Annotated in this window: 39 protein-coding genes and 1 pseudogene (2 of these 40 running past the window's edge); 26 read left to right on the plus strand and 14 right to left on the minus strand. The window is 66.7% G+C overall.

All coding sequences use genetic code 11. The annotated features are described in order from the left end of the window. The 8 genes and pseudogenes from ABNX08_RS10090 to ABNX08_RS10125 all read left to right on the plus strand — a co-directional run. Positions 1 to 659: pseudogene (locus tag ABNX08_RS10090) on the plus strand (acetate--CoA ligase family protein); its annotated part reaches 928 nt to the left of the window's first position; the annotation flags it as partial. Positions 660 to 786: 127 nt separating this feature from the next. Beyond that, positions 787 to 1,167, plus strand: a complete 381-nt coding sequence (locus tag ABNX08_RS10095) for an acetate--CoA ligase family protein (RefSeq protein ID WP_374063674.1) — start codon at positions 787 to 789, stop codon at positions 1,165 to 1,167. A 93-nt stretch (positions 1,168 to 1,260) separates the two neighbouring features. Continuing rightward, positions 1,261 to 2,262 carry a tripartite tricarboxylate transporter substrate binding protein gene (locus ABNX08_RS10100; RefSeq protein WP_022535088.1) on the plus strand — a complete coding sequence of 334 codons (1,002 nt, stop codon included), beginning with the start codon at positions 1,261 to 1,263 and terminating at the stop codon, positions 2,260 to 2,262. Positions 2,263 to 2,320: 58 nt separating this feature from the next. After that, positions 2,321 to 3,631: a DUF1254 domain-containing protein gene (locus ABNX08_RS10105; protein WP_349607234.1), complete on the plus strand. Its 1,311-nt coding sequence runs from the start codon at positions 2,321 to 2,323 to the stop codon at positions 3,629 to 3,631. Positions 3,632 to 3,642: 11 nt separating this feature from the next. Next, the gene (locus ABNX08_RS10110; protein WP_349607233.1) at positions 3,643 to 4,980 is read left to right on the plus strand and encodes a DUF1254 domain-containing protein; all 1,338 of its coding nucleotides are present in this window, start codon (positions 3,643 to 3,645) and stop codon (positions 4,978 to 4,980) included. 17 nt (positions 4,981 to 4,997) lie between these two features. Further along, entirely contained in the window at positions 4,998 to 5,984 is a 987-nt protein-coding gene (locus tag ABNX08_RS10115) for a tripartite tricarboxylate transporter substrate binding protein (RefSeq protein WP_041681444.1), read from the plus strand. A 482-nt stretch (positions 5,985 to 6,466) separates the two neighbouring features. Beyond that, a complete protein-coding gene (locus ABNX08_RS10120; protein ID WP_022535092.1) occupies positions 6,467 to 7,714 on the plus strand; it encodes a CaiB/BaiF CoA-transferase family protein in 1,248 nt (415 codons plus the stop codon). A gap of 122 nt (positions 7,715 to 7,836) precedes the next feature. Beyond that, positions 7,837 to 8,814: a tripartite tricarboxylate transporter substrate binding protein gene (locus tag ABNX08_RS10125; RefSeq protein WP_022535093.1), complete on the plus strand. Its 978-nt coding sequence runs from the start codon at positions 7,837 to 7,839 to the stop codon at positions 8,812 to 8,814. Positions 8,815 to 8,965: 151 nt separating this feature from the next. Here the strand turns inward: ABNX08_RS10125 and fdhE are convergent, their stop codons facing one another. Genes fdhE through fdnG form a run of 4 tightly spaced genes read right to left on the minus strand, consistent with a single transcriptional unit; the run spans position 8,966 to position 14,499 of the window. Continuing rightward, on the minus strand, positions 8,966 to 9,829 hold the full coding sequence (gene fdhE / locus ABNX08_RS10130; protein WP_349607232.1) for a formate dehydrogenase accessory protein FdhE: 864 nt from the start codon (positions 9,827 to 9,829) through the stop codon (positions 8,966 to 8,968). Then, positions 9,826 to 10,500, minus strand: a complete 675-nt coding sequence (locus ABNX08_RS10135) for a formate dehydrogenase subunit gamma (RefSeq protein WP_022535095.1) — start codon at positions 10,498 to 10,500, stop codon at positions 9,826 to 9,828. Before ABNX08_RS10135 ends, fdhE begins: the two co-directional genes overlap by 4 nt. A gap of 13 nt (positions 10,501 to 10,513) precedes the next feature. After that, a complete protein-coding gene (fdxH, locus tag ABNX08_RS10140) occupies positions 10,514 to 11,413 on the minus strand; it encodes a formate dehydrogenase subunit beta (protein ID WP_022535096.1) in 900 nt (299 codons plus the stop codon). Further along, the gene (gene fdnG / locus ABNX08_RS10145) at positions 11,410 to 14,499 is read right to left on the minus strand and encodes a formate dehydrogenase-N subunit alpha (protein WP_349607231.1); all 3,090 of its coding nucleotides are present in this window, start codon (positions 14,497 to 14,499) and stop codon (positions 11,410 to 11,412) included. Before fdnG ends, fdxH begins: the two co-directional genes overlap by 4 nt. Before the next feature lie 366 nt (positions 14,500 to 14,865). On the opposite strand from fdnG, the gene ABNX08_RS10150 reads away from it, so the two are divergent. From ABNX08_RS10150 to ABNX08_RS10160, 3 genes are all read left to right on the plus strand, one after another. Continuing rightward, complete coding sequence (locus ABNX08_RS10150; RefSeq protein WP_349607230.1) at positions 14,866 to 15,138, plus strand: hypothetical protein; 273 nt, start codon at positions 14,866 to 14,868, stop codon at positions 15,136 to 15,138. Positions 15,139 to 15,358: 220 nt separating this feature from the next. Next, on the plus strand, positions 15,359 to 17,725 hold the full coding sequence (locus ABNX08_RS10155) for a DNA polymerase II (RefSeq protein ID WP_349607229.1): 2,367 nt from the start codon (positions 15,359 to 15,361) through the stop codon (positions 17,723 to 17,725). 123 nt (positions 17,726 to 17,848) lie between these two features. Next, positions 17,849 to 19,009 carry a hypothetical protein gene (locus ABNX08_RS10160; protein ID WP_022535100.1) on the plus strand — a complete coding sequence of 387 codons (1,161 nt, stop codon included), beginning with the start codon at positions 17,849 to 17,851 and terminating at the stop codon, positions 19,007 to 19,009. A 78-nt stretch (positions 19,010 to 19,087) separates the two neighbouring features. On the opposite strand, the gene ABNX08_RS10165 is transcribed toward ABNX08_RS10160, so the two are convergent. Then, the gene (locus tag ABNX08_RS10165; protein ID WP_022535101.1) at positions 19,088 to 21,103 is read right to left on the minus strand and encodes an acyl CoA:acetate/3-ketoacid CoA transferase; all 2,016 of its coding nucleotides are present in this window, start codon (positions 21,101 to 21,103) and stop codon (positions 19,088 to 19,090) included. 633 nt (positions 21,104 to 21,736) lie between these two features. Between ABNX08_RS10165 and ABNX08_RS10170 the strand changes: the two genes are divergently transcribed. Together ABNX08_RS10170 and ABNX08_RS10175 are read left to right on the plus strand one after the other, a co-directional pair. Continuing rightward, entirely contained in the window at positions 21,737 to 25,111 is a 3,375-nt protein-coding gene (locus ABNX08_RS10170; RefSeq protein ID WP_349607228.1) for an EAL domain-containing protein, read from the plus strand. Positions 25,112 to 25,178: 67 nt separating this feature from the next. Next, positions 25,179 to 25,745: a hypothetical protein gene (locus ABNX08_RS10175; RefSeq protein WP_349607227.1), complete on the plus strand. Its 567-nt coding sequence runs from the start codon at positions 25,179 to 25,181 to the stop codon at positions 25,743 to 25,745. On the opposite strand, the gene phaZ is transcribed toward ABNX08_RS10175, so the two are convergent. Continuing rightward, a complete protein-coding gene (gene phaZ, locus ABNX08_RS10180) occupies positions 25,742 to 26,977 on the minus strand; it encodes a polyhydroxyalkanoate depolymerase (RefSeq protein ID WP_349607226.1) in 1,236 nt (411 codons plus the stop codon). The two genes, ABNX08_RS10175 and phaZ, sit on opposite strands and share 4 nt — an antisense overlap. Positions 26,978 to 27,311: 334 nt before the next feature. Here phaZ and ABNX08_RS10185 point away from each other — a divergent pair, with 334 nt between their 5' ends. Together ABNX08_RS10185 and ABNX08_RS10190 are read left to right on the plus strand one after the other, a co-directional pair. Continuing rightward, a complete protein-coding gene (locus ABNX08_RS10185) occupies positions 27,312 to 27,437 on the plus strand; it encodes a hypothetical protein (RefSeq protein WP_349607225.1) in 126 nt (41 codons plus the stop codon). A 97-nt stretch (positions 27,438 to 27,534) separates the two neighbouring features. Next, positions 27,535 to 28,113, plus strand: coding sequence for an elongation factor P (locus ABNX08_RS10190; protein WP_022535106.1), 579 nt, complete (start codon positions 27,535 to 27,537; stop codon positions 28,111 to 28,113). Positions 28,114 to 28,144: 31 nt separating this feature from the next. Here the strand turns inward: ABNX08_RS10190 and ABNX08_RS10195 are convergent, their stop codons facing one another. The 4 genes from ABNX08_RS10195 to ABNX08_RS10210 form a co-directional block, all read right to left on the minus strand. After that, positions 28,145 to 29,128 carry a tripartite tricarboxylate transporter substrate binding protein gene (locus ABNX08_RS10195; RefSeq protein ID WP_022535107.1) on the minus strand — a complete coding sequence of 328 codons (984 nt, stop codon included), beginning with the start codon at positions 29,126 to 29,128 and terminating at the stop codon, positions 28,145 to 28,147. 116 nt (positions 29,129 to 29,244) lie between these two features. After that, complete coding sequence (locus ABNX08_RS10200; protein WP_022535108.1) at positions 29,245 to 30,234, minus strand: xanthine dehydrogenase family protein subunit M; 990 nt, start codon at positions 30,232 to 30,234, stop codon at positions 29,245 to 29,247. 1 nt (position 30,235) lies between these two features. Further along, positions 30,236 to 30,721, minus strand: a complete 486-nt coding sequence (locus ABNX08_RS10205; RefSeq protein WP_022535109.1) for a (2Fe-2S)-binding protein — start codon at positions 30,719 to 30,721, stop codon at positions 30,236 to 30,238. Between the two features lie 11 nt (positions 30,722 to 30,732). Continuing rightward, the gene (locus tag ABNX08_RS10210) at positions 30,733 to 32,931 is read right to left on the minus strand and encodes a xanthine dehydrogenase family protein molybdopterin-binding subunit (protein ID WP_349607224.1); all 2,199 of its coding nucleotides are present in this window, start codon (positions 32,929 to 32,931) and stop codon (positions 30,733 to 30,735) included. Positions 32,932 to 33,065: 134 nt separating this feature from the next. On the opposite strand from ABNX08_RS10210, the gene ABNX08_RS10215 reads away from it, so the two are divergent. After that, positions 33,066 to 34,253: a hypothetical protein gene (locus tag ABNX08_RS10215; protein ID WP_022535111.1), complete on the plus strand. Its 1,188-nt coding sequence runs from the start codon at positions 33,066 to 33,068 to the stop codon at positions 34,251 to 34,253. Positions 34,254 to 34,270: 17 nt separating this feature from the next. Here ABNX08_RS10215 and ABNX08_RS10220 read toward each other — a convergent pair whose 3' ends face one another. Continuing rightward, complete coding sequence (locus ABNX08_RS10220) at positions 34,271 to 36,301, minus strand: S8 family serine peptidase (protein ID WP_022535112.1); 2,031 nt, start codon at positions 36,299 to 36,301, stop codon at positions 34,271 to 34,273. Positions 36,302 to 36,606: 305 nt separating this feature from the next. Between ABNX08_RS10220 and ABNX08_RS10225 the strand changes: the two genes are divergently transcribed. Further along, positions 36,607 to 38,817, plus strand: coding sequence for a penicillin-binding protein 1A (locus ABNX08_RS10225; RefSeq protein ID WP_022535113.1), 2,211 nt, complete (start codon positions 36,607 to 36,609; stop codon positions 38,815 to 38,817). Positions 38,818 to 39,024: 207 nt separating this feature from the next. On the opposite strand, the gene ABNX08_RS10230 is transcribed toward ABNX08_RS10225, so the two are convergent. Next, positions 39,025 to 39,465, minus strand: a complete 441-nt coding sequence (locus ABNX08_RS10230) for a hypothetical protein (RefSeq protein ID WP_022535115.1) — start codon at positions 39,463 to 39,465, stop codon at positions 39,025 to 39,027. A 157-nt stretch (positions 39,466 to 39,622) separates the two neighbouring features. Here ABNX08_RS10230 and ABNX08_RS10235 point away from each other — a divergent pair, with 157 nt between their 5' ends. Both ABNX08_RS10235 and ABNX08_RS10240 read left to right on the plus strand, forming a co-directional pair. Further along, positions 39,623 to 40,840 (plus strand): M48 family metalloprotease, encoded by a 1,218-nt coding sequence (locus ABNX08_RS10235; RefSeq protein ID WP_349607223.1) that lies wholly within the window; start codon positions 39,623 to 39,625, stop codon positions 40,838 to 40,840. After that, positions 40,837 to 46,383: an AAA domain-containing protein gene (locus ABNX08_RS10240; protein WP_349607222.1), complete on the plus strand. Its 5,547-nt coding sequence runs from the start codon at positions 40,837 to 40,839 to the stop codon at positions 46,381 to 46,383. The genes ABNX08_RS10235 and ABNX08_RS10240 overlap by 4 nt, the downstream gene beginning before the upstream one ends. 125 nt (positions 46,384 to 46,508) lie before the next feature. Here ABNX08_RS10240 and yghX read toward each other — a convergent pair whose 3' ends face one another. After that, the gene (gene yghX / locus ABNX08_RS10245) at positions 46,509 to 47,396 is read right to left on the minus strand and encodes a YghX family hydrolase (RefSeq protein WP_022535118.1); all 888 of its coding nucleotides are present in this window, start codon (positions 47,394 to 47,396) and stop codon (positions 46,509 to 46,511) included. A 281-nt stretch (positions 47,397 to 47,677) separates the two neighbouring features. Between yghX and ABNX08_RS10250 the strand changes: the two genes are divergently transcribed. From ABNX08_RS10250 to ABNX08_RS10260, 3 genes are read left to right on the plus strand one after another with little or no spacing between them, the layout of a single operon-like run. Further along, positions 47,678 to 48,829 carry an efflux RND transporter periplasmic adaptor subunit gene (locus ABNX08_RS10250; RefSeq protein ID WP_022535120.1) on the plus strand — a complete coding sequence of 384 codons (1,152 nt, stop codon included), beginning with the start codon at positions 47,678 to 47,680 and terminating at the stop codon, positions 48,827 to 48,829. Between the two features lie 27 nt (positions 48,830 to 48,856). Beyond that, positions 48,857 to 52,009, plus strand: a complete 3,153-nt coding sequence (locus ABNX08_RS10255) for an efflux RND transporter permease subunit (protein WP_022535121.1) — start codon at positions 48,857 to 48,859, stop codon at positions 52,007 to 52,009. Continuing rightward, positions 52,006 to 53,469: an AdeC/AdeK/OprM family multidrug efflux complex outer membrane factor gene (locus tag ABNX08_RS10260; protein WP_349607221.1), complete on the plus strand. Its 1,464-nt coding sequence runs from the start codon at positions 52,006 to 52,008 to the stop codon at positions 53,467 to 53,469. The genes ABNX08_RS10255 and ABNX08_RS10260 overlap by 4 nt, the downstream gene beginning before the upstream one ends. 197 nt (positions 53,470 to 53,666) lie before the next feature. Here ABNX08_RS10260 and ABNX08_RS10265 read toward each other — a convergent pair whose 3' ends face one another. Beyond that, positions 53,667 to 54,302, minus strand: a complete 636-nt coding sequence (locus tag ABNX08_RS10265) for a TetR/AcrR family transcriptional regulator (protein WP_022535123.1) — start codon at positions 54,300 to 54,302, stop codon at positions 53,667 to 53,669. Positions 54,303 to 54,387: 85 nt separating this feature from the next. Here ABNX08_RS10265 and ABNX08_RS10270 point away from each other — a divergent pair, with 85 nt between their 5' ends. The 4 genes from ABNX08_RS10270 to ABNX08_RS10285 form a co-directional block, all read left to right on the plus strand. Beyond that, complete coding sequence (locus ABNX08_RS10270; RefSeq protein WP_349607220.1) at positions 54,388 to 55,959, plus strand: NAD(P)/FAD-dependent oxidoreductase; 1,572 nt, start codon at positions 54,388 to 54,390, stop codon at positions 55,957 to 55,959. Continuing rightward, on the plus strand, positions 55,956 to 56,108 hold the full coding sequence (locus ABNX08_RS10275; protein ID WP_022535125.1) for a hypothetical protein: 153 nt from the start codon (positions 55,956 to 55,958) through the stop codon (positions 56,106 to 56,108). Before ABNX08_RS10270 ends, ABNX08_RS10275 begins: the two co-directional genes overlap by 4 nt. Further along, complete coding sequence (locus ABNX08_RS10280) at positions 56,086 to 56,811, plus strand: Coq4 family protein (RefSeq protein ID WP_022535126.1); 726 nt, start codon at positions 56,086 to 56,088, stop codon at positions 56,809 to 56,811. Before ABNX08_RS10275 ends, ABNX08_RS10280 begins: the two co-directional genes overlap by 23 nt. Positions 56,812 to 57,095: 284 nt before the next feature. Next, positions 57,096 to 57,671: the 5' portion of a tripartite tricarboxylate transporter substrate binding protein gene (locus ABNX08_RS10285; RefSeq protein ID WP_349607262.1), read on the plus strand. Its footprint extends 375 nt past the window's final position; the window shows 576 of its 951 coding nt (coding positions 1-576); the start codon lies at positions 57,096 to 57,098; the stop codon falls past the right edge of the window.

The following is a 57,671-nucleotide window of genomic DNA, read 5'->3' on the forward strand; positions in this document are numbered from 1 at the left end:
AACTGGGTCTGCCGCTGCCGCCCATGCCGGAAGCGGAAGCCGAGGCATTACAAACGGCCATCCCGTTCGCCAGCACCGCCAACCCGATCGACGTGACGGGGCAGGTGGTGGCCCAGCCGCGCGTCTTCATGGACGCTATCGCGGGCGTGGCGCGAAGCGGCGCCTACGGCTGCGTTGCCGCATTCCTGGCCGGGGGCGCCAATGCCCCGCGGCTCTGGCCGGAGCTGCAGCAGACCGTGGCCACGCTGAGCGAAGATCCGAAGGCTGCGCCGCTACTGCTGGCAGGCATCGTCGATGACGATAAACGCGCATGGCTGGAGGTCCGCGGTTGCCTGGTGTTCCGGGAGCCAGCCCATGCGGTGGAAGCCACAGCCACGCTGGCGCGCGCAGCGGCCATGGAAGGCGCCAGCGGAGCCAAGACGCCACAGCTGCCGCCATCTTTCCTGAACGCAGACCTGTTGCGCGATCTCCCGCCTGGTGCCACGGCGCTTTCCGAACATGAGGCCATGCGGCTGCTCGCGGACGTCGAGGTGCCAGTGGCCCCGCACGGACTGGCCCAGGACGCGAATGAGGCGGTGCGAATCGCCGAACGCCTTGGCTATCCCGTGGCGGTCAAGCTGTGCTCGCGCGAGATCCTGCACAAGAGCGATGTGGGCGGCGTGGCCCTCAACCTGGCTGACGCGCAGGCGGTGCGAGACGCTTTTGCCCGGATGGAAGGGGCCGTGGCACGTGCGCGCGCGGAAAACGGCGCCCCCGGTGCCTTTCGAAGGCGTTCTGGTGGCCCGCATGGTGCGCGGCTGGGGCGAGGTGATGGTGGGCGTGCGCCGCGACCCGGTGTTCGGGCTGGTGGCACTGGTGGGCATCGGCGGCACGGCCGTCGAGATCTTCCGCCAGACCGCCTGCGGGCTGGCGCCGCTGACGCGTGAACGGGCCCGCGCCATGCTGGCCGAAAGCCGGGTCGCCGCGCTATGCCAAGGGCATCGTGGAAATCCGGCGTTGGACCTGGACGCCGCCGCGCAGGTGCTGGCCAGCGTGTCGCAGCTGGCCGCGAACCTGGGACCGCGGCTGGACACGCTTGAAATCAATCCCTTCATCGTCACCACGCAGGGGCTGGTGGCCGCCGACGCGGTCGTCACGCTCCGCCCGGCCGGTATCAGCGCCCCGTAGTTACGCAGTGCTGCGCGGTGGACAGGATGCCTGCACAGACGGGCACCGCCACCGCGGCAAGACGCAGTACACCAATCAAGACAGGAGACAAGCATGCAATTGCAGACGCACTTGCCGGCGCGGCGCATGGCGCTGCGTGGACTGGGCGCGCTCGCCGTGACGGCGCTGTGCGCGGTCCCGCCGGCCGCGCACGCCGGTCCGTATCCCGACAATCCGATTCGCCTGGTCGTACCGTTCCCGCCGGGCGGCGGCACCGACGTGGTCGGCAGGCTGCTGGCCGCCGGCCTGTCGAAGGAACTGGGGACGACCGTTGTGGTGGACAACGTGGCTGGTGCCACCGGCACCATTGGTTCAGCCCAGGTCGCGCGCGCCGCGCCGGACGGCTACACCCTGGTGCTGGGGATTTCCGCCACGCATGCGATTGCGCCGGCGATCTTCCCGAAGCTGCCTTATGTCCCGTTGCGCGACTTCGTGCCCGTCAGCCGCCTCTTCTATGGCGGCAATGTGCTTGTCGCCGGTCCTGCCTTCGCCGGCCGCGACCTGCCAGCGCTGATTGCTGCGGCGAAGCGTCCCGGCGCGGATCTGACCTACGGCTCCTGGGGCAACGGCTCGGGCGGGCACCTGGCCGGGGAGAGTCTCAACGTGTCCAGCGGCGTCCACCTGCGTCACATTCCGTACAAGGGCGTCAGCCCGATGCTGACCGACGTGATGGGCGGCACGCTGCCGGTGGCCATGTCCGACCTGGCCGGCACGCTGCCGCTGATCCGCGGCGGAAAGGTGAGGGCGCTGGCCGTCAGCGGCTCCGAGCGCTCACCCGCATTGCCCGACGTGCCGACGTTCAAGGAAGCCGGCGTGGCGTTCGGCGTGGACAGCTGGTTCGCCCTGTTCGCGCCCGCGCGGACGCCGCCTGACATCGTCGACAAGCTCGAGCGCGCCACGGTCGCCGCCATGCGCGACCCTGCCATCAAGGCGCAGGCCGATGCGCTCGGCATGCGCTATGCCCCCCAGCCGCGCGGCGCCTTCGCCGCGCAAATGCGCGCCGACGTGGCCGCCTGGGCCGCGCTGGTCAAGTCGAGCGGAGCGGCGCAGGAATGAACCGCTACGCCTGCCAGCTTTCCCTGACTTCGCTGCCTTCCCATTCCCGGAGCCCTGCATGAACCATCCCGCGCCAGAATTTTTCGCTGCCCCCGTCTACAGCTCCAGCCAGGAAGCGCTGGTAGCCGCCGCCGCGGTGCCGCTCGTGATCTACGGCTATCCGCTGCTCGAAACACTGCGCACCTGCCGCTTGCAGACCGCCGTCAGCGAAGCCACGGGCTATGGCCGGGCGCCGGTCAATACGCTGTCGGCGAGCGAGCGCCAATGGACGCATGAAGATCGCGACATCGTCACGCCCGCCAACGACCTGCTCTATTTCTGCGGCTGGGTGAACCTGGCGGACGGGCCGGTCACCCTGCGCGTGCCACCGCTGCCGCAGCGTGACCGGTACTACGTGGTGGAATTGCTCGACGCGCACACGAACAACTTCGAAAACCTGGGGCCGCGCAATGTGCCGGCCGAAGGCGGCACAGTGACACTGGTCGGTCCCGGCCAGACGGCCGCCGGCACCCACGTGGTGACCTGTCCGACCTCGCTGGTCTGGCTGCTGGGCCGAGTGCTGGTGCAGGGCCCGGATGACCTGGGCGCGGTCCATGCCTTCGAGCGTGGCTTTGCGCTCGACGCGCCGGGCAGGGCGCTGCCGCGCTGCGTCAGTGCCTGGCACGAGACCGGCAACGACGGCCTGGACTTCTTCCAGAACCTGTTCAACGCGCTGCGCGAATTCCCGCCCGCCGAACGGGAACTGGGCGCCTTCACGCTGCTGCGCAAGGCGGGTTTGAAACCGGAAGACGAGGTGGAGGTCGCATCCCTGCGCCCGGATATCCGCGCCGGCCTGGAAAATGCCTATCGCCAGGCCATGCAGCTGATCGAGGCGCATACGCGCAGCCAGGGCCGCAAAAGCTGGGGCTACAGCCTGAAGCTGGGCGTCTATGGCGACGACTGGCTGCAGCGCGCCTGCACCGCGATGAAGGGCCTCGGCGCGCTGCGTGCCGACGAGGCCATCTATGCGATGGCGGACTTCGATGCCGACGGCGAGCCGCTGAACGGCGCGCACGCGTACGAGCTGCGCTTCCCTCCCGGCATGCTGCCGCCCGCGCAGGCCTTCTGGTCGGTCTCCCTGTACGGCGAAGACCGCTTCTTCAGCGCCAACGAGATCGGCCGCTATGCGGTGGGCGATCGCACGCCTGGCCTGAGCATGGAGCCCGATGGTGGCCTGGTCATTCCCATTTCCCACCGGCGGCCGGCCCAGCCCGAGAACTGGCTGCCGGCACCCGCGGGCCCGTTCTACCTGATCCTGCGCCTGTACCACCCCGCGCCTACCTTCATCGAGGGGCAGTACCGCATCCCGGCCGTGCGCCGCGTTTCCTGAGGGCGAGCCCGATGACCCGATCCCAAGCCGATTCCCGCAGCCTCGCTCTGGCCCGCGATGCCGTGCTGTACACCCTGCCGCTTTACGAGATGGCGCGCATGCGCGCCGCCACCTGTCCGCGCCGCCGGCGCGAAGGAGCCTTTGCCGACGAGCGGCCCGATGGCACCCTGCGCTGGGTCAATCATTTCATCCACACGCGCCAGCTGCTCGGGCCGCAGCACCGGCAGGTGGTCACGCCCAACAACGACACGCTCTACAGCAATGCCTGGCTCGACCTGTCGCAGGGACCGCTGCTGCTTGAGGTGCCGGACAGCGCCGGCCGCTACTACGTGCTCGGCCTGCTCGATTTCTACACCAACCCCTTTGGGTATATCGGCAGCCGTACCACCGGCACGCAAGCCGGACGCTACCTGTTGCATGGCCCGGACTGGCAGGGCGAGCTGCCGCCTGGCGCCACTGCCATTGCCTGCCCGACCCATGCGGTGTGGCTGCTGGGCCGGCTGCTGGTGGATGGCCCGGACGACCTGCCCGCGGTGCACGCGTTGCAGGACCGCATCCGGCTGACGCTGCCGGACGGGGGCGATGCCGTACGCGCCTGCGACGTGGGCATGCAGCCGGGCGAGGAGCTGGGGGCGTCGCCGGAGCACGTGCAGCGCTACGCTGAAGTGGTGAACCGCGCGTTGCGCGAGAATCCGCCGCCAGCCGCCGAGGCAGCGACCGTGCAGGACTTTGCCGCGCTCGGCCTTGGCGCAGCGTGCGCGGGCACGCCGCTGGACGCATCGCAGGTGGAGCATCTAGCCGGTGCATTGGAGCAGGTCCTCGCCGAGCTGGCCAGGCCGATGCCTTCCGAACTGGGTGGGGGCTGGACGCTGCCGGTCGAGATCGGGGCTTCGTTCGGGTCGCGCTATGCCGAGCGGGCGCAGGTGGCGCGCAACTATATCGGCGCGCTGGGCATGGAAGAGGCCATGTACATCGTCGCCGACTGTGACGCGCAGGGCCGTCCACTCGACGGTCGCCAGCCGCACGAGCTGGTGTTTCCGTCCGGCCAGCTGCCCGAAGCGGGCGCGTTCTGGTCCCTGACCATGTACGACAAGGGCGACTGCATGCTGGTGGATAACCCGATCGGCCGCTATTCGCTGGGCGACCGTTCGCCGAGCCTGCGCCATGAGCCGGACGGCAGCCTGCGCCTGTATCTGGGCGCCGCGCCGCCGCGCGATCCGGGGCGCCACGGCAACTGGCTGCCCGCGCCCGCCGGCCCCTTCTACGTGGCCTTGCGGCTCTACGTGCCAGGCGAGGCGCATCTGGGCAAAACCTTCTCCTATCCGAGCATCCACGCCGCGGAGGCATGATGACTGCAGCCAACACGATGTCACGCAGGGCCATGCTCGGACGTGTGCCGGGCCTTCTGTTGCTGGCCGCGGCACCTGCCCTTGTGCCGCTGGCCGCGCGGGCTCAGGGGTACCCGGGTCGGACCGTGCGGGTGATTTCCCCTTATGGCCCCGGCGGTTCCAACGACACCTCGGCCCGTCTGCTGGCAGAAGCGCTGAGCCGCAAGTACGGCCAGCCGTTCGTGGTCGAGAACAAGCCGGGCGCCGGCACCCGCGTCGCCAACGAAACGCTGGCGCGTGCCGCCCCCGACGGCTATACCCTGCTGTGGGCCGCGGCGCCGCTTGCCATCAACACGGCGGCGGGCCTGCCGCAGCAATACGACATCCACAAGGATTTCGTTGCGGTGGGCCCGCGCGTGATCGGCCCGGTCTTCCTGATCGTCAAGGCGGATTCCCCGGTACGCTCGGTGGCGGATTTCGTGCGGATGGCGCGGGCGAAGGCGGAGGGTGTCACCTTTGCCTCGCCGGGGGCGGGCTCGGGGCCACATCTCACGGCGGAACTGTTCGCCGTACAGGCGAAGTTCAAGGCCCTGAACGTGCATTACCGCGGCGACGCGACGGCCTACACCGAGTTGCTCGCCGGCCGCGTGGACGCCACGCTTACCGCCATCACGTCGGCGCTGCCCTTTATCAAGGCGGGCCAGTTGCGGGTGCTTGCGGTGGCGTCGGAGCAGCGCACGCCGGTCTATCCGGATGCGCCCACCTTCGCCGGGCAGGGCTATCCCGGTGTGACCGGCTACGGCTGGTTCGGCCTGATGGCACCGGCCGGCACGCCCGCCGCCATCGTGCGCCAGCTCAACCACGACGCCAGCGCCGTGCTGGCCGGCGCCGACGTCCGCAACAAGCTGGCGGCGCTGGGTCTGCAGCCCGAGCCGGGAGACAGCCCCGCCTTTGCGCAGTTCATCGATGCGGAAGTGCGCAAATGGGCCGCCGTGATCAGGACCAGTGGCCTGGTCCTGGAGTAGCGGGCATCTGGAGCAGCGCGCCTGCCAGCCGCAAGGTATCAGGCCAGGAGATCCTGGAGCACTGCATCTACCCGATGATCGACGAGGCTGGCAGCCTCCGAAAAGCAGGGCAAGGTGACGCACACGTCTAATATCGACGTTAACCTGGTCAATGGCTACGGCTGGCCGGTGTGGCGTTGAATGCCTGGGCGCACCGCGCCTCGACTGGCGCCCGGGACTCGCTGTCAAATTTTATTGAACATTTTGTCAATGTGAATGGGGATTGTATAGCGTATTTATCCAAGCAAGAATGCTGGGCTGACCGCGCTGGGGACCAACCTACGCCCGAGGCAGCTTCCGGTGCCGACATTCGCGAATCCGGCACGCCGCACCCAGGGTGCTGCGCTGCGGCAACCCTACCGCCATCGCGTGGCGCCAGCCCGACATAGGCTACGATTTTCCAGAGACGGCCCGTGCCTCGAAACAGCCCAAGGAGACAGATAATGCAGACGCCCGACCAATCCCAAGGCATCGACTTCCCGCTTGAGGGCGTGCGCGTACTCGACCTGTCGCGTGTATTTGCGGGACCGCTGTGTGGCCAGGTCCTGGCCGATTTCGGGGCTGAGGTGGTCAAGGTGGAACACCCCGGCCGCGGCGACGACACGCGCGACTGGGGCATGCGCATCGGCAAGACCGAGACGACCTACTACAACAGCATGAACCGCAACAAGCGGTCCATCACGCTGGATCTGCAGAGCAAGGAAGGCGTGCAGATTGTCTACGACCTGCTGCCGCAGTTCGACGTGGTCATCCACAATTTCAAGACCGGCGGGGCCGAGAAGCTGGGCCTTGGCTACGAACAGCTCAAGGCGATCAAGCCCGACCTGATCTACTGCGCGGTGTCCGGCTACAACAGCAGCGGCCCCGAGGCCAAGCGTCCCGGCTACGACCTGGTGATCCAGGGAGAGGCCGGACTCATGGCGCTCAACGGCGAAGCCGACACGCCGCCGCTGAAGTTCGGCGTGGCGGTGGTGGACCTGATGACCGGCATGTACGCCGCACAGGCCGTGCTGGCTGCCTTGTTCCGCCGCGAGCGCAAGGGCAAGGGCCAGCTGATCGAGATGGCGCTGTACGACTGCGGGCTGATGGTCACCGGCTATTACGGCCTGGACGCCATGCTGCTCGGGCGCGACCCCGCACGCTATGGCAATGCCCATCCGTCCATCGTGCCCTATGGCATGTTCGAGGGCGCCGATGGCCCGCTGATCATCGCCGTGGGCAACAACAGCCAGTTCGACAAGTTCTGCCGCCAGGTCATCGAGCGTCCGGACATCGTCGAGGACCCCCGCTATGCCACCAATGTGGAGCGCGCCAGGAACCGCGAGACGTTGACCCCGTTGATTACGGGCCTGATCCGCGGCTTTGCGCGCGACCTGCTGCTCGAGCGCATGACGGCCTGCGGCATTCCCTGCGGCAAGGTGGCGGGACTGCACGAGGCATTGACCAGCGAGCGGACCCGCGAGGGCGGCCTGCTGCGCGAGATGCCCCATCCCGTAGCAGGCAGCACGCATGTGTTCGCGCCGCCTTACCGCCTGGATGGCCAGCGCCTGCCGATCCGCAACGCGCCGCCGACGCTGGGCGAGGGCACGCGGGCGGTACTGCAGAACCTGCTGCAGATGAGCGATGACCAGCTGCAGGAACTGCAGGCCCGCGGCGTGCTGACGCTGCCCGAGGCACCGCAGCAGGCCTGAGCATTCGCGCCGCGCGGACACATATGGACGTCCGCGCAACCCCGCCCGGCAAGGGGGGCTTGGGTTCCCTTGCACTGATTCAACCTGGAACAACAAACGTGCGCACTCGAAATTTCACCCGTATGGTCCACTCCCGGCGTCGTGCCATTCTGGCCCTGGCCGCAGTGCCGCTGCTGGTCGGCAGCGCTTTCGCGCAATCCTGGCCCAGCAAGCCGATCAAGCTTGTCGTGCCGTTCCCGCCGGGTGGGCCTACGGATACGGCGTCGCGCATCGTCGGCCAGAAGCTGGCCGAGCGCCTCAAGCAGCCGGTGGTGGTGGAGAACCGCGCCGGTGCATCGGGTTCCATCGCTGCCGCCCAGGTGGCCAAGAGCGCGCCCGACGGCTACACGCTGATGATGCTGGCCACGCCCACGCTGCTGGCGCCGTACCTGTACAAGAAGGCGGGCTACGACACGACCAAGGACTTCACGCCCGTCGCCACCGTCTATGACCTGCCGATCGTGGTGGTGGTCAACCCGACGCTGCTGCCCAACGTGACGGACTTGCCCAAGCTGATCGCACAGGCCAAGGCCCAGCCGGGCAAGCTCAACTACACCAGCTCCGGCGCGGGCAGCTTCGGCCACCTGAGCATGGAACTGCTCAAGCAGATGGGCGGCTTCGAGATGCAGCATGTGCCTTACAAGGGCGGCGTGCCCGCGATCAGCGACACCATCGGTGGCCAGGTCCCCATCATGTACGCTGACCTCGTCGCCGCGCTGCCGCACATCCAGGCAGGCAAGCTGCGTGCCATCGCCGTCGGCTCGCCGCAGCGCGTCAGCATGCTGCCCGACGTCAAGACCATTGCCGAGCAAGGATTCAAGGGCTACGACGCCGTTTCCTGGGGCGGCCTGCTGGCGCCGCCGGGCACACCCAAAGAGGTGGTGGACCGCGTCGCTGGCGAGGTCGGCAAGATCCTGGCCGACAAGGATGTCCAGGACAAGTTGCTGAAGGCCGGTGCCATTGCCAACTTCCAGGCGCCGGCGCAGATGGGCCAGCGCATCCAGCAGGACTATGCCAAGTGGGGCAAGGTGATCCGCGAGAAAGGCATCGCAGTCGAGTAAGCGCCAGCAAGCCGGGCACGCTGCAACGGCGTGCTCGCTGCACACCATCCCGGGCGGTCAGCGACGGCAAGCAGTTGTCACTGGCTACGGGCCGACATCCGTGGACTAGTGGGATGGCATTCAACAGGCACGGGTCAAAGCGGGCAGCGCCTCATCCCGGCAGAGCGAAGGGATTAAACCCGGTACGTTGATAGCCCTCCGCCGTCACGGCATCGTCCAGGGTCAGGGTGGCAAGGTCATCGGCCACGGCCTCGGCTTGCGGGTCGCGTTCCAGTGAGATGACCTTCAGATAACCGTGGCACACGCCGCAGCTTTCGGCGCGCACCGTGGCTTCGGCGGTGTCGAAGCTGAGATAGTCAAGGTCCGAGGCCGCGCCACAGTTGGTGCATTTCGCCCGCACCATGTGCCACTCGCTCTCGCACAGCGCGCAATGCAGATAGCGCATGCCCTGGCGATCCCCGATCAGGATCAGGCTTGCCACGGGGGCAGTGCCGCAGACCGGGCAAGACGCGTGCTCGGCCGGGCCGCTGCCGGGCACGGGCGCCGCCCGCGCGGCGCTGGCACATTGCAGCGAGAGCGCAGCCCAAAGGAAGGGCGCGATTGCCGCCGGAACCACGTCAAAACGGCCCTCGGCCAGCGCCTGGGCGGCGGCAAGGCGCTCATCCGCAGGGAGGTCGCGCAGCGCCGCAAGATGCGGGGCGACCGGGGCGGGAACATCGTGCGCAAGCCGCTCAATCAACCGATCAAGCAGGGAACCCCAATGCCCCTCCTGCGGGATGGCTCTGGCGTCTATCTGCCCGGACCCACTGGCCTCTGGCAGAAGGGACGCCTGCACCTCGGCCACGCGGGCGGCCAAACGCAGGTAATCGGCAAGATCGTGCCCTTCGGCCAGCGCGCGCAGGCGCGCGGCCCGGCGGCTGTAAAGCCCGGCAAGGTCTGGCTGGATCAGCGGTGCGAAATGCCGCGATGCCTCGTCCGATGGCAGCGCCCCCCGCGTCGTCGGATGCTGGCTCATGCCCCGTGCTCCTTGGCTTCCGCCGCTTTCGCCGCTTTCGCAGCTTGCGTTTTCAACTCGCCATACCAGCGGTCATGGTGCTGCCTGGCCCAAGCGCGCGAGACGTAGCCCGTAACCATGCCCGTGATCGAGCCACGGACCCAGATCGCCAGATAGATGTGACCCACGATCAGCAGGATCAACCCGATCCCCGCGACGGAATGGGCCAGGATCGCCAGACGGAGCATGGGAATGGGGAAATACTCCGCGAAATAGGCGCGCCACATGATCAACCCGGATATCAGCAGGGCCAGTATCGAAGCCATGATGAGCCAGAACAGCACCTTCTGGCCGGCGTTGTACTTGCCGATCTGCAGCGGTTCGCCGCCATGCTTGTTCAGGAGCACTTCCTTGGCGCGGCGGAACCAGATCGCGTCGGTGCGCGCGGGCAGGTTGTAGCCCACGAAGCGCACGAACATGTAGCAAAGCCCGGCGAAAACCGCGATGCCGAGGAAGGGGTGGAGCACCCGCGCCATCTGCGGCGTGCCAAGGAAGCCGCTCATCCAACTCACCGTCGGGAAGAACCACGAAATTCCCGAAACCGCCGCGAGGAAGAAGCAGAACACGATCGCCCAGTGACACAGCCGATCGGCGAATTTCGTGCGCAATATCATCTCGTTCCTGGTCGCCATTTCCGGTCTCTGCTTATGCCGCGCCGTCAGTCGGGGCGTCGTGATCGTCGTGATCGACGGTTTCGGTGGTGTTGGGGCCGACCGCCATGAAATGCGCCGCCATGCCCACGACCGCCGCCGCGCCGGCGAAAGCGGCGACGGGTTGCAAACCATCCTTCCAGCCCGAGACGAGCGTGCTGATCTCCGGGTCCTTCGGCAAGCCTGCGTAACGCTTCGGGTCGTCGGCATGTTGCAGCACATACATCACGTGGGTGCCGCCGACCCCCGCCGGGTCATACAGGCCGGCCCTGGCATAGCCGCGCTCGTTCAACTCGGCCACCCGCTCGGCGGCGAGGGATTGCATCTCAGCCTTCGAGCCGAAGGCGATGGCGCCGGTCGGGCAGGTCTTGACGCAGGCAGGCTCCTGCCCGACCGAGACGCGGTCCGAGCAGAGCGTGCACTTGTAGGCCTTGTTGTCCTTCTTGGAAATGCGCGGCACGTCGAAGGGGCAGCCCGCGACGCAATAGCCGCAGCCGATGCACAGGTCGGACTGGAAGTCGACGATGCCGTTCGCATACTGCACGATGGCGCCGGGCGCCGGGCAGGCTTTCAGGCAGCCAGGATCCTCGCAATGCATGCAGCCGTCCTTGCGGATCAGCCATTCCAGCTTGCCCGCCTGGTCCTCATGCTCGGTGAAGCGCATCAGGGTCCAGGTGTTGGGCGACAGATCGCGCGGATTGTCATAGACGCCGACATTCTCTTCCACGTCGCCGCGCAGGTCGTTCCATTCGTTGCAGGCGACCTGGCACGCCTTGCAGCCGATGCAGGTCGACACGTCGATCAGCTTGGCCACTTCCATCTGATGGTCGCGGATTCGAGGGGCGGGTGTCAGCTCGGACGAGGCCGAGCGACGGATGATGTTCTGCGAGTTCATGCTTGTGCTCCCGCCATTTTTTCAATGTTCACGAGGAATGCCTTGAATTCCGGGGTTTGCGAATTGGCGTCGCCGACGCCCGGCGCAAGCGTGTTGGCGAGATAGCCTTTGCGGGTCGCCCCCTCGAAGCCCCAATGGCAGGGGATTCCGATCTGCTCGACCGCCTGCCCGGCCACCTGAAGCGTGCGCATGCGCTTGGTCACCACGGCCTTGGCAGTGATATGGCCGCGCTTCGTCGTGATCTTCACCGTGTCGCCATGGGCGATGCCTTTGTCCGAGGCCAGCTTCTCGCCGATCTCGACGAATTGCTCGGGCTGAAGCATGGCGTTCAGATGCGAGTGCTTGGTCCAGTGGCGGAACAGTTCCGTCACCGAATAGGTCGTGGCGACATAGGGGAACTCGGTGCGGTTGCCCATCCGCTGCGCATCGTTCTGGAAGATGCGGGCGGTCGGGTTGTGGTTTACCTTTTCGTGCAGCGGGTTGTTCGCGATCGGGCTCTCGACCGGCTCGTAATGCTCGGGGAAGGGGCCGTCGTTCATGCCGCCGACCGAGAACAGGCGCCCCACGCCTTCGGGCAGCATGATGAAGGGTCCGACGGGTGTGCCGGGCGCCGCAGTGAGCGGAAAGTCGGGCACGTCCGCGCCCACCCATTTTTCGCCGTTCCAATGCAGGATCTGGCGCTTGGGGTCCCAGGGGTTCCCCATCTCGTCCATCGAGGCGCGGTTATAGAGGATGCGGCGGTTCGCAGGCCAGGACCAGGCCCAGCCCGGCGTGTTGCCGAGGCCGGTGTCGGTGTTGTCGCGCCTGGCCATCTGGTTGCCCGCCTCGGTCCAGGATCCGGTGAAGATCCAGCAGTAGCTTGAGGTCGTGCCGTCGTCGCGCAGCTGCGCGAACGAATCCAGAAGCTGGCCCTTGCGCAGGATCTTTTTCCCGGTCTCGTCGAACACGTCTGCCAACGCGTAGCCGTTGGCTTCCTTGGCCATTTCCTCGGGATGGGGGCTGCAGGGATCGTGATAGGTCTTCTCGTCCCAGGTCATGTGCAACACCTGTTCAGGGCAGGCGCCGCCTTCCTTTTCGTAAAGCCGCCGCAGCTCCATCATGATGCCGCCGAGGATGGCCGGATCATGCCGCGCCTCGCCCGGCGGCTGCTGGCCCGCGTAGTGCCATTGCAGCCAACGGCCCGAATTCACGACGGTCCCGTCTTCCTCGGCAAAGCAGCTCGACGGCAGCCGGAAGACCTCGGTCATGATCTCTTCGGTCTTGACGTCGTTGAACTTGCCCTCGTTGCGCCAGAAGTTCGAGGTCTCGGTCACCAGCGGGTCGATGACCACGAGGAACTTGAGTTTCGACAGCGCGGCCGAGGACTTGTTCTTGTCAGGCATCGCCGCCAGCGGGTTGAACCCCTGGACGACATAGCCGTTGACCTTGCCCTCGTACATCAGGTCGAAATAAGCCAGCATGTCGTAGCTGCGATCCCATTTCGGCAGCAGGTCAAAGGCCCAGTTGTTTTCCGCCGTGGCATGTTCGCCGAACAGGTTCTTCTGCAGTGAGACGAAGAACTTGGGCAGGTTCTTCCAGTAGTTCACCTGATCGGGCACCACGGCTTTCGGCGTGGCATCGGCCAGGAATTGCTTCAGCGTCTGCTGCCTGTCGGTGGGCAGGTCCATGTAGCCCGGCAGCCGCACCGACAGAAGACCAAGGTCGGTATAGCCTTGGATGTTGGAATGTCCGCGCAGCGCATTCACGCCGCCCCCGGACATGCCGATATTGCCCAGCAGCAGCTGGATCATCGCCGCGCCGCGGATGATCTGCGCGCCACCGGTGTGGTGCGTCCAGCCGAGCGCGTAAAGCCAGGTCAGCGTCTTGTCCTTCGCCGAACACGAGCCGACGATCTCGGCGATCTGCAGGAAGTCGGCCTTCCTGACGCCGGTCGTCTCCTCGACCTTCTCGGGCGTGTAGCGTGAGACGTGCTTTTTCAGCAGGCTCAGCACGCAGCGCGGGTGGCGCATCGAGGGATCGCGTTTCGCGTTCCCCACCTGGTCGAGTTCATAGGTCCAGGAGGATTTGTCGTAGGCGTGTTTCTCGGGATTGAAACCCGAGAACAGCCCTTCGTCGAATCCGAAATCCTCGCGCACGATCAGGGACGCGTTGGTGTAAGCGCGCACATAGTCGTGCTGGATCTTGTCGTTCTGCAGAAGCCAGTTGACCATGCCCATCAGGAAGGCCGCGTCCGACCCCGCCCGGATCGGCGAGAAGATATCGGCAACCGCAGCTGTGCGGTTGAAGCGCGGATCGATGACGATGACCTTGGCCTTGTTCTTGATCTTGGCCTCGATCACCCATTTGAAGCCGACCGGATGGGCCTCGGCCGGGTTGCCGCCCATGACGACGACGACATTGGCGTTCTTGATGTCCACCCAGTGGTTCGTCATCGCGCCGCGGCCGAAGGACGGCCCCAGCGCCGAAACCGTTGGCCCGTGACACAGGCGAGCCTGGCAGTCCAGACCCAGCATGCCCAGGGAGCGGGCGAACTTGAAGTCGAGAACCCCGGTTTCGTTGGAGGCCGCCGACGAGGCGAGCATGCCCGAACTCAGCCAGCGGTTCACCAACTGGCCCTTCTCGTTGCGCGCGATGAAGTTCTTGTCGCGGTCGTCCTTCAGCAGGCGGGCGATGCGCTTCGTCGCATCGTCCCAACTGATGCGCACCCACTCCCTCGACCCCGGCGCGCGGTATTCCGGGTACAGCAACCGGTTTTTCGAATGGACGATGTCCAGCAGCCCCGCGCCCTTGGGACAGAGCGAACCACGGCTGACCGGGTGATCGGGATCACCCTCGATGTGGAAGATGCGGGGTTTCGCGTTCCTGGCGCCGTCACCCAGCGAATACATCAGGAGGCCGCACCCGACCGAGCAATAGGTGCAATTGTTTCGCGTCTCTTTCGCACGCAGCAGCTTGTAGGGGCGCACGCCGGCCGGAGCCTGTGCCCAAGCGGTACCCATGCCCAAGGCCGAGGCCGAGGCGGCAACAGACCCGACGCCAAGAATCTTGAGGAACTGCCGACGTCCGATATTGGTGGGCTTAGTCATCGTGGTCTCATCGTCATTTCTTCTTCCGCCCATCCCGGCTACCAGGGTTGGGGGTCTCCGCTATCTTTTGAATGTCTGATAAGGCTTGCTGACGCGTGTGCCGAAGCCTCTGCGTGGTGTTCCGCCCAAAGATATCCGCCTGCCCACTTAAGGTAAATTCAGCGATTCTTTGCCCACCTATAAGTGATCCCTTAAGTGACGGCTTTCTGACGAAGCGTCGACCACCGCGGCATAGGCGAGTCGGCAACTAGCCAACGCCATCCGCTTCCCGGTGTTGGTCCGGACCAGACAGAAGAGGTCAATCCGCCAATGCTGGTGCCCCAGCATGCTCCTGCGACGGATGGCATGCTCCCTGCTGAACAGGGCATGAGCACCGCACTCGCGGCGCTCGCCATGAACCTTCAGGAGACCATCATGAGCAAGCTGAAAGTCGCGGACCTGTGCCGCGAAGATCCATTGGAGCGGGGCGCCGCCCACGCGATCGTTGGGGGCATTGGCCAAATCAGGGTCGGCGAACCTACCGGGTGGCCGCGTTGGCAAGCGTGGTTGCCCCCGGATTTAGGGTGGCCCGGCAAGCTTCCGATCGATCTTGGCGGCTACAAACCACCCTTAAAGGAACTGGATCCGAGATATCAGTGATCCCGCTGGCGGCAGACTTGTCTCTGCATCAGCTCAACACTCGCCTTGCCTCCGTCGCAAAAAAAGCGGCCAGGCACTGCGCGCGGCGCGCCACGTTTCCAAGGGCATCCCTGAAACAGACGTATCTCGCCGCGCCTAAACCGGACTATCGTCCGGACCAGTCCCGATCACCCCCATCTCCGCTAAAATCGACCACAAGCGGTTCTCCAAGGTTTATAGCGTGGCACTTCAGCGGGGTTTCATCCTGACCCGACACTGGCGCGATACGCCGGCTGGCACCGAGGTCGAGGTCTGGCTGGCTACCGATGACGGGCCGCGCCGGCTGCGCCTGTCCTGCCAGCCGTCCATTGCATTTATTCCCGAAGCACAGCGTGAGCGTGCCGAGGCGCTGCTGCGCCACGAGCGCGATGTCGAGCTGCGCCCGCTCAAGCTTCAGGATTTCCAGCGCAGGCCCGTACTGGGCCTGTACTGCCAGCAGCATCGGCAACTGATCCAGCTCGGCCGCTCTCTGCGCGATGCCGGCGTGGATGTCTACGAAGCCGATATCCGTCCGCCCGAGCGCTACCTGATGGAGCGCTTCATCACCGCCCCGGTCTGGTTCGACGGTGAGCCGGATGCCAGCGGCGTGCTGCGCAATGCCCAGATGAAGCCCGCGGTGGACTACCGTCCCACGCTACGTCTGGTCTCGCTCGATATTGAAACCAACGCGTTCGGCGAACTCTATTCGATTGCGCTCGAGGGCTGCGGCCAGCGCCAGGTCTACATGTTGGGCCAGGCGCCGCAGACGCCCGTCGACGTCGATTTCTCGCTCGAATACTGCGCATCACGGCCCGGGTTGCTGGAAAAGTTGAACCAGTGGCTGGCCGATCACGACCCCGACGCGATCATTGGCTGGAACCTGATCCAGTTCGACCTGCGCGTATTGCACGAGCATGCACGCCAGTTCCAGATTCCGCTGCGCCTCGGCCGGGGCGGTGCCGAAATGGAATGGCGCGAGCACAACGCCCAGCAGCACTATTTCGCCAGCGCACCAGGCCGGTTGATCATCGACGGCATCGAGGCGCTGCGTTCCGCCACGTGGAGCTTCCCGTCGTTCAGCCTCGAATCGGTGGCCCAGACGCTGCTCGGCGAAGGCAAGGCGATCGACAACCCGTACGACCGCATGGACGCCATCGACCGCCTGTTCGAGCAGGACAAGCTGGCGTTGGCCCGCTATAACCTGCGCGATTGCGAACTGGTGACGCGGATTTTCGAGAAAACCGAGCTGTTGCCATTCCTGCTGGAGCGTGCCACGGTCACGGGCCTGCCGGCCGACCGCAGCGGCGGTTCGGTGGCTGCCTTCACGCATCTCTACATGCCGCTGATGCACCGCCAGGGTTATGTCGCGCCCAACCTCGGCGAAAAGGCACCGGAGGCCAGCCCTGGCGGCTTCGTCATGGATTCGCGGCCGGGGCTGTACGAATCGGTGCTCGTGCTGGACTACAAGAGCCTCTATCCGTCGATCATCCGTACCTTTCTGATCGACCCGATCGGCCTGGTCGAGGGCCTGGCGCATCCCGACGATGCCGATTCGGTGCCTGGCTTCCGCGGTGCCCGGTTTTCCAGGACGAAGCACTGCCTGCCGGCGATCGTCGCCAAGGTCTGGCAAGGACGTGAGGCCGCCAAGCGTGACCGGAACAAGCCGCTCGCTCAAGCGCTCAAGATCATCATGAACGCGTTCTACGGCGTGCTCGGGTCCAGCGGTTGCCGGTTTTTCGATCCGCGACTGGCGTCGTCGATCACAATGCGCGGGCACGAGATCATGCGGCAGACCCGGGCGCTGATCGAGGCCCGCGGCTACGAGGTGATCTATGGCGACACGGATTCCACGTTCGTCTGGCTGCGCCGCGCCCGGACGGAAGCCGATGCGGACCAGATCGGCCGCAGCCTCGTCGCGTACGTCACGGACTGGTGGCGCGACCACCTCTGGCAGGCTTATGGCCTGGGAAGCGCGCTCGAACTCCAGTTCGAAACCCACTTTCGGCGCTTCCTGATGCCGACGATCCGCGGCACGGACCTCGGCAGCAAGAAGCGCTATGCCGGTCAGGTCGAACGGCCTGATGGGAAGGTCGAGATGGTGTTCAAGGGTCTCGAGACGGTGCGCACAGACTGGTCGCCGCTTGCCCAGCGGTTCCAGCAGACCCTCTACGAGAAAATCTTCAACCGCGAGCCGTACGAAGATTATGTGAGGGACATCGTGCGTCGCACGCTGGCCGGCGAGCTCGACGAGCAACTGGTTTTCCGCAAGCGGCTGCGCCGCAAACTCGATGAATACCAGCGCAACGTGCCGCCGCACGTCCGCGCCGCCCGCATCGCCGATGCCTATAACGAGCGCCAGGGGCGCCCGCGCCAGTATCAGCACGGCGGCTGGATCAGCTATGTGATGACGGTGGCAGGGCCGGAGCCACTCGAAACCCGATCGGCGCCGATCGACTACAGCCATTACGTCACCAGGCAGCTCCAGCCGATTGCCGATGCGATCCTGCCGTTCCTGGACGACGATTTCGAGACGCTGTTATCTGGCCAGATGGCGCTGTTTCCGCAATAGCAGCGGTAGGGCCAGCTTGCTGGAGTGCCGTGATGTGCCTTATCAGGCATTTATCCTTATTTATTTGCAAAGGGTAATTTATCAAGATAGGATAAATGCTGATAATCGCACCCGGAAGTCACTATGTCCGAGCCGTCCGCCGCCTCCGAACGTTACACCTTTCGCCGCCCCGTGTTGGCGGCAAGCTTCTGCGCAGCCTTGGCCGGGGAGGGAATCCAGGATGCCCGCTCGGGCCTGTTCCTCGCGGCGCCGCGCCGGGTAGGGAAGTCCACGTTCCTGCGCGAGGACCTCACGCCGGCCGCCGGGCAGCGCGGCTGGGTCACCGTGTACGTCGATTTGTGGTCGAACAAGGCGCACGATCCGGGCGAGCTGATCGCCGACGCCATCAAGCACAAGATTGCCGATCACGACGGTGTCGTGAGCAAAGCCGCAAAGGCTGTCGGCCTCACCAAGATCACGGTCATGGGCACCCTCGGGTTGGACCTCACCGCCACGGGATTGCCAGCGGGCGTCTCGCTCACGCAGGCCCTTGAGGCGCTGCGCAAGGGCGCCCGGAAACCGGTTCTCCTGATCGTTGATGAAGCGCAGCATGCCCTGACCACAGAGAAGGGCGTGGAGGCGATGTTCGGCCTGAAGGCGGCGCGCGACGCGATGAACGTTTCGGGCAAGGCCCCGGACCTCATGCTGGTCTTCACCGGCTCAAGCCGGGACAAACTCGCGCACCTGGTCATGAATTCGCGCATGCCGTTCTACGGCTCCCAGGTGACGCCGTTCCCGCTGCTTGATCGAAACTTTACCGACGAATTTACCAAGAGCGTGAACCGGGCGCTCGCCGCGGGCAATCAGCTTGAGCCGGAGGCCGTCTACGAAGCCTTCGTGATGGTCGGGCACCGCCCGGAGATGCTTCGCCACCTGATTGGCACGATCGCACTGGCGAACGAATCGCCAAACCTCAGTACCCGGCTCAAGGATGACGCGACGCTCGTCCAGGAGCGCTTGTGGCATGACGTCGAAAGCGACTTCACCTCGCTGTCGCCACTTCAGCAGGCGGTGGTGCGTGTCATGGCCGGCAAGGATGGCCAGTTCTCTCCCTTCGGAGAGAGCGCCATGTCCGCGTACAAGGCCCTTGTGCCGGAGCATGTGAGCGTCAGCGCCGGGACGGTGCAAAATGCGATTGACACCCTTCGTGAGCGCGAGATCGTATGGAAGGAGTCGCGAGGCTCGTACGAGATCGAAGACCAGGCGTGGCTGAGTTGGCTCCGCGCCAAAGGCCTGACGTCCTGAAGAACGCGGTAACGAGGCCGCGTCGACTGGAGCCTGCAGGCCAGCCTGCACGCAGCAAGCGCCCGTGGCGCAGCCAGCCTAGTCGCTGCGGGGCTGGTCCCGCAGGCTCGCTTTCGCTTCTGCCTCGGTCTCGTAGACATAGGGCGCGAGGCCGCGCCGGGCGAGCGTGTCGCCGAGCTTGGCGCGCATGAAGGCGCTGGTGGTAAAGCGGGTCACGCCGATGTAGTAGCGTGCCACCATGTCCGAGATCATCTCGACATAGGCATCTTCCACGCTCCGGTCGAGCACGAAGCCCTCGTAGTTGACCACGGTGTAGACCCTGTGGCCCAACGGCTCGCAGATCCGGATGACCTCCTTGCGGATCGCCTCGACGTCTTCCTGGCGCTTCACTTCGAGCTGCTCAAAATTCAGGAACAGGATGTTCTTCTCTTCGTCGTAGTTGAAGCGCGCCTCCAGCGGCAGGCGCAGCACGTCGGCACGCAGTCCCATCGGCTCGGGGCGGAAGATCCGTTCGTCCATCAGCACCGGCGAGCGCACGATCGGGACGAAGTCCATCTTGGCGAGAATGTCGCGCTCCAGGTCGACGCCGGGCGCAATCTCGATGAGTTCCATGCCCTGCGCGCCCAGTTCGAACACGCAGCGCTCCGTGATATAGAGCACGGGCTTCTGCGACGCGGCCGCGTACGGCCCGGAGAAGGTGCGATGCTCCACTTCCTGGACGAATTTCCTGGCCGTGCCGTCGCGGTGGATATGGAGCTTGCCGTCGGTCACCGAGAACTCGCCGCCGCCCGCCATGAAGGTGCCGACGAACACGGCCTTCTTCGCATTCTGGCTGATGTTGATAAAGCCGCCGGCACCCGCCAGCCGTGGCCCGAACCGGGAGACATTCAGGTTGCCCATGCGATCGGCCTGCGCCAGGCCGAGGAAGGCGATGTCGAGCCCGCCGCCGTCGTAGAAATCGAACTGGTAGGGCTGGTCGATGATCGCGTCGGGGTTGGTCGCCGCGCCGAAGTTCAGCCCGCCGGCAGGGATGCCGCCGATCACGCCCGGCTCGGTCGAGAGCGTCACGAGGTCGAGGATCCGTTCCTCGTTGGCGACGCTGGCGATGCCCTCGGGCATGCCGATGCCGAGATTCACCACGCTGTTGGGCTGGAGTTCCATCGCGGCGCGCCGGGCGATCACCTTGCGTTCGCTCATCGCCATCGGCGCCACGCTGCTCGCCGGGACGCGGACCTCGCCCGAGAACGCCGGATTGTACGGCGTGGCAAAGGTCTGCAAGTGGTTCTCCGGTTGCGCCAGCACCACGCAGTCCACCAGCACGCCGGGAATCTTGACCTGGCGGGGATTGAGCGAGCCGCGTTCGGCGATGCGCTCCACCTGCACGATCACCATCCCGCCGCAGTTGTGCGCGGCCATGGCGATGGCAAGGGCTTCCAGCGTCAGCGCCTCGCGCTCCATGGTGATGTTGCCGTCCGGATCGGCCGTGGTGCCGCGCACGATGGCGACGTTGATGGGGAAGGCCTTGTAGAACAGATAGTCCTGGCCGCCGATTTGCATCAGCTCGACCAGGTCCTCGGTAGTGCGTTCGTTCAGCTTGCCGCCGCCAAAACGCGGATCGACGAAAGTGCCCAGTCCGACCCGCGACAGGTGGCCCGGCTTGCCGGCCGCGATATCGCGGAACAGGTGGGTGATCACGCCCTGCGGCAGGTTGTAGGCTTCGATCTGGTTGCCGACCGCGAGCTGCTGGAGCTTCGGTACCAGCCCCCAGTGCCCGCCGATCACGCGCTTCACCAGGCCGGGCAACGCGAAATGGTTCAGGCCCCGCTCCTTGCCGTCTCCCTGACCGGCGGCATAGACCAGGGTCAGGTTGCCGGGCTTCGACAGGCTGACGGGCGTGTCGTCGTCGTGCGACAGGCAGATCTCCTCGACGGCCATGGCAATCTCTTCCGCGAAGCCGATGCCGACGAAGCCGCCCGTCGCCACGGTATCGCCATCCCGGATCAGGCGCACGGCTTCGCGCGCCGAGACCAGCTTGCCGTTCTCGCGCGTGTGAATCGCTGGCAATGGACGGTGTGTACTGTCTTGCGTGTTCATTTGGATATTTGGATCAATAGATGCCGGTCGGTAGTAGAAGGATTGACGAAGCCGACCATCTTGTCCATGAACACGCTGATGAGCATTGGCGGCACCAGCCCCGGGTCGGTGACTATGACGCCAACGACGCTTCGCCCGAGCAGAGTAACCGCATGGTAGGCGATCTTTCCCGCAGAACCACACCTTTCCCGGCAGCGCAGGCGTACTGGCGGAAGCCGTAGCAGGTAACGCGCCCGTTATTCACCATGAGCCCGTTCCGGCCGCTCAGGACGTCATTCCGCCGGCCTCGAAAACCGCGGCAAGTGCCAGATCCTCGACGACAGGTGTCACGGTCAGCTTCATCCTGTCGTTCCACGCGTACGCGAATTCAGTGAGCGTCTTGCCGGAGGTCGGCGAGCACTCTGGCGGGGAGGCTGCGGGCGCCGGCCGCCTTCAAATTGACACCCCACTTAAGTTGGGTGTTTGCGCCGCGATAATTAGCGCCCGTCATCCCCCGGTTGCTATAGATTGTTAAGACATATAAAACGGCCAGTTTCGAAGAGCAACGACGGCCAATAAGTGCATTTTTCGCATCAGTCGAGGGCGGCCGCCGCTCAGCCGCATGGCCGCCATCGACATCCGGGGGAAACAATCTTGCGCCAGACGCTTGCGCGCATGCTGCGCCCGCTTGGACGCCTTGGGTCGCGCACCATCACGGCGGGCACCTTGCTGCTTGGCGTGCTGACGACGGCCGTCGTCTATGTGTTCTGCACCAATCTGCTGGAAGAGGATATCCGCCTGCGTTTTGAGAACGATACCGGCGACGTCATCCAGCAGATCGATACACGGATCCGGCTTTATACCGACGTACTGGTGACCATGCAGGCGCTGTTCGGCGCCAGCGACCATGTCTCGCGGGGTGAGTTTCGCGATTTCGTCAGCGGGCTGAACCTGCCGCAGCGCTATCCCGGTTTCCAGACGCTGAACTACGCGCCCTATGTGCCGGCGGCCGAGATCGACGCCTTTGTCGCCCGGCAGCGGAGCGATCCGATCCTGCGCGAGGCAGGCGTGACGTTCAGCGTCCGCCCCCCGGGACAGCGGCCCGGCCACTTCGTGCTGACCTATGTCGAGCCGCTCGACATCAACCTGGCGTCGATCGGCATCGACATGGGCGCCGAGCCACGCCGCCTGGCCGCGCTCGAACGGGCGCGCGATACCGGGCAGTCGGTCAGCAGCGGCCGCCTGATCTTCAGCGAGGCAAAGAACCCGCATGTGGGCATCGCCCTGCGCCTGCCGGTGTACCGCAAGGTGCCGGACCTGGACACCGTGGAAGCGCGCCGACGCGCCTATGTCGGATCGGTCGGTGCGGGGATCCGGGTGGACGATCTGCTGAAAGACCTGGTCAGCAACGAGAATCTGCGCCGGATCCGGTTCCGCGTGCATGACGCCGGAGACTTCGCACAGGCGCCGGCTCCCCCCTCGGCCGCCAACCTGCTCTATGACAGTGTGACCGGACTGGCCGCCCGGGGACGCAGCCGGGGCGCAGGCGGCAGCGCCGTCCACGCCAGTGCCGCGCATGGCGCGCCGGCACTGGCGGACGACCAGACGGGCGCGGGCCAGCATGACCTGGTCAAGAGCGCGGTGCGGGATTTCGGCGGGCGGCGCTGGGTGATCGAATTCGCCGCCGATGCCGGGGCAATCGGTGGTCCCCAGCGCTACCTGCCGACGCTGGTGGTGATTTCCGGCCTGATCATCAGCGTGCTGCTGGGCTGGCTGGCCTACGCGTTGTCGAGTTCGCGGGCGCGCGCCGTCGCCGTGGCCGACCAGATGACGCACAGCCTGCGCGAGAGCCAGGCGGCGCTCGCCGAGGCGCAGCAGATTGCCCACCTGGGCGACTGGCGCATCGATCTGGGCAAGGACATCGCGCACTTTTCCCGGGAAATGGCGCACCTGCTAGGCTGGCGCGGCGACAAACCGACTCCTGACGTGTTGTTCCAGGCGATCGACGCCGGCCATCGCGCCGTGCTGCGGGAAAGGATGCGGGCAGCCTTGCAGGATCGCCAGCCGTTCGAGTTCGAGTGCCCCTACCGGTCGCAGCGCGGACGCCGGGGCTGGCTGCACCTGATTGGCCACGCGCATGGGCTTGCGGACAGCGCCGTGCTGCGGGGAACCGCGCAGGACATCAGCCAGCGCAAGTCTGCCGAGCAGGCCAGGGCGCAGGAACACCAGATTGCCCTGCACCTGGCCACCGCCACCAGCGAAATCGAGGTGCTGGAGGAGATTGTCCACACGTTGCTCGGCGGCATGGACTGGGAGGCAGGTGCCTTCTGGCCGAATGACGACAGCCAGGGACTGAAGCTGCCGCCGGTCTACCTGGCACGCGTCAAGGCGCTGGAGCCCTGGCTCGCTGAGCGCCCCGCATGGCCGGCCGGTGCTGTGCTCTTGCAGGCGCCACAATGGTATGCAAACCGGAACGCGATGGCCCGGCACGCGCAAGCGGGATGGCTCGACGCGGGCGGCATCCGGACGGTGTTCGCGTTCCCGCTGAGCAGGGGCCACGTGACGCTCGGCGTGGTCGAACTCTATTCCCGTGGCAAGCGCAGCGCTGATACGCACGCGCTCGCGATGGCGAGCGGTATTGCCAATCAGACCGGGCACTTCCTGCTGAGGCGCCAGGCCGAGGAGGACCTGCGCTTCATCGCCAATCACGATGCCCTTACCGGCCTGCCCAACCGGCTGATGTTCAAGGCCGAGTTCGAGAAGGCGCTGAACCGTGCCCGCGCCAGCGCCCAGGCCTTGCATGTCATTTTTGTCGACCTGGATGAATTCAAGGTCGTGAACGACACGATCGGCCACAATGCCGGCGACACCGTGCTGCGCGAGATGGCCGACCGGTTGCGCGAGAGCCTGGACGGCGTGGAACTGATCACCCGCTTCGGTGGCGACGAATTCGTCGTGCTGCTGGACCCCAAGGGCGACTCGACGATCCTGGGCCGGATCATTGCGAAGATCCAGGCTGCGCTCGCGCCCGGCTTCGTCGTCAATGAATCGGAACTGCGGATGACGGCAAGCATCGGCATCAGTTCCTTCCCCGAGGACGGCAACGATTGGCAGACCCTGCTCAAGCATGCCGACCTGGCCATGTACGGTGCCAAGCAGCTCGGCAAGAACGGCTACCAGTTCTACTGCCGCGGCATGAGCGCATCCCTGCAGCGGCGCATCGACATGGAGTCTCACCTGCACCGCGCGCTCGAGCAGGACGAATTCATCCTCTACTACCAGCCGCGCATTGCGCTCGCGTCGGGAGCGTGCACGGCGGTCGAGGCACTGATCCGCTGGCGCCACCCGGAACTCGGCATGGTCATGCCCGGAGATTTCATTCCCTTCGCGGAGCAGAGCGGCGCCATTGTCGAGATAGGCGCGTGGGCCCTGCGCGAAGCGTGCCGCCAGAATGCCGCATGGCTCGCCCAGGGGCTGCCGCCGGTGCGTGTTTCAGTCAATCTTTCGGCTCGGCAGTTCGCCGACAAGTCGCTCAGGCTGACCATCATCGATGCCCTGCGGCAAGCCGGCCTGCCTGGCAACCTGCTGGAGCTTGAACTCACCGAGAGCATGGTCATGCGCGATGCCGAACAGGCTTCCAGCTGGCTCTCGCGCCTGAAGCGCACGGGCGTTCGACTGGCTATCGACGACTTCGGCACCGGCTACTCCTCGCTTGCCTACCTGAGCCGCTTTCCGATCGATACGGTCAAGATCGACAGCAGCTTCGTCCGCTACATACCGGAAAGCCGCAGCGACACGCAGATTACCAGCGCGGTGATCGGACTCGGCCACCGGCTCGGCCTGGAAGTCGTCGCCGAAGGCGTGGAGAAGGAGGCGCAACTCGAATTCCTGCGCAGCGAAGGCTGCGACGAAGTGCAGGGCTACTACTTCAGCCATCCGCTGCCGCCGGCGAAGATCACCGCCTTCCTGGCCAGCCGCATGGAGAACGGCCCAGCTTTCGAGCATGGGCCGCAACCAATGCGCGCCTGACTGCCGCCGGTCCGGCGCGTGCTTATGCAGTCCAATATCAAGCCGTCCAATAACAGGGAGCTAAATCATGCAGGACCGTTCTGTTGAAATCGTGTGGCAGGCCATCGAAGCCCTCGACTTTTCAAGGATGAAGGCCAAGCTACTGCACCAGAAGCATGCGCATTGGTCGCCGGAATCGCTGGAGCAGGCGGAGAGCGGCTACCGGCAGTTCCTCAAGCTGGCTGCGAAGTATCCGGACACACCCGCCGTCCCCAGCGAGCAGGTGGATGCCTTCTGGCATGCCCACATCCTGGATACCAGGCGCTATGCCAGCGATTGCGAACGCATTTTCGGGTATGTCCTCCACCACGATCCCTACGTTGGCATCGACGGCCCGCAGGATGAGGCCCGCCTGCTGGAAATGGCCGCCGCGAGCGATGCGCTGAGCCTGCGCGAATTCGGCAGCCCGCTGACCTCTGCCGCATATTGCGCTCGGGCAGCAGCCGAGGATCCCGCGTACTGCGCGCGCATGGCCAAGGCCGAGGATCCCGCGTACTGCGCACGCATGGCCAAGGCCGAGGATCCCGCGTATTGCGCACGCATGGCCAGGGCCGAGGATGCCGCGTACTGCGCACGCATGGCCAAGGCACACTAGGCAAATTGCCGGATCTGGTCCCGGACGACGGGACCAATGGCGGTACGCCAGCGTGGGCCCAGGAACAGATCGTAATGACCACACTGGCGTGCCGTGATGTGCCGCTTGTGGCATGGGGCAATGCCTGGACACAAATCGTGCGCGGCGTGGGTCTGGCCACGGCCGGCAATGTCATCCAGTTCGCCTTCGATAGTGAGCAATGCAGTGGTGTGGATGTCCTGCGGGCGCACCGGTTGGCCTCGCACGCGCCAGTCGCCGAGGGCCAGCCGAAATTCCTGAAACACGATCCGGATGGTGTCCAGATAGAACTCGGCTGCCATATCAAGGACCGCGTTATAGGCATCGCACGCGCGCCGGCACGTATCGGCACCGGCGCTGTCACCCCAAACGAGCTCGAGATAGTAGTCCCACTGCGAAGCAACCAGACGGTCGGGCTGCGTCGCCACTAAACCGGCATATTGCAGGAAACTCGGATACACCTTTCGGCCGGCACCGGGGTAGCGATCTGGCACTGCGTAAATCAGGTTCTGTTGAAACCATTCGAGCGACCGGTGCGCCGCGAGCCTGTTGACCGCGGTGGGGCTACGGCGGGCATCGATCGGGCCGCCCACCAGGATCAGGCTCAGGGGCGTTGGCTCACCGCCGCTAGCCAACAGGGAAATGGCCGCCAGCGCGGGCACGGTGGATTGACAGATCGCAAGCACGTGCAGGCGCTCGGTGCCGATCAGGCGGATAAACGCTTGCAGCAGCGCCACATTCTCATCCAGGTCGAACTGCCCGTCCGCTAACGGCACACGGCGGGCATCGATCCAATCGGTCACGTACACCTCATGGTCCGGCAGCAACGTTGTAACGATTTCCCGTAGCATGACGGCGTGGTGACCAGCGAGCGGGGCGCAGAGCAGCACCGCCGGCCTCTCCTTGGCGACGGAGCAATCAGCTGCGGGCTCGGCCGCGAAGCGCAGCAGACGGCAGAATGGGCTGTCGAGTACAAGCTGCTCGACCACTGGTGTGGTGCGGCCCTCCTGTTCGACCGCCGTAATGTTGAACTCGGTCTTCTCGCAGGCTTCGCCGAGCCGGTAGAGGAATTCGTAGCCTGCGGCAAAGTACGGCGCACCCGGAAGGCCGGCCAACGGACTGTCAGGGTTGCCGAAGGCGTGCGCGGCGCCTGCGGCCCAGATGGTCAGCGGATGCAAGAGCGCTCGCTGATATTCGAGGAACTGGTAGAGCATTGGAGCTCCAGGGAACGGGCCGGATAATCCAGCCATCGCCGACAGAGGTGGCGGAAGCCGATACTAGATCCACGCGAGGAATGCCCCAGACCCCATCACGGGCATCCTTGCCACGGCGCCACGGCCGCGTGTCACCGACGTTACAGTGATTATGCGGTCCTTTCCAGCCAGATTTTTACTATAGGGCAGGCACGAAGCGCGGCAAGTTCCGTGAACGGCGGCTTGAAACGTCGAACTGTGCCGACGCGCACGGAGGCCGGCGCCCGTGCGCCGTAGAAAGAGCACATTAGAGGCGTCGAAGGCCTGGGCGAGCAAGAGGGCTGGAGGCCAGGCAATGACCGACAAGCAAGGCAAAGGCGCGGAAATGCCGTGGCTGGCGCTGGCGTACATCGTCTTCGTTGTGGTGTTTGCGTTTGGCGGCATCAGCATTTGCAGCTTCGCCGCGCCGGGTGGATACTGAAGCATCTCCATGAGAATCTTCAGCCTCGCCACGAGGGCCGGGCTCGGCAACAGTGCCAGGCTGAAGCTGTTACCTCGCGACGGGCAGAGGCACGCAAATGATTGAAGCTTCCGGATTGAAAGCGGGCATGGTCATTTTGCTCGACGGCGAACTCCACAGTGTGGCCAGCGCGGAGCACCATGCTGGCGGCGGACAACAGGCCGGCGCGCTGTTCGCCAGGCTCAAGCACTTGAAGACAGGTCACATCAAAGCGCTGCGCCTGCACCTGAGCGACAGGCTCGAGGATGTTGTGCTCGAGCACAAGGAGATGGAATACCTGTATACGGACGGCGTCGCGTTTTACTTCATGAATCCGGACACGTTCGACCAGATCAGTCTCCCCATTGAAGCCATCGGCGCCTACGAAAAGTACCTTCAGCCCAATATGCGGATTCCGGTGCAGCTTTACGAGGGCGAGCCGGTCAATATCGCATTTCCCACGCAGGTCGAGCTCGCGGTCGTTTCCACGCCGCCGGGGTTGCGCGAGCATGAATCGTCCACCTTCAAGAGCGCCACGCTTGACAACGGCATGGAGGTCCTTGTTCCCCAGTTCATCAAGGAGGGCGACACCGTGAGGATCGATACCACCACAGGAAAATACCTGGAGCGCGTCAGGCGGGAAGCCAGAAGGCCCTGAGTATCGTAACCTTCATGCCGCCGCGCCAGTACTACCCGTCGATCTTGTACCCGATATCCTTGATGAACTGCCCCCAGCGCACATAGTCGCTCTTGACCTGCGACGCAAAGGCGTCCGGTGTGATCGCCTTCGGCGGCAGCACGCCCACGCCGGCCAGGCGCTTGTGATAGGCGGGATCAACCAGCACTTTCTGCACCGCCGCCGACACGGCGTCGGTGGTCGCCTTGGGCATGCCCTTGGGGCCGAACAGCGCAAAATAGCCGCTGAGTTGTTCCATCTCGGCAAAGCCGAGTTCGCGGAACGTGGGGGCATTGGGGGCGAGGTCTGACCGCTCCGGAATCGTGGTGGCGAGCACTTTGGTCTTGCCCGACTGGTAGAGCGGCACGCCGGTGGTCAGGCCATCGATCATCAGCGGCACCACGCCGCCCACGAGGTCCTGCGTGGCCGGTGCGGACCCCTTGTACAGCACCGGTTCGAGGTTGGTGCCGGCCAGGCGGTTGAACAGCAGCGGCCCGAAGTGCGACGACGTGCCCGGCCCGTAGGAGGCCGAATGGATCGGCTTGCCCGGATTGGCCTTGGAATAGGCGATCAGTTCCTTCAGGGTGGAGTAGGGCGCATCCTTGTTGGCAGCCATCAGGACCGGCGCGCGGCCGATCTCGGCCAGTGCGGTGAGGTCGTTGATCGGGTCGTACGGCACGCGGTTGATATGCGCGCCGGACGTGGCCGACGAGCCCAGCGTGACCAGCAGCGTATGCCCGTCAGGCTTGGCGCGAATGACATCCTGGGTGGCCGGCACCGTGGCGCCGCCGGGCTTGTTCTCGACCACGACGGATTGGCCGCTGGCGCGGCCCAGGTAGTCGGCGAACAGCCGCGCCACCACATCGGTGCCGCCGCCGGGCGGATAGGCAACCACCAGGCGGATCGGGCGGCCGGGCCATTCTTGTGCCCATGCCTGCGGCGCGATGGCCGCTGCGGCCGATGCGCTGACTGCGGTGAGGAACTTGCGCCGGTCCATGCACTGTCTCCTTTGCGCGCGCAGCGCTGTGGGTGTGATTGCAACCAGTAGCATAGTAGGGGGTGTTTCCGGGGAATTCACCCCGGGTTTTCCAGACGACCGCGCAGGCGCGCAGGTCACAACGCCGCCGCCTCCCGCAACGCGCGCTCCACCGCCCGCATGGCAATCGCGCGCTTGGCCGCGTCCGCGCTTTTCGGCGGGATCGCCAGCATGGCGGCCACCAGCGCCTCAGGGAACTCAGGCTTGTCATGACGCTTGCCCTGGATGGCAGCCTCCACCGACGCCAGCCGCCACGGCCGGTGGGCCACGCCGCCCAGCGCGATGGCGGCGCGCTTGATGGTCTTGCCTTGCAGCGTCACCGCCGCCGCCACGGACACCAGCGCTGACTGGTAGGCGGCGCGGTCGCGCACCTTCAGGTAAACGCTGTGGCGCGCCAGCGCGCCGCGCGGCACGATGATCCGCACCAGCAATTCATTCGCCTTCATGTTGTGGTCGCGCTGGGGCGTGGTGCCGGGCGTGCGCAGGAAATCCTGCGCCGCCAGCACGCGCTCGCCGCCGGGGCCGCGCACCACGATCTGTGCGTCCAGCGCGGCCAGCGCGACCGCCAGGTCGGACGGATGGGTGGCGATGCAGCGGCTGCTGCGGCCGAACAGCGCGAAGGCACGCGTGGCGCCGGCCAGCAGCGCGGCGCAGCCGGAGCCGGGTGTGCGCTTGTTGCAGGGGACGTCGATGGTGCCGTTGCGGAAGTAGGCGCAGCGGGTGCGCTGCAGCAGGTTGCCGCCCACGGTGCCGGCGTTGCGGATCTGCGCAGAGCCGATCTGTTCGAGTGCCTGGGCGATGGCCGGGAATTCGCGCACGACATCGGCGTCGGCGGCTACGTCGCTGATGCGCGCCAGGGCGCCGATGACCAGTGCCGTGCCGGTCATCGACACCTGGCTCAGTTCGGCGATGCCGCTGAGGTCAACCAGCGTGCCGGGCGCGCAGATGCCTTCGCGCATCAGGTTGAGCAATTCGACGCCGCCGGCGATGCACATCGTGTCGGCGCTGCCGATGGCAGTGAGGGCGTCGGCGACGCTGGTGGCGCGCACGAAGGCGAATTCGCGCATGTCAGCCACCTCCGCCCGGATGGTCGCGGGCGTAGTCGAGCACCGCTTCGACAATGTTGGGATAGGCGCCGCAGCGGCACAGGTTGCCGCTCATCCAGGCGCGCACCTCGTCCGCCGATCCGGCATGGCCCTCGGCCACGCAGGCCAGCGCGGACATCACCTGGCCGGCGGTGCAGTAGCCGCACTGCAGGGCGTCGTGATCGAGAAAGGCGCGCTGCAGGGCGTGCAGCTTCCTGGCTGAGGGCGCCAGGTCCTCGATGGTGCGCACGGCGTGGCCGTGCGCCATCACGGCCAGCATCATGCAGCCGAGCACGCGCCGGCCGTCGACGTGGACCGTGCAGCTGCCGCACTCGCCCCGGTTGCAGCCGACCTTGGTGCCGGTCAGGCCGAGCGCGTCGCGCAGGGTATCGGCCAGCGTGGCGCGGGTGTCGACGGTCAGGTCGCGGGCGGTGCCGTTGACGGTCAGGTGGATGGCGGTAGTCGGCATGCTCGGCTTCGTCAGGGCAGCAGGGTGTCGAGCTGGATCGGCAGCCGGCGCACGCGCACGCCGGTGGCGTGGTACACAGCGTTGGCGATGGCGGCGGCAATGCCGACGATGCCCAGCTCGCCCACGCCTTTGCTGCCGAGCGGGTTGGCCTTGTCGTCAACCTCTTTCACCAGGATCACGTCGATGGCCGGCACGTCGGCACAGGTCGGCACCAGGTACGACAGCAGGCTGGCGTTGACGAAACCGCCCGCCACCGGATCGGAGACCGACTCTTCCAGCAGCGCCATGCCGATGCCGCCGACGATGCCGCCGGCGAGCTGGCTGCGCACCAGCAACGGGTTCACGACCTGCCCGACGCCAAAGGCGCTGACCACGCGGCTCACGCGCGGGACGGGCACGTCCGTATCGACCACCACCTCAACGAAATGCGCGCCGAAGGACAGCATCGGCCCCGGCGCCGTGGTTGGCGGGGCGGCGTTGGCACTGGCGTCGAGCGCAGCGCCGCCGGCGGCCACGATGGCGTCGAAGCCGACACCCTGTGCAGGCGATGCCGTGAGGAAGACGCGGCCGCCGCCGGTGGCCATCGCGTCGACCGGCTTGCCCGTGAGCGCGGTGTCCGGCTGCGCGGCGGCAGCGGCGAGCAGCTTGCCACGCAGGTCGCGGCTGGCCGCCAGCACCGCGGAGCCGACGCTGGCGAGCGTGCGCGAGCCGCCCGACACGGTGGTGCGGGGCAGGGCGGTGTCGCCGATCTCGACCTTGACGTGGTCCAGGTCGGTGCCCACGGCGTCCGTGGCGATCTGGGCCAGTGCGGTGCAAATGCCGCCGCCCATCTCGTGCGTGCCGCTCCTGACGGTCAGCATGCCGGTGGCGTCCATCGATACGCTGGCGGAAGCGGGCGAGCGGTTGACGGGATACGCCGCGCTGGCCATGCCCCAGCCGATGCGCTGGCCCTGCGCGTCGCGCATCGAACCGGGCACGGGCTGGCGCGCGGCCCAGCCGAATTTCTGGCTGGCCCGCTCGTAGCACTTGCGCAGGCTGTTCGAGGTCCATGCCACGCCCGAGACCGGGTCGGTGGTGGCGAAGTTCTTGAGCCGCAGCGCGACCGGGTCCATGCCGAGCGCCACGGCCAGCTCGTCCATCGCGCTTTCCAGCGCAAAGAAGCCGGTGGCTTCGCCGGGCGCGCGCATGGTGGTGGGCGTGGGCAGGTCGAGCCGCACCAGCGAGCGGCTGACCTGCCCCGACGGGCAGGCATAGATCATGCGCGTGCGCGAGGTGGCCGGCTCGAAGAAATTGTCGTTCATCGAGGTTGTGGTCTTGGCACTGTGCGTCAGCGCCTTGAGCGTGCCGTCGCTGCTGGCGCGCAGCGTCAGCTGCTGCTCGGTGTGCGGACGGTGGCCGACCATCGAGAACATCTGCGCGCGCGTGAGCGCCAGCACCACCGGCCTGCCGACCCGCTGCGCGGCCACGGCCGCCAGCAGCACGTGCGGCCAGGTCAGCCGCTTGGCGCCGAACGAGCCGCCGACGAACTTCGACACCACGCGCACCTTCGCCACGGGCAGGCCAAAGCAGGCGGCCACCATCGCCTGCTCGCCGCGCATCCATTGCGAGCCGTCGTGCAGCGTGAGCGTGCCGCCCTGCCATGCGGCAACGACGGCGGTGCGCTCCATCGGATTGTGGTGCTCGAAGGGCGTGACGTAGGTCTGGTCGACCAGCACATCCGCTGCAGCGGGCGCGACCGCGGCGGGCGTTGCCGCGGCCCAGCGGAAGTTATGCATCGGCGAGGCGGCGGGGCGCGCGACAAGCTGCGCGGCGGGGATGACCGTGGCCGGCTTGGGCGCGTAGCGCACGGTGAGACTGTCAGCGGCAAACTCCGCGGCCTCGCGGCTGGTGGCGACGACCACGGCGATGGCCTGGCCGAGATGGGCGACCTTGTCGTCCTGCAGCGGCAGGCGGCGCTGGCCGGCTGCGGCGGGGAAGGGGTCAGGAACCTGGAAGCGGCGGCAGTCGGCGGCGGTGATGACGTCGAGCACGCCAGGCACGGCGCGGGCCGCGCTGTCGTCGATGGACAAGACGCGCCCTTTCGCAATCGTGCTGGCGCGGATGACGGCATGCGCCGCATCGGCGGGGGCGGCATCGGCGGCATACTTCGCCAGCCCGGTCACCTTGGCGTGGCCGTCGATGCGCGGTACGGATTTCCCGACTGACGGCATGGTCGGCCCTCCTCCCACATCGCAAGAACTCTAGTACATGAATCCCGGCCCTTCAATGACATGTGGTTGATGTCTGACCTGCAGCGAACTAGGCTAGGTACGCAAAGAAGCGCGCGGCGCGCAAAGGGGGGACCATGAGCGAGGCACTGGATTTCCGCAAGTCGCTGGCGCGCCAGCTGCTGTCGTCCGGCATGACCGAAGCCGATTTCGACAACCATCCCACCGTGGCGACCACGCTTGCCGCGGCGCCCGGGCTGGCGGCGCACCCCACCATTGCGTTCCCGGCCACGCTGCGGCCGATACCGGTGCCGATCGATCCCATGCCCGCGCTGGACGCTGCGCTGCCGCGTGCCGACGTGGTGGTCATCACCTGGACCGTGGACGAGACCATGGCGTTGTGCGATGTCATGACGCCGGGGTTCTCGCGCGACCACTGGTATCGCTATGCCCGCAACTTCGACCAGTACCTGCCGAAGATCCGTGCCGGCGCCCCGGCGCGCGGCGTGATGCGGCTGGCCAGCTATTTCCCGGTGCGGATCGGTACGAAGAAGGTGCTGTGCATGAAGTCGGAGCTGCACCTGAACCAGGATGGCATCACCAGGCCGCCGGCGGGCAGCGCGCACAAGGCATCGCTGCCGGTGAGGGACCTGTTCCACCAGATCCTGGACGAGACGCGGGCCAAGCTGATCATCACCACCGGCACGGCGGGCGCGGTCTTTGCCGAGCACGACCTTGGCGACGTGGTGGTCACGCGCGGCGCCAAGTTCCGCTGCAAGCGGGAGTTTCGCGACAGCCCGTTCAACGACAAGACCTACAAGTCGGAATGGACCGTCAAGACCAAGCACTTCGCCAAGGCGTTGGCGCTGATGGGCGCGTTCAGGCATGAGCTGGCCGAGCCCGAGTTCCTGCCGCCTACCGTCAACTACGCGCCGCTGCACAACATCCCCAGGCCGATCCGCGAGAACAATCCCGATATCAAGCTGGACGGGCGCGACATGCCCGCGTTCCACCCGATCCTGACCACCGACTTCTTTGAGTTCGGCACCTCGCTCAACCACCTTGAAGAGATCGGCTCCGCCGTGGAAATGGGCGACGCGGTGCTGGGGCTGGTGGTGGAGGAACGCGCCGCCGCGGGCAAGTCCACGCCGCGCTGGCTGGTGGTGCGCAATTGTTCCGACCCGCAGATCAACGGCAGGCTGCGCAGCAAGCCTGCCAGGCAAAGCCTGCAGGCGATGTGGGCGGTCTACTACTACCAGGGTTTCGGCTACTGGACTAGCATGAACAGCGCACTGGCCTGCTGGGCGATCATCGCGGCGAACTGACCTGCCCCGTGCCGGCCTTAGCCGCCGACACGGATCACCAGTGCGTAGCTCTGCGGATCCAGCGCCACCGAGTGCGCCACCACGGCAACGGTTGCGGTGCCCGCCGGGATCTGGTTCCAGTCCACCTGCTCGACGTTGTTGACGCGATCGAACCCGGCCGCGCCGCGCGTCATGTTGCCGTGCCATTCACGCGTGCCGGCCTTGACGATCAGGTCCAGGTCGCTCTGCAGCCCTTCGCCGGGCGGGTCGGTCCACACCAGCGTAACCTTCAACCGGCGCGCATCGGTCGGGATCGCGACCAGGTACTCCTCGCGCTCGCCGGTATCGAGGCGGGCGTCTTCATCGAAGAACTGCAGCGTTTCGTTCTCGGCGTAGGGACCGACAACGGCCTGCAGGTCCACGCGGCCGAAGCCCTGGGCGTTGTTCGGCACCACGCCGGCCTCGGACGGTGTGTACTGGCCCGCCAGCTGGCGGGCGCCGTTGATCAGCAGCGCTTTGAGCAGGGCAGCGCTGGGCTTGCGCAGCTGGTGGTGCACGCGCAGGAACTGCCGCGTGACGGCGACGCAGCCGGCCACCAGCGGCGTGGCCATGCTGGTGCCGCCGTCGAACATGTAGAGTGGATCGCCCGACAGGCCCCAGCCTTCGGAGCGCGTCGCGCGCGAGCGCGCGGACAGGATGTAGGTGCCAGGTGCCACCAGGTCCGGCTTCAGGCGCAGGTCGAGCGTGGGGCCGCGGCTGCTGAAGGCCACCATCCCGTCGGGATTGCTGGCGAGCCGGTCTGAGCGGATCGGGCTGGCGCGGAAATCCGCCGGCCAGCCCCTGCCGTACGTCATCCTCATGGTCGGGCGCAGGCTCTCGCTGGCGCCGATGGTCAGGCAGTTCTTGGCGGTGCCCGGTGGCGGCAGCGAGGAGGGATCGACCTGCCCGTTGGCGTCGCGGTCCTTGCCGGCATTGCCGGCAGCAAAGCAGATCAGCATGTCGCGGTGGCGGTAGACGAATTCATCCACCTCCTGCGCCTGCTGGTCATAGGCGCCGAAGTTGCCCAGGCTGCACCACGAGTTGGAATGCACGCGCGCCTTGTGGGTCTTGTAGGGCGGCCCGAACAGGTCATTCAGGTTGTCGGGCAAACCGCCAAGGCCGGCGTTGCGATCCAGCACCGATTGCAGCACCAGCCTGGCGCCGGGCGCGGCGCCGCAGACGGCGCCATCGGTGACGGACACGCCGTCGCCCAGTACCGAGCCGGCGACATGCGTGCCGTGGCCGTCGGGGTCGTCCTTGCGGCCCGGACGGCCCAGGGCGTAGAGCGCCTTGACGCGGCCCTTGAATGCGGGATGCACGTCGGTGGTCGAGCCTTTGTCGAAGCCGGTATCGGCCACCGCGACGACTTCACCGTCGCCGCGCAGGGCGTTGCGCTCGGCCGCCGCCGGGGCGCGCAGGATGGTGCGGGCAACGTTGTTGGCCAGGCGGCGGGAGAAGACCTCCTCGATATGGCGCACGGCATCGAGCGCGGCCACGTCGGCGAGGCGGCGGCGTTTCAGGGTCAGGCGCAGCTTCTGCCCCGTGGCAATGACGTCCGCGGGCTCCACGTGCGCCGCTGCGGCGACGTCCTTGGCCGCCTGCGCCGGCCTGGCGTTCCGGTGCAGCACCACGTCCACGGTCACGCGGGAGCTGTCCAGCTCCGGCGGCTGCACCAGCGCGGCCGCCGCGACGGCCACGCCGCCGGGCTGGGGCGCCAGGCGCCGCAGCGACGGCGACAGCTTGACCACCTGCGGATACTGATCGGCCCAGTCCACGAACGGCAGCGCCCGCACCTTGGCCAGGCTCGTCTTGGGGTAGTAGCACACCAGCCCGCCGCCGGGCACGGCCTCCAGGATGCTGGCGCCCGCGCGAGCGAGCTGCTGCTTCTGCCTGGCATCGAGCGGAGCGGCCGGCACCACGATGATGTAGTTCGTGGCGCCGGCGTCCGCGTTGTCCAGTGAGACAGCGGCCAGCGCGGCGCGCGGCGCGGACGTGTCGATGGCGATGCCGTTGATCGTGATCGAAGCCATGGCGGAATCCTCCGGAGGCAGCGCCGTGCCGCCGCTTTTTATCGGTTCTCAGCCTGTTCTAGACGGAAAGCCGAGCCCCCGTGATGAAAATTTTCTCGGACCGGTTGAAATGACAGTGTGTTGTGGCGCAGGCGGCGCAAAGGCGGGCAGGGGGGAAGGACGCGATTGCCGCAGGCAGCGAACGTTGCCCGTACGAAACAAATGTAATCGATTGTTAATGCCGCGCGCCGCAGCCCTGCTTTGGCAAAAGAAGCGTCCTTCCGCTTTGATACGATCCCGCTCTTTCCGCCAAGCGTCCCGCCACCGTGAATCGCCGCTATGTATCGTTGTTTCGTGAGTATTGCGCGCGGTGGCTCATCCGCATCCAACCGCTGGCCGCTGCCAGCATCACGATAGCCAGACGCGTCTTCAATGGCGCGCTCCACCGCCTTCGCCACCCGACGCGACGCGGCATCATGCTGACGCTCGCCGCATTGCCGGCGCTGTTTCTGCTGTACGTGCTTGCGCTCGTGCCCTTTACGCCTGGCATCGGCGACATCCGCAAAGCCCGCATCGATCGGCCCGCGCTGATCGTGTCGGCCGACGGCAGGGTGCTCGACGAATTCAAACCGGTTAATCGCGAGTGGGTGTCGCTCGGGCAGATCTCGCCGTACATGGTGGATGCACTGGTCGCAACCGAAGATCGCCGCTTTTACGAGCATTACGGCATCGACTGGCTGCGTATCGCGTCGGCCGCGTTGCAAACGTTCTCCGGCGACCGACAGGGTGGTTCGACGATCACGCAGCAGCTCGCGCGCAACCTGTATCCCGACGAAATCGGCCGCGCGCCGACCCTCGCGCGCAAACTCAGGGAAGCGATCACGGCGCTCAAGATCGAAGCCGTGTACAGCAAGGATCAGATCCTTGAGACGTACCTGAACAATGTGCCGTTCCTGTACAACGCCTACGGCGTGGAAATGGCCGCACGCACCTACTTCGGCAAATCGGCCCATCAGCTCGACATTCTCGAAAGCGCGACACTCGTTGGCATGCTGAAGGCCAACAGCACCTACAACCCTGTGCTCAATCCCGAGCGCGCATTGCAGCGGCGAAACACAGTGCTCGGGCAGATGAACAAGTACGGGAAGCTCAAGCCCGATGCCTACACCTGGTTGAGGCGACAACCGCTCAACGTCGATTTCGCGTTGCAGAGCACACCACGAAGCGCGGCGCCGCATTTTTCCGCGCAACTGCGCAAGTGGCTGATCGCATGGGCCGAGCGCAACGGCTACAACATCTATGCCGACGGGCTTGTCGTGCGCACAACCATAGATTACCGTCTGCAGACAATGGCGGTGCAGGCGATGGACTGGCAGGCGAGCCAGTTGCAATGGATCGCGAACGGGGCATGGAACGAACGCACTGGCTGTTGGCCGGGCAACGACCTGTTCCAGACATTCATCCGGCAAACGCCTGACTATCGTGCAGCACGCGATGCTGGTCAATCGGATCGGGCGGCCCTCAGGAAGCTCGGCACGAACCCAGCTTTCGTCCGCGCACTCTGCCGGAGCAAGACTCAGGTCCAGGCGGGTTTTGTCGCGATCGATCCGCGCAACGGCGATATCAAGGCATGGGTCGGTAGTCGCGATTTCGGTGACGCACCGTTCGATCACGTGCAGCAGGCCCGGCGTCAGCCGGGCTCGACATTCAAGCCGTTCGTCTACGGGGCGGCGTTCGCGGACGGCGCGCGGCCGAGCGATACGATCGTAGACCGGAACGTCGCCATTCCACTGACCGGCCAGGCGATCTGGCGGCCTACCGACGCGGCGCCGCCCACCGACCGACCGATGACGCTGCGCGACGCGCTAGTGTATTCGCGCAACCGCGTCACCGCTCAGCTCATGCAAAAGGAACGCCCCGAGAAGGTCGCACGGCTCGCGCGCGCGATGGGCGTGCGCGACAGTACCCTCGAAGCGGTGCCGTCGCTCGCGCTCGGCACGAGCCCGGTCACGCTCAAGGAAATGGTATCAGCGTACAGCACGATCGCGAACCGCGGTGCCTATGTCGAACCGCGCATGGTCACTCGCATCGAGGATCACGACGGCAAGGTGCTCGCCGAATTTGCGAGCGCATCGCCGGAACAGGCACTGCCCGCCGACGCCGCGCAAACGCTCGTCGATGTGATGCGCGACGTCGTTATCCGGGGCACCGGTGCAGGCATCCGGACGCGCTTCGGGATTCGCGCCGACGTGGCCGGCAAGACGGGCACCACGCAGGACAACGCGGATGGCTGGTTCATCCTGATGCATCCGCAACTGGTCGCGGGCGCGTGGGTGGGTTTTGACGATGGACGTGTGACGCTCGGCAACTACTGGGGGCAGGGCGCGCATAGCGCCCTGCCGATGGTGGGCGCGTTCTACGATATGGCGCTGCGCGCGCGAGTGATCGATCCGGATGCGCGGTTCAGCCCTGAGACCCGGGCTCCTCGCAAGGTCCCTGCGCAACAGCATCGGCGCTTCCTGTTCTGGAGGTACTGATGTCGTCGCTGGCGGATACGACATTCGCTAAGCGCCGATCCATGTTTTAAAGGCATCGCCGGCCCAGGGCCATCATTGTCGTTTTCGGCTCCAATGGCGATGGCCGCCCGGCAGCGGCGGCGGCCGTCCGGAATCCGCCGCGCAACGCGGTCAAGAGCGCGATGGGACAGATGCCCAAATGACGGGCGCCATCGCGCGTCGCCTCGCTCAGTCGTCGTGACGATGCTTCTTGTGGCCCTTGTGCTTGCCGCGATTGCCGTTCTTGTGGTCATCGGCATAGTTGTTGCGCGACACATTGCCGCCCAGCGCCGAACCCGCTGCACCGCCGGCCGCGGCACCGACGATGCCGCCGGTTCGGCCGCCCAGGGCATTGCCGGCCGCCGCGCCGGCGCCACCGCCCAGCGCGCCACCCACGATGGCGCCGGTTCGTTCCTTCTTGTTGGCAGTCACCGCGCCGCCCGCACCGCCGCCCACCGCACCGCCGACCACGGCACCCGTGCTGCCGCCCAGTGCGCCACCGAGGGCCGCGCCCGCGGCACCGCCCAGACCGCCTCCCGCAGCGTTCTTCAGGTCATCGGCCAGCGCCGGTGTGGTCGCAGCGGTCAGCAGCAGGGTCAGGCACAGCGTACGAAGTGGTTGTCGAGTCATGTTCTTCCTCAAATAGGGGATGGTTGGCGATCAGCCGATGCGGGAGTTTACACCGAGCGGCAAGCGGGTCCGTCTGTCCGGGAGGCTTTGGCGGACGATCCCCTGGCCGATCGTCCCCCTGTAGAATCCGCTACCACGCAACCCTGGAACGTCCCGCATGGACTCTCACGCCCCGGATCGCGGCGCGCTGGTGCCGCTGGCCTATCACGCAACGGTGCTCGACTACCTGCGTCGCCACGAGCCCGAGGTTTGGCGCTGGGCCGGCGCCCGCGCGACCGGCGCCGATCACCGCGAGGCATTGCGCTCGATGCTGCTGCGCGACACCTACCGCATCGAGGCGGACGCGCATGCCGACGTGCACGCGGCGCTGGCCGAGGCGATGGCGCGGCTCGGCATCGACGCGCGCGCGACGCTCTACCAGTCCCCTGGCCAGGACATGAACGCCTCGCTGGTCTACGTGCCCGGCGAGGTCCACATCGTCCTGCAGGGGCCGCTGCTGGAACGGCTGTCGCCGCCGGAGCTGCTGGCGGTGCTCGGCCACGAGCTGGCCCACTACCTGCTGTGGTCGCGCGACGACGGCCAGTTCCTGGTGGCCGACCGCATCCTGAACGACGCGCTGGCCGCGCCCGGCGCCAGCGCCAGCCATCGCGAGACCTGGCGCCGCTACGCGCTGCACACCGAGCTGTTCGCCGACCGCGGCGGCGCCGTGGCCGCCGGCGCGGTGGCGCCGGCCGTGTCGACACTGGTCAAGGTGCAGACCGGCATGGGCAGCGTGGACGCGGCCGCCTACCTGCGCCAGGCGGCCGAGATCGAATCCCACGAAGCGGGCGCGAGCGCCGCCCACAGCCATCCCGAAACCTTCATCCGAGCCCGCGCGCTGGCGCTGTGGTGGGAGGGTGCGGCCGATCTCGATCCGTGGATCGAAACCCGCCTGCATGGCCCGCTGGCGCTGGAGAAGCTGGACTTGCCGGGGCAGGTCCGGCTGCAGGCGCTGACGCGCGGCTTCCTCGCCCACTTCCTCGCCGGCACGGCGCTGGCGAGCGAGTCGGTGCTCGCGCAGGTGCGGATGATGTTCCCCGACTGGCGCGACGACGAATCGGCGATCGGGCCCGAAGGGTTGGGGCAGGACGTGGCCGACGACAGCGTGCGCGGCTACCTCAACGCGCTGATGATGGACCTGGCGCTCGCCGACCCCGACCAGCAGGACGCGGCGTTGCTGCGCGCCGGCCAGGTGGCGCAGGCACTCGGCAGCCTGGAAGCGCTGCAAGGCAACCTGCGCCGCGACGCCGGCTTCGGCAAGCGCGAGCTGGACCGCTACCATCGCCAACTGCAGCGCCAACCCCACCGCCAACTGGCCAGGGAGGGCCGGGCATGACTGACAGCACGACCCACGGCACGAACACGATCCCCGGTACGACCAACAGCGTCGAGCCGCGCACGCTGCGCGCGCTGATCGACGCACAGGCGGGTGCGGCGCTGCCCACCGACGACGTCCTGGTGCTGGTGCTGCCGCTGTTCGCGCAGGTCGCCGCGCTGCACGCGCAGGGCAGGGTGGCCCCGCTCGATCCCGACAGCATCCTGGTGGACGAGGATGGCGCACTGCGCCTGCGCCGGCCCGATGGCGAGGCGCCCGTCATGGACATCGGCGCGGTGCATCGCGTGCAGCCGCATCCGGCCTCGGGCCTGAACATTGTCGGCGCGCTGCAGCTTGGCCACGCCGACGACGGACAGCGCGACCAGACCGACCTGGCGCTGCAGCTTGACGCGACGGCGCCCGTCGAGCGCCCGGTCTACCTGCCCGGCCTGGCCAGCTGGGAACGGCTCGTTGGCCACCACGACGAGATCGGCGACGTCTTCCTGCTCGGCATGGTGCTCGCGAGCCTGGCCTGCGGTCTGGATTTCACTGACGAGGACGACCTGCGCAGCTTCGTGGCGCATCGCCGCAACCTGTTCCTGTTGCACGAGCGGTTGCATCCGATCGTCGCGGCGGTGATCGTCGAGATGACCGAGATCAACCGCCACGACCGCGCGACCGATGTCGCCGCGCAGGCGACCCGGCTGCGCACGTGGCGCGAGCAGCCGCTGGGCCTGGACGTGGAGCGTGTGCTGGCCGGCACGGCCGGCGCGACGCCGCGCCGCGCCGCCGTGCTCACGCACCTGCGCGACCGCCTGTTCGATCTCTCGCGGCGCAACCGCCTGCTGCACTTCCGTCCGACCGCGGCCAGCGTCAACGTCACCGTGGCCAGCGTGCCGCTGATGCTGCAGATCGAAAGCGTGCGGCCCGAGCACATCTGCACCTGGGGCGGACCGTTCGCCGCCGACCTGGTGGCGGGCAAGCCGGTGTCGCTGCAGCAATGGCTGCGCTTCGACGACCAGCCATACCTGCCGGCGTCACTGGACCGCCTGATCGCCGAGACCCGCCGCGACTGCGCCGAATACGGCTTCAGCAACCTGCGTCTGGTGGTGGCGTTCCTGCGCTGGCACAACCTGAAGGAGGCGCCGGACGAGCGCATCGTCACGCCGCTGCTATGGCTGCCGGTGGAGCTGGTCAAACGCAAGGGCGTGCGCGACCAGTACGTGATCCAGTGCGCGGGCGGCGAGGCCGAGTTCAACCCGGTGCTGCGCCACTACCTGAGCCAGCTGTACGACATCCGCCTGGACGAGACCGTGGATCTGGGCAAGACCTCGCTCGAGGAGATCCATGCCGACATCCTTGCGCAGATTCGCCGCTCCGAGCCCTCGGTGGAGCTGCGCCTGGTCGACAAAGCCGCGGTGCGGCTCGTGCGGCAGAAGGCGCTGCAGCGGATGCAGCAGTTCCAGCGCCGCAGGCCGGGCACGGCTGCCGCGCGCACCGGCGGCTGGCTGCCGCCGTACAGCTATGCGCGGGACGACTACCGGCCGCTGGGACGCGCGCTGTTCGAGCATTGGGTGCGGCCGAGCGAGCTGCCGCAGCGCTTCGAGGCGGGGGCCGCACCGGGAGCCACAGCGGGCGCCGGTCCGCGCCAGCCACACATGAGCGGTCCCGTCACCGCGCAAAGCGAAGAGCGCCAGGGCTACGTGCTCGAGGAGTCCGAGGGCCACCGTTATGCCTGGGACCTGGACCTGACGCAGGTGACGCTCGCCAACTTCAACTACCGCAAGATGTCGCTGGTGCGCGACTACGCGCAGTTGCTGGACGAGCCCGGCGCCAATCCGGCGTTCGACCGCGTGTTCTCGATCGATCCGCGCGACGTGGAGACGGCAGCGCCCGCGCCGCTCGCACCGGCCGAGCAATGGAACGTGGTGGCGGCCGACGCGACGCAGAACGCCGCGGTCGGCCTCGCGCGCAGCCAGCGCAGCTTCATCATCCAGGGCCCGCCGGGCACGGGCAAGTCGCAGACCATCACGAACCTGATCGCCGACTACGCCGGACGCGGCAAGCGCGTGCTGTTCGTCTGCGAGAAGCGCGCCGCGCTCGACGTGGTGTTCCATCGGCTCAAGCAAAGCGGGCTGGACTCGCTGTGCTGCCTGATCCACGATTCGCAGACCGACAAGAAGGCCTTCATCGCCGACCTGCGCGCCTGCTACGAGCAGTGGATCGCGCAGCCGCACGACGGCGACGCGCTGGCGGCGCGCCGCACGCAGGTGGCCGAGGCGCTGGCCGCGCACCAGCAGCGTATCGACGCGTTCGAGTCGGCGATGGCCGCCGCGCCCGAGGCGCTCGGCGACAGCGTGCGTGCGCTGCTGCGCCGCGTCACCGCGCTGCCTGCCGTGCCGGACGCCGGGCCCGCCATGCGCGAGCGCCTGCCGGCGCTGGCCGCATGGGACCGTCAGCGCGATCTCGCGCACCGCGTGCACCGCGCGATGCGCGAGCGCTTCGGTCTCGACAGCCTGGCCGCGCATCCGTTCGCGCGCTTGTCCCCGCAGCTGCTGGCCGACGAGCGCGCGTATGGCCGCGCCGAGCAGCTTTGCCATGACACCGAGGCGCTGTTCGATGCGCTCGACCCGCTGCTGGACAGTACCGCGAGCCTGACCGGCCAGGACACCGCGCTGGAACAGGCACGCGCGATTGCCGCCGACAGCCAGTGGCTGCTCGACACGGGCCTCGCCGCACACCTGGACCTGCTCGATCCGGCCTCGCCGGCGCAAGGCGCGCTGCGCGAGGTCCGCGCGGACCTGGAGACGCGCGCGCAGGTACTCGCCGACGCGCTAGCCGCAACGTCGAACTGGCAAGACAAGCTGAGCCCCGGCGATACCGAATCGGCGCTGGCGCTCGCCCGGCAGCTGGAGCCGTCGTTCGCGCGCTGGCTGCAGCCCGCCTGGTGGCGGCTGCGCGGCGAACTGAAGCGCCGCTATGACTTCGGCAAGCACGCCGTCCATCCGGGCTACGGCAAGGTGCTTGAAACGCTGGCCGCCGAGCACGCCGCGAGCGCGGCGCTGGCGGCGGCCGATGCCGACAGCCGCCGGCGCTACGGCGTGAGCGAGATGCAGGCCTTCCTGCGCGCGCTCGGCGAACTCGAGCAGCGCCTGCAGTCGGGCGCAGGCCCGCGCGAACTGGTCGCGCATTTGCGCCAGGCCGTCGATCCGGTTGCGGCGGCACGCGCCGAGGCCGGTGCGCGCGAGGCGCTGGAGAAGCTCGCGCAGCGTGTGCGCGAGGGGCTGATGCTGGCCGCCGACGCGCGCCTCGGCGACATCGCCGAACTGCTGCGCGACCTGCGTGAGGCGCTGGATGACTTGCCAGACCTGTTGCCGCTCTTGCGCGCGGTGCATGCGGGCGACCCCGCCTGCGCCGCCACGCTGCAATGGCTCGATCACGCACCGGCGGAACTGGAGGCACTGGTGGCCGACGAGGCGCTACGGCGTCTCGCGCGCGAGAACCCGGTGCTGGCGCGCTTCGGCGGCGCGGCGCTGGCGCAGGCCGCGCGCGCCGTGGCGCAGGGGCAGCGCGAGCTGCTCGCGCTGAACGCCCAAGTGGTGCGCGCCATGCGGCACGAGCAGTTCGCCGAGCACGTGCGCGTGTCCTCGCTGTCGGCCACGATGCTGGACGCCGACGGCAAGGCGTTCAAGAAACAATACGCAACGGGCCGCCGCGAACTGGAGCATGAGTTCGGCAAGAGCATGCGCCACCGCTCGATCCGCGATCTCTCCGACGACGAGACCGGCATCGTCATCAACGATCTCAAGCCGATCTGGCTGATGAGTCCGCTGTCGGTGTCCGACACGCTGCCGCTGTCGCCGGACCTGTTCGACGTGGTGATCTTCGACGAGGCCAGCCAGATTCCGACCGAGGAGGCCGTGCCCGCGCTGAGCCGCGCAAGCCAGGTGGTGGTGGTCGGCGACGAGATGCAGCTGCCGCCGACGAGCTTCTTCACGGCCGGCGGCGCCGAGGGCGGCGACGAGATCGTCGTGGAAGAAGAGGGCGAACGCATCGCGATCAACCTCGATTCGGACAGCCTGCTGAACCAGGCCGCGCGCAACCTGCCCGCTACGCTGCTGGCGTGGCATTACCGCAGCCGTCATGAGTCGCTGATCAGCTTTTCCAACGCCGCCTTCTACGACGGGCGCCTCGTCACCATCCCCGACCGTTTGCTGGAACAGGCCGAGGACGAGGCCGAGCCATTGCGCTCGGACCAGGCGGATGCCGGCATCGCGGGCGCGGAGGCGCTGCTGGCGCGGCCGGTCAGCTTCCACCGGCTGGCCGACGGCATCTACGCGGACCGCCGCAATGCGCCGGAGGCGAGCTACATCGCCCGGACCGTGCGCGAGTTGCTGCGCCGCGAGACCGGGCTGAGCCTCGGCATCGTGGCATTTTCCGAGGCGCAGCAGGGCGCCATCGAGTCGGCGCTCGAGGCGCTGGCTGCCGAGGACGCGGACTTTGCGATGCGCCTCGAGCGCGAGTACGTGCGCGAGGATGACGATCAGTTCAACGGCCTGTTCGTCAAGAACCTGGAGAACGTCCAGGGCGACGAGCGCGACGTCATCATCCTGAGCATCTGCTACGCGCCCGGGCCGGACGGCAAGATGCTGATGAACTTCGGCCCGATCAACCAGCGCGGCGGCGAGAAGCGCCTGAACGTGATCTTCAGCCGCGCGCGTCATCGGATGGCGGTGGTATCGACGATCCAGGCCGAGGCGATCACCAACGTGCACAACGACGGCGCGGCCGCGCTGCGCGCCTTCCTGCAGTTCGCGCAGGCCAGCGCGCGCGGCCAGTTCGAGCGCGCCCAGTCGGTGCTCGGTGCGCTGACCCCGGGCGCGCGCGACGCCTTCACGCGCGAGGCCACGCCGGACAGCATCCGCGACGCACTGGCCGAGGCGCTGCGTGCGCGCGGCCACCAGGTGCACGCCAACGTCGGCCGCTCGCAGTTCCGCTGCGACCTGGCTATCGCCGATCCGTCGGGTCAAGGCTACGCGCTGGCAATCCTGCTCGATACGCCGTCCGAGGCGGTGACGGACACCGCCGAGCGCTATGTGTTCCGCCCCGGCATCCTGCGCAGCTTCGGCTGGCGGGTGCTGGACATCCCCGGCAAGGACTGGCTCGACGATCGGGACGCAGTGCTGGCCCGCATCGAGGCCATGCTGGCCGATGGCGAGGATCGCGCGTTGGACGTCGAGATCGAGATGTCGGCGCCGTTGACGATGCCGGCCGCGGTGCAGGGCGCGACGTCCACGGCTGAGGCGTCAACGGAAGCCCGGACGGATGCGGCGACGGCATCGGCTGCGCAAGCTGAGCTTGTGCGGATGCTGCGCTTCGAGCAGGGCACGTCGCGCAAATTCTGGCGCGCCAGCGTGCACGGGGCGGAGCTCTCCGTCACCTACGGCCGCATCGGCAGTGCAGGACAGACCGGCGTGAAGGCGTTCGACAGCGCCGAGCGGGCCCGGCGTGAAATGGACAAGCTGGTGGCGGAGAAACTGCGCAAGGGCTACGTGGAGGCGTAGCACCTGGGCAGGCGGCCGTCACGCTGATCCTATCGAACGTAACGGCCCTTCCACGAAAAATGCCTGGTGCCTTCCGGCATGGCCGGGTGTCTTTGCTCATGCCGTTCGTCGCGGAGCCCCTTTGGTCAGACCAGGTAGCGCCGGAACCAGGCGATAGTCCGGTCCCACGCCAGCCTGGCGGCTGCCTCGTCGTAGCGTGGCGTGGAGTCATTGTGAAAGCCGTGGTGGGTGCCTCGGTAGATGTGTGCCTCGTAGGTCTTGCCGTTGGCTTTCAGCGCCGCCTCGTAGGCAGGCCACGTGGCATTGACGTTCGGATCGGTCTCGGCAAAGTGCAATAGCAACGGTGCCTTGATGCGTGGAACGTCCTCGGCCTTGGCCTGGCGGCCGTAGAACGGCACCGCCGCAGCCAGTTCCGGGTAGGCCATCGCCGCGGCATTGCAGACGCCACCGCCATAGCAGAAGCCGGTGATGCCGACTTTGCCTGTGGTGAGGTTGCCGGCCCGAAGGTATTCAATGGCTGCAAAAAAATCGTCCATGAGCTTCTGCGGGTTGACCTGCTGCTGCAGCACCCGGCCCCTGTCGTCATTGCCTGGATAGCCGCCGACCGAGCTCAGGCCGTCCGGCGCCAGCGCTACGAAACCGGCCTTTGCCACACGTCGCGCGACGTCCTCGACATAGGGATTGAGGCCCCGGTTCTCGTGTACCACGACCACACCGGGCACCGGCTTGGCCACCCTGGTGGGGCGCACCAGATAGCCGCGCACCTCTCCATGGCCGTTCGGGGAGGGATAGCGGATGTACTCGGCAAGGATGTCCGGATCAGTGAACGCGATTTGCTGGGCCAGCGCATAGTCGGGGCTCAGTGAAGCGAGGATAGCGGTGGCGGTCAGGCTTCCAACGGCGAATTTCGCCGCGCGGTCGAGAAAGTCGCGCCGGCTGAGCCGGCCATGCACGTAACCGTCGTAGAGCTCAAGCAGTTCGGGATGGAATTCCTTGGCGGTCAGACGACTCATGCGGTTCTCCTTTTACGAAGGCTTCACGGCCGTGCTGGCGGGCGCCGCTGGGAGCCGCTGGCAGCCCTCGTGGGTGTTTGAAAGTTTTTGAAATATGGGTAGCCGATAATCGGCCGAACCATTTCTTCGAGTCGCGATAGACTTCTCGACTACGTCTGCAACTGGCGCTGGCGCAAGGCGGGCATGGCGCTTGCTTTGGCTCGCTGTTCCGCTCTGGCGCTGGTCAACCGGTTTGCCGGTGACATTTTGACTCGGCCTTGATTCTTACGCAGGAAATCGTAATGCAACGATCACGCGGCTGCAGCGCCTGGGTTCCGGTCACGCTGGCCATCGCCATGTCAATGCTTGCCGGATGCAGCGGCAAGAAAGAGGCCGCAGCCCCGCCGCCACCGCAAGTGAGCGTGGTCACGCTCAAGACCGAGCCACTGACGCTGGATACTGAGCTGCCGGGGCGCACCACGGCGTTCCGCATTGCCGAAGTCAGGCCGCAGGTGGACGGCATCATCCTGCGCCGCCTGTTCAAGGAGGGCAGCGACGTCACGCAGGGCCAGCAGCTCTACCAGATCGACCCGTCCACCTACGAGGCCACCTACAAGAGCGCGAGGGCGACGCTGGAATCCGCCCGCCTGCTGGCAGAGAGGTACGGGCGTCTGGTCGGTGACGAGGCGGTCAGCAAGCAGCAGCACGACGAGGCCAGGGCCGCCTGGCTGCAGGCGCAGGCTGCGGTGGACCGCGCCCAGATCAACCTGCGCTATACCAAGGTGCTGTCACCGATTTCCGGGCGTATCGGGCGCTCGAATGTGACGGAAGGTGCGCTGGTCACCAACGGCCAGGCTACCGCGCTGTCGGTGGTGCAGCAGCTTGACCCGATCTACGTCGACGTGACGCAGCCCTCTGCCTCCCTGCTGCGGCTGCGGCGCGAGCTGGCCAATGGTGCGCTGCAAAGTGCCGGCGCCAACGCTGCCCAGGTCAGCCTGGTGCTCGAAGACGGTACCCGCTATCCCGAAACCGGCCGCCTGGAGTTCTCCGAAGTGGCCGTGGACCAGGGCACCGGCTCGGTGACGCTGCGCGCAGTGTTTCCCAACCCGCGCCATGAGCTGCTGCCGGGCATGTTCGTCCATGCCCGCCTGCGTGAAGGCGTGAAGACCAATGCCTTGCTCGTGCCCCAGCAGGGTGTGACGCGCGACCTCAAGGGCCAGGCCACGGCGCTGGTGGTCAATGCCAGGGACGAGGTGGAACTGCGCCAGATCCGCACCGACCGCGCCGTTGGCGACAAGTGGCTGGTTTCCGACGGCCTCGGGGCGGGCGACCGCGTCATCGTGGAAGGCCTGCAGTTCGTGCGGCCCGGGGCGAAAGTGCGCGTAGCCCAGGCCGGGACCGCCGCAGGCGCCCCGGTGGCCGCCGCGTCTGCCCCGTCCGCGGCCAAGCCCTGAGCGCACTGCCAGGGCGAGGGAGTATCCATGTCCAATTTCTTTATCGATCGGCCCATCTTCGCGTGGGTGATCGCCCTGGTCATCATGCTGGCCGGCGTGCTGTCGATCCGCGCGCTGCCCATCAGCCAGTATCCGGCCATCGCGCCGCCCACCATCGCCATCTCGGTCAACTACCCCGGTGCCTCCGCCGAGACGGTGCAGGACACCGTGGTGCAGGTGATCGAGCAGCAGCTCAACGGCCTGGACCGCCTGCGCTACATCTCCTCGGAAAGCAACGCCGACGGCAACATGACGATCACGGTGACCTTCGAGCAAGGCACCAATCCGGATATTGCCCAGGTGCAGGTGCAGAACAAGCTGGCCCTTGCGCAGCCCCTGTTGCCGCAGGAAGTGCAGCAGCAAGGCATCCGCGTGACCAAGTCGGTGCGCAACTTCCTGGTCATCGTGGGCCTGATTTCCACTGACCCCAAGGTCACGCGGGAAGACCTGTCGAACTACATCGTCTCGAGTATCCAGGACCCGCTTTCGCGCACCTACGGGGTGGGCGACTTCCAGGTGTTCGGCGCGCAGTACGCCATGCGGGTGTGGATCGACCCGGCCCGGCTCAACAGCTACCAGCTCACGCCGCTGGACGTGAGCAGCGCCATCAGGGCGCAGAACGTCCAGGTGGCCTCCGGCCAGCTTGGCGGCCTGCCGGCGGTGCGGGGCCAGCAACTCAATGCCAGCGTGATCGGCAAGACCCGGCTGCAGACCAGCGAGCAGTTCGGCAACATCCTGCTCAAGGTCAACCCCGACGGCTCGCAGGTGCGCCTGAAGGACGTGGCGGAGGTGGGCCTGGGCGGGCAGGACTACAACATCAACGCGCAATACAACGGCCAGGCGGCCTCGGGCATTGCCGTGCGGCTGGCCGCGGGGGCCAACGCGCTGGAAACCGTGCGCGCCATCCGCAAGACGCTGGACGGGCTGGAGCCTTTCTTCCCGCCCGGGATGAAGGTGGTCTACCCGTATGACACCTCGCCGGTGATCTCGGGCTCCATCCACGAAGTGGTCAAGACGCTGATGGAAGCCATCGTGCTGGTGTTCCTGGTGATGTACCTGTTCCTGCAGAACGTCCGCGCCACGCTGATCCCCACCATCGCCGTGCCGGTGGTGCTGCTCGGCACCTTCGGCGTGCTGGCCGCGTTCGGGTACACCATCAACACGCTGACCATGTTCGGCATGGTGCTGGCCATCGGGCTGCTGGTGGATGACGCCATTGTCGTGGTGGAGAACGTCGAACGCGTGATGGCCGAGGAGGGCCTGCCGCCTAAGGAAGCCGCGCGGCGCTCCATGGGCCAGATCCAGGGCGCGCTGGTGGGCATTGCGCTGGTGCTGTCGGCGGTGTTCCTGCCGATGGCGTTCTTCGGCGGCTCGACCGGCGTGATCTACCGGCAGTTCTCCATCACCATTGTCTCGTCCATGGTGCTGTCGGTGCTGGTCGCGCTGATACTGACGCCGGCCCTGTGCGCCACCATGCTCCAGCCCATCGAAAAGGGCGATCATGGCGAGAACAAGGGCGGTTTCTTCGGCTGGTTCAACCGCAAGTTCATCGCGACCACCCAGGGCTACGAGCGCAGCGTGTCAGGCATCCTGAAGCGCCGCCTGCCCTTCCTGCTGATCTACGTGGCCATCGTGGTGGCGATGGGCTTCCTGTTCACCCGCATCCCCACGTCGTTCCTGCCGGAAGAAGACCAGGGGGTGCTGTACGCCCAGGTGCAGACGCCGGCCGGCGCCACGGCCGAGCGCACGCAGAAGGTGCTCGACCAGATGCGCGATTACCTGCTGAAGGAAGAGGGCGGCGTGGTGGAGTCGCTGTTTACTGTCAACGGCTTCAACTTTGCCGGCCGCGGCCAGAACTCGGGCCTGGCCTTCATCCTGCTCAAGCCATGGGCGCAGCGCAGCGGGGAGAGCACCAGCGTGTTCGACCTGGCCGCGCGCGCGCAGCGCAAGTTCATGAGCTTCCGCGATTCGATGTCGTTCGCGTTCGCTCCGCCCGCGGTGCAGGAACTGGGCAATGCCACCGGCTTTGACCTCTACCTGCAGGACCAGGCCGGCATTGGCCACGTGGCGCTGATGGACGCGCGCGACAAGTTCCTGGCGCTGGCCTCGCAAAGCCCGGTGCTGCAGCGCGTGCGCCCCAATGGCCTGAATGACCAGCCGCAGTACCAGCTGGTGATCGACGATGAAAAGGCGCGCGCGCTTGGCGTCTCGCTGGGTGACATCAACAGCACGGTGTCGATCGCCTGGGGTTCCAGCTACGTCAACGACTTCATCGACCGCGGCCGGGTCAAGCGCGTCTACGTGCAGGGCCGCCCGGACTCGCGGATGAACCCGGACGATATCGACAAGTGGTTCGTGCGCAACGACAAGGGCGAGATGGTGCCGTTCTCGGCCTTTGCCGACGGCAAGTGGGCCTATGGCTCGCCCAAGCTGCAGCGCTACAACGGCGTGCCGGCGGTGCAAATGCTGGGGGAGCCCGCGCCCGGGCGCAGTTCCGGCGAGGCCATGAAGGCGATCGAGGAGATCATGAAGCAGATGCCGCCGGGCGTGGGCTATGCCTGGACCGGCCTGTCCTATGAGGAGCGGCTGTCGGGCGCGCAGGCGCCGGCGCTCTATGCGCTCTCGCTGCTGGTGGTGTTCCTGTGCCTGGCCGCGCTGTACGAAAGTTGGTCGATTCCGTTCTCCGTGATGCTGGTGGTGCCACTCGGCGTGATCGGCGCACTGCTTGCCACGCTGGGGCGTGGCTTGTCCAATGACGTGTTCTTCCAGGTGGGCCTGCTGACCACCATCGGCCTGTCCGCGAAGAACGCCATCCTGATCGTGGAATTCGCCAAGAGCGAGTACGAACAGGGCAAGGACCTGGTCGAGGCCGCCGTGGAGGCGTGCCGCTTGCGCCTGCGCCCCATCGTGATGACCTCGCTGGCCTTCATGCTCGGCGTGTTTCCGCTGGCCGTGTCCACTGGCGCCGGTGCGGGCAGCCAGCATGCCATCGGTACCGGCGTGATCGGCGGCATGATCACTGCCACGGTGCTGGCGATCTTCTGGGTGCCGCTGTTCTTTGTCGTCGTCACCTCGCTGTTCGGGCGCAAGCGCAGGCCGAAGCCCCATGACGCCTCCCTGGAAAAAGGCGCGCTCGAATGAAGAAGACCTTGCTCTGCGCTGCCGCCATGGCCATGCTGGCCGGCTGCAGCCTGATTCCCAAGTACGAGCGGCCGGCCTCGCCGGTGGAGGCAGCCTACCCGCAGGGCCCGGCCTACCTGCCAGCCGATGCCGACGCCGAAGCCGGCCAGGTGCCCGCGGTCGAGCTGGGCTGGCGCGAATTCTTTGCCGATCCGCGGCTGCGCCGTCTCATCGAACTGGCGCTGGAGAACAACCGTGACCTGCGCGTGACCGCCCTCAACGTGGAGGCGTTCGGTGCACAGTACCGCATCCAGCGCGCCGACCTGTTTCCTGCCGTCGGCGCCGCCGCACTGGGCACGCGCCAGCGCATTCCCGCCGACCTGTCCACCACCGGACAGCGGATGATCGGCAGCCAGTACGGCGTGTCGGTGGGCACCACGGCGTGGGAAATCGACCTGTTCGGCCGCCTGCGCAGCCTTAGCGAATCCGCGCTCGAGCAGTATTTCGCCAGCGACGAGGCACGCCGAAGCGCCCAGATCTCGCTGGTGGCGAGCGTTGCCAGCGCCTACCTGACCCAGCGCGCCGATGAAGCCCTGCTGCAGGTCACCCGTGAAACGCTGGCCAATTACGAGCGCAGTTATGGCCTGACCCGGCGCAGCTACGAGGAAGGGATCGCTTCCCGGCTGGACCTGCGCCAGGCGCAGACCGCCGTGGAAACCGCACGCGCGAGTCTCGCGCGTTATACCCGGCTGGTAGCCCAGGACCAGAATGCCCTGGTGCTGCTGCTCGGCACGTCCCTGCCCGCGGACCTGCCGGAAGGCCTGCCGCTGGAGCAGAAGCTGTTTGCCGATGTCCCGGCCGGGCTGCCCTCAGACCTGCTGCAGAACCGCCCGGACGTGCTCGCTGCCGAGCACCGGCTGCGCTCCGCCAACGCCGATATCGGCGCCGCGCGTGCGGCGTTCTTCCCCAGTATCAGCCTGACCGCATCGGCAGGCACCGCCAGCAGGCAGCTTTCGGGCCTGTTCGGGGCCGGCTCCGGCACGTGGCTGTTCCAGCCGCAGATCAACCTGCCGCTGTTTACCGCCGGCAGCCTGCGGGCGAGCCTGGACTTTGCCGCCATCCAGAAGGATGTCAACGTCGCCCAGTACGAGCGTACGGTGCAGACCGCCTTCCGCGAGGTGGCCGACGGGCTGGCGGCACGCGGCACGTACACCAGCCAGCTCCAGGCCCAGGTCCGCTTCGTGGAAGCCGCCCAGGACGCCTATGGTCTGGCCGACCGGCGCTATCGCACGGGTGTCGACAGCTACCTTGCCGTGCTGGACGCGCAGCGCTCGCTGTACAACGCACAGCAACTGCTGATCGAAGCCCGGCTCGAACAGCTGACCAGTGAAGTCAACCTGTACAAGGCCCTGGGCGGCGGCTGGCACGACCAGACCGGCAAGGCCGGCGATGCGCCCGCGGCAGGCGCCGGACCAGCCTGACGCGCAAGCCGGGCGGGCAGCGTGCGCCGTCGCGCGCACCGCTGCCCGTCCAGGGCTCCGTGCCGGCGACATCTTTCGGCCTTTCGAATGAGGGGAGGGCGAACCAATCTGCGCGCGATTCGAATCGCGCCATCTCGATCGAGGCAGGAGAATGTATCGGGGTTTCGGGCAGTAGCTTGACCCCGACCGCGCGGGCCTTAAGCCGGCCGACACATCAGCACAAGCGCCAGTTGCAATGCGGTACGGGCCACGGTGTCGACATCGGGCGCATAACCGTTACGAATCCAGTACAGCGCGACATGGACGATCCCGCCGGCCACGCCGGCGCTCAGCATCGGATCGAACTCCCGGCCCTCTCGTCCACCAGCCAATAACGTCCGCGCCAGCAGTGCACCAAACTCGCTAAGCGAAATGGCCAGCGCTTCATCTACAAGCTTGCTGACGCCGCGGATTTCGACCAGGAAGACCCTCGCCGCGCGAGGCTCGCATTGCAGCGCACCAAAGTAAGCCCGTAGCATCGCCAAAGCGCGCTGTTCCCCACTTTCGCCGTTTTCCTCGCCTGCCCGCGCCAGAGTGTGCAGCAATTTGCGCGTCACGGTTTCGTACGACGCCAGCAAAAGCGCCTCGCTATTGGCAAACGACTCATAGAAATAGCGCTCAGTCAGTCCGGCGGCTTCGCACACGGCCTTGACCGTGGCGTTCTGGTAGCCACGCTCTCCGTAGACCTGGACAGCCGCGGCAATCAGCTGGCTGCGGCGCTGGGCGCGTCGTTCTTCGGCTTCGGCGCCGCGATAGCGGCGAGCGGGGGAAAGCTCGGTCGTCATGGGGGCCATTATGACATTCCCTATTGCCAGATGAATTTTGACAACCTATCTTGTCAGAAACGCCGCTCATCCGCACTCGTCCGGATTTCTCATCATGACCGCCCCCCATTCTGATGACGCAGTCCTTGATGTTCTGATCGTAGGCGCCGGCCTGTCCGGGATCGGTGCCGCGCGGCACCTGCAGGAACGCTGCGCCGGCAAGCGCTACGCCATCCTCGAAGCCCGCCAGGCGCTGGGCGGCACCTGGGACCTGTTCCGCTACCCGGGCATCCGTTCGGATTCGGACATGTACACGCTCGGCTACCGTTTCAAGCCGTGGCAGGGGGCCAAGGCCATCGCCGACGGACCCTCGATCCTTGCCTACATCCGCCAGACGGCCGAAGAAGCCGGCATCACGCCACACATACGCTTCGGCCACAAGGTGCTCACCGTCGCCTGGGATAGCAGCAGCGCCTGCTGGACCGTGGAAGCGGAGCGCACCCAGGACGGCAGCCGCGTGCGCCTGCGGGCCCGCTTCCTGTACGTTTGCGCCGGCTATTACCGCTATGCCGAAGGCCACCGCCCCACGTTTCCCGGCGAGGAAACCTTCAGGGGCCGCATGGTACATCCGCAGTTCTGGGACGAATCGCTCGACTACGCCGGCAAACGCGTGGTGGTGATCGGCAGCGGCGCCACGGCGGTGACGCTGGTGCCCGCCATGGCAAAAAGCGCGGCCCACGTGACCATGCTGCAGCGCTCGCCCACCTATATCGTCACGCGCCCCGGCGAAGACGCCATCGCCAACAGATTGCGACGCGTCTTGCCTGAAAAGCTGGCCTACGCGGTGACGCGTTGGAAGAACGTGCTGCTTGGCATGAGTTTCTTCCAGTTGGCGCGCCGCCGCCCCGAGCGGGTCAAGCAGCGGCTGATCGCGATGGCCGCCGCGCAGCTTGCACCTGGCTTCGATGTGGATACCCATTTCACGCCCCGCTATATGCCCTGGGATCAGCGCCTGTGCCTGGTGCCGGACGGCGACCTGTTCCGCGAAATCCGCGACGGGCGCGCGGCGATCGTCACCGACACGATCGAACGCTTCAACGCCGAGGGTATCGTTCTGCGCAGCGGCAAGATGCTGCCCGCGGACATCGTGGTGGTCGCCACCGGGCTGAAGCTGAACATGCTCGGCGACATCGCGGTCAGCGTGGACGGCCAACCACGCCGGCCGGCCGAATCGATGGCCTACAAGGGCATGATGCTCAGCGAGGTGCCCAATCTGGTGCTGGCCTTCGGCTACACCAATGCGTCATGGACGCTCAAGGCGGACCTCACCGCCGAGTACGTCTGCCGGCTGCTGCGCTACATGGACCGTCACAAGCACCGCATCGCCATGCCGCGCCGGGCTGCCGACGTGCAGCCCGTGCCGTTCCTGGACTTCACCTCGGGCTACGTGCAACGCGCGGCCAGCGTGCTGCCGAAGCAGGGCAACCGCAAGCCGTGGCGCGTGCATCAGAACTATCTGAAAGACATGCTCACGATCCGGTACGGGCGCATCGTCGATGGCGTGCTGCAGTTCGACACACCGCTGCCGGGCACGCAGGCGCCGACGCTAAAGCAGGACGACACCCGGCGCAGCCAGCGGGATAACAGCACGCAGCCGGCGGGGGTAAGCAGCGAGGTGCAGCCATGACCATCGGACTCGCCGTCGTCGCAGGGTTGCTCGCCGTATTGCTTGTCACCGGCATCCTGCTCTTCCTCCACACCTGGCGCACTCGCATCCGCCTCACCCCGCAAATTTGTTACCGGAGCCCACCCCATGGCGACTTCAATCGGTTCTAGTCCGTACAAGCAGGATGTGCTGACAGCGTTCAAGGCTATTCGCAGGCTACTGGCAGACAGCAATGACACGGAGCAGGTGTTCCGCATCATGCGAGCGCTCAATGGCCCGTCCATGCCGCGGAATTTCAGCCGGCTGCTGAGCAAGCCAGACGGCCGGCGCATGGTGTATCAGCGCATTGAACTGGCGGAGCGTCTCGCCGATCCGGACTATGTGTCCCGGTTCGCGCCGGGAACGGTGGGTGCGGCCTATCGCGAGTTCATCGAAAGGACCGGCTACAGCGCGGACGGGCTGGCCAGGATATCGAACCTGGATCAGGAGCCGGTCGTCGAAGACGCCTATCTGTGGTTCGGCCGGCGTACGCGCGACATCCACGATATCTGGCATGTACTCACGGGGTACCGGGCTGACGAGAGCCTGGGCGAAGCCGCGCTGGTGGCATTCAGCTATGCGCAAACCGGCGGTAGGGGATGGGCCTTTATCGCAGTCGCGGCCTCCATGAAAAGCCTGCGCGTATCCCGCAGCCTGGGCTTCGCGAGGGCGGTGCTGGAGGGCTACCGAATAGGCCGACGCGCGGCTTGGCTGCTTGGTGAGGATTATGAAAAGTTGCTACATGAGCCGATCGAAGCGGCCCGCCTGCGACTGGGCATTGCGCAGCCGGTGCGTTACCTTGCCTGCAACCCGGTGCAGGACTGGACGTCGTGACGCTCTTGGCATTCCCCCGGCACCCGGCCCGACGATCGGAGCGTAGCAATGTGCCACCTACCCGTCTCTCCGCGAGGGGCTGGAGCGGTTATCGCACATTGCATTGTTGGGACAGCTGTTTTTCAGGGTCGGCCTGAGGGCGCTGCATATGTGCGTCCGGCATAATCAAGCGCCCCGTTCATACCGATACGGAATTTCCGTCACGCGCGCGGGCGCACACTGAAACCAAGGGCAGGAGACGTAGTTTGAGCATCAACATTCGCGCATCGCGCACCGTACGACTGATGGCTGTCGCCATCGCTGGCCTGGCCGTCGGCCACTCCGCCGCCATGGCCGCCGATGCCTGGCCGACCAAACCGATCAAGGTCATCGTTCCCTATACGCCCGGCGGCTCGACCGACACAGTTTCGCGCGTCGTGTTCGAGAAGGTCGCGCAAAGCATCGGGCAGCCCATCATCATCGAGAACAAGCCCGGTGCGAACAGCACGCTGGGTGTGGGCGTCGCGGCGCGCTCCGCGCCGGATGGCTATACCTTCGTGTCGGTGCTGGCGGCCTACAGCGCGAACATGTCGCTGTACTCGAAGCTCAGCTACAAGCCGTCGGACCTGGTACCGGTGGCCGAGATGGCGGAACTGCCGTTGTTCCTGTTCGCCAGCAAGAAGTTGCCGGTCAAGACGGTTGGTGAACTGGTCGCATACGGCAAGAAGCACCCCGACACACTGACCTTCGGCTCGAGCGGTGTTGGCAGCTCCGCGCACCTGACTGGTGAGCGCCTGGCGATGGAGTCCAAGGTCAAGATGACCCACATTCCGTACAACGGCAGCGCGCCGATTCTGCCGGCGCTGGTGTCGGGCGAGGTC

Origin of the sequence: Cupriavidus sp. DF5525 (assembly GCF_040149425.2) — a bacterium.
Taxonomy (GTDB): Bacteria; Pseudomonadota; Gammaproteobacteria; order Burkholderiales; family Burkholderiaceae; genus Cupriavidus; species Cupriavidus pickettii_A.

Excerpts from the sequence above, each read along its gene's own strand:
- ABNX08_RS10095 (WP_374063674.1), top strand. The coding sequence starts at position 787 with ATGGTGCGCGGCTGGGGCGAGGTGATGGTGGGCGTGCGCCGCGACCCG.
- ABNX08_RS10100 (WP_022535088.1), top strand. The coding sequence starts at position 1,261 with ATGCAATTGCAGACGCACTTGCCGGCGCGGCGCATGGCGCTGCGTGGA.
- ABNX08_RS10105 (WP_349607234.1), top strand. The coding sequence starts at position 2,321 with ATGAACCATCCCGCGCCAGAATTTTTCGCTGCCCCCGTCTACAGCTCC.
- ABNX08_RS10110 (WP_349607233.1), top strand. The coding sequence starts at position 3,643 with ATGACCCGATCCCAAGCCGATTCCCGCAGCCTCGCTCTGGCCCGCGAT.
- ABNX08_RS10115 (WP_041681444.1), top strand. The coding sequence starts at position 4,998 with ATGTCACGCAGGGCCATGCTCGGACGTGTGCCGGGCCTTCTGTTGCTG.
- ABNX08_RS10120 (WP_022535092.1), top strand. The coding sequence starts at position 6,467 with ATGCAGACGCCCGACCAATCCCAAGGCATCGACTTCCCGCTTGAGGGC.
- ABNX08_RS10125 (WP_022535093.1), top strand. The coding sequence starts at position 7,837 with ATGGTCCACTCCCGGCGTCGTGCCATTCTGGCCCTGGCCGCAGTGCCG.
- fdhE (WP_349607232.1), bottom strand. The coding sequence starts at position 9,829 with ATGAGCCAGCATCCGACGACGCGGGGGGCGCTGCCATCGGACGAGGCA.
- ABNX08_RS10135 (WP_022535095.1), bottom strand. The coding sequence starts at position 10,500 with ATGGCGACCAGGAACGAGATGATATTGCGCACGAAATTCGCCGATCGG.
- fdxH (WP_022535096.1), bottom strand. The coding sequence starts at position 11,413 with ATGAACTCGCAGAACATCATCCGTCGCTCGGCCTCGTCCGAGCTGACA.
- fdnG (WP_349607231.1), bottom strand. The coding sequence starts at position 14,499 with ATGACTAAGCCCACCAATATCGGACGTCGGCAGTTCCTCAAGATTCTT.
- ABNX08_RS10150 (WP_349607230.1), top strand. The coding sequence starts at position 14,866 with ATGAGCACCGCACTCGCGGCGCTCGCCATGAACCTTCAGGAGACCATC.
- ABNX08_RS10160 (WP_022535100.1), top strand. The coding sequence starts at position 17,849 with ATGTCCGAGCCGTCCGCCGCCTCCGAACGTTACACCTTTCGCCGCCCC.
- ABNX08_RS10165 (WP_022535101.1), bottom strand. The coding sequence starts at position 21,103 with ATGAACACGCAAGACAGTACACACCGTCCATTGCCAGCGATTCACACG.
- ABNX08_RS10175 (WP_349607227.1), top strand. The coding sequence starts at position 25,179 with ATGCAGGACCGTTCTGTTGAAATCGTGTGGCAGGCCATCGAAGCCCTC.
- phaZ (WP_349607226.1), bottom strand. The coding sequence starts at position 26,977 with ATGCTCTACCAGTTCCTCGAATATCAGCGAGCGCTCTTGCATCCGCTG.
- ABNX08_RS10185 (WP_349607225.1), top strand. The coding sequence starts at position 27,312 with ATGACCGACAAGCAAGGCAAAGGCGCGGAAATGCCGTGGCTGGCGCTG.
- ABNX08_RS10190 (WP_022535106.1), top strand. The coding sequence starts at position 27,535 with ATGATTGAAGCTTCCGGATTGAAAGCGGGCATGGTCATTTTGCTCGAC.
- ABNX08_RS10195 (WP_022535107.1), bottom strand. The coding sequence starts at position 29,128 with ATGGACCGGCGCAAGTTCCTCACCGCAGTCAGCGCATCGGCCGCAGCG.
- ABNX08_RS10200 (WP_022535108.1), bottom strand. The coding sequence starts at position 30,234 with ATGCGCGAATTCGCCTTCGTGCGCGCCACCAGCGTCGCCGACGCCCTC.
- ABNX08_RS10205 (WP_022535109.1), bottom strand. The coding sequence starts at position 30,721 with ATGCCGACTACCGCCATCCACCTGACCGTCAACGGCACCGCCCGCGAC.
- ABNX08_RS10210 (WP_349607224.1), bottom strand. The coding sequence starts at position 32,931 with ATGCCGTCAGTCGGGAAATCCGTACCGCGCATCGACGGCCACGCCAAG.
- ABNX08_RS10215 (WP_022535111.1), top strand. The coding sequence starts at position 33,066 with ATGAGCGAGGCACTGGATTTCCGCAAGTCGCTGGCGCGCCAGCTGCTG.
- ABNX08_RS10220 (WP_022535112.1), bottom strand. The coding sequence starts at position 36,301 with ATGGCTTCGATCACGATCAACGGCATCGCCATCGACACGTCCGCGCCG.
- ABNX08_RS10230 (WP_022535115.1), bottom strand. The coding sequence starts at position 39,465 with ATGACTCGACAACCACTTCGTACGCTGTGCCTGACCCTGCTGCTGACC.
- ABNX08_RS10235 (WP_349607223.1), top strand. The coding sequence starts at position 39,623 with ATGGACTCTCACGCCCCGGATCGCGGCGCGCTGGTGCCGCTGGCCTAT.
- ABNX08_RS10240 (WP_349607222.1), top strand. The coding sequence starts at position 40,837 with ATGACTGACAGCACGACCCACGGCACGAACACGATCCCCGGTACGACC.
- yghX (WP_022535118.1), bottom strand. The coding sequence starts at position 47,396 with ATGAGTCGTCTGACCGCCAAGGAATTCCATCCCGAACTGCTTGAGCTC.
- ABNX08_RS10250 (WP_022535120.1), top strand. The coding sequence starts at position 47,678 with ATGCAACGATCACGCGGCTGCAGCGCCTGGGTTCCGGTCACGCTGGCC.
- ABNX08_RS10255 (WP_022535121.1), top strand. The coding sequence starts at position 48,857 with ATGTCCAATTTCTTTATCGATCGGCCCATCTTCGCGTGGGTGATCGCC.
- ABNX08_RS10260 (WP_349607221.1), top strand. The coding sequence starts at position 52,006 with ATGAAGAAGACCTTGCTCTGCGCTGCCGCCATGGCCATGCTGGCCGGC.
- ABNX08_RS10265 (WP_022535123.1), bottom strand. The coding sequence starts at position 54,302 with ATGGCCCCCATGACGACCGAGCTTTCCCCCGCTCGCCGCTATCGCGGC.
- ABNX08_RS10270 (WP_349607220.1), top strand. The coding sequence starts at position 54,388 with ATGACCGCCCCCCATTCTGATGACGCAGTCCTTGATGTTCTGATCGTA.
- ABNX08_RS10275 (WP_022535125.1), top strand. The coding sequence starts at position 55,956 with ATGACCATCGGACTCGCCGTCGTCGCAGGGTTGCTCGCCGTATTGCTT.
- ABNX08_RS10280 (WP_022535126.1), top strand. The coding sequence starts at position 56,086 with ATGGCGACTTCAATCGGTTCTAGTCCGTACAAGCAGGATGTGCTGACA.